A 57,671-nucleotide genomic window follows, 5' to 3' on the forward strand; every position below is an offset into this window, starting at 1 on the left:
GAAATCGACCCTTCTGAAATCGATAAAAATGTAAAAACTACAGTGGCCGTTTTGGCAGATGTAAAAGAATCTTTGCAAGCATTGCTTCCTCTTATCGAAAGCAAAACGCACGAATCTTGGCACAACGAATTCAAGGAAAAATATAAAATTGAATTAGAAGCTGTAATCAATGATGAACTAAAACCTAAGACGGAGGGAATTTCTATGGGAGAAACCATAGAAATGATCAATAAACATTCCAAAGGAGATGCAATAATCGTTTCTGATGTTGGTCAACATCAAATGTTCGCTTGTCGTTATTCTAAATTTAATTCCACAAAAAGTAATATTACTTCGGGAGGATTGGGAACAATGGGATTTGCATTACCTGCATCCATTGGCGCCAAAATGGGAATGCCTGATCGCGAAGTGGTTGCCATTATAGGTGATGGTGGTTTTCAAATGAACATTCAGGAATTAGGGACTATTTTTCAAACTAAAGTTCCTGTGAAAATTGTAGTGCTAAATAATGAATTTTTGGGAATGGTGCGTCAGTGGCAACAATTGTTTTTTGACAAAAGATACGCTTCCACCGAAATGACAAATCCTAATTTTGTGGCTATTGCCGAAGGATATCATATAAAATCAAAAAAAGTAACCAAAAGAGAAGATTTGGATGCAGCCGTTGCTGAAATGTTGGCTTCAAAACAATCTTATTTCCTAGAAGTAATGGTTGAAAAAGAAAATAATGTATTCCCAATGATTCCAGCAGGAGCTTCTGTTTCTGATGTTCGTTTAAGATAAAAAGTTTAAAGTTTAAGGGTTGAAGTTGTTGGAACAGAAAAAATGAAATTAAAAATGTTGCTCAATTTGAAACTTTAAACAAAAAACTTTAAATAAAAAAAATATGGAAAATAAAACATTCACCGTTTCTGTATATTCAGAAAACAACGTTGGTTTACTCAATAGAATATCCGGGATATTCTTGAAAAGGCATATCAATATCCTCAGTTTAAATGTGTCCGAATCAGAAATCGAAAATATTTCCCGATTCATCATTGTGGTAAACACCACCGAAAAATGGGTTCAAAATATTGTGGGTCAGATCGAAAAACAGATAGAAGTTGTCAAAGCATTTTATCATGTTGATGAAGAAACTATTTTTCTCGAAAGTGCCATATTTAAAATTGAGTCCAGTTTATTATTTGACGAAAGACAAATACAAAATATCATAAAAGAAAGCCATTCGGAAATCGTAACGGTTTCAAGGGACTTTTTCGTAATTTCAAAATCAGGAAAACGTTCCGAAATAGAAGATTTATATAAAAAATTAAAGCCTTTCGGAATTATGCAGTTTGTACGTTCAGGAAGAATTTCCGTTTCCAAAGAAAAAATGGAAATATCAACATTATTATTAGAAGAGTTAAAATAGGAATTAGGCAAAAAGGCAAATAGCCAAAAAAATCATTAAATATTAAATAACAATTAGAAAATGGCAAATTATTTCAATTCATTACCACTTAGATTACAATTAGAACAATTAGGCGTTTGCGAATTTATGGATCAATCCGAATTTTCAAATGGAATAGATGCACTTAAAGGAAAAAAAGTTGTTATCGTAGGTTGCGGAGCTCAAGGTTTGAACCAAGGATTAAATATGAGAGATTCAGGTTTAGATATTTCTTATGCTTTACGTGCCGAAGCCATAGCGCAAAAAAGAGCTTCTTTTATGAATGCTGCAGATAATGGTTTCAAAGTGGGAACTTATGAAGAATTAATCCCAACAGCTGATTTGGTTTGCAACCTTACGCCAGACAAACAGCATACTGCCGTAGTTACAGCTATTATGCCATTGATGAAAAAAGGTTCAACTTTGGCTTATTCTCATGGTTTCAATATCGTTGAAGAAGGGATGCAAATCCGTAAAGATATTACGGTAATAATGTGTGCTCCAAAATGCCCAGGATCAGAAGTTCGCGAAGAATACAAAAGAGGTTTTGGTGTGCCAACTTTAATTGCGGTTCACCCTGAAAACGATCCAAATGGAGAAGGTTTCGAACAAGCAAAAGCGTATGCAGTTGCTACTGGTGGTCATAAAGCAGGAGTTTTAAATTCTTCTTTTGTTGCCGAAGTAAAATCGGATTTAATGGGAGAACAAACTATTCTTTGCGGAATGTTGCAAACAGGTTCTATTTTATGCTTTGACAAAATGGTCGAAAAAGGAATCGAACCAGCTTATGCTTCAAAATTGATTCAATACGGTTGGGAAACTGTTACTGAAGCCTTGAAACACGGTGGAATTACCAATATGATGGATCGTTTGAACAATCCTTCAAAAATTCAAGCTTTTGAATTAGCCGAAGAATTAAAAGATATTATGCGTCCATTATTCCAAAAACACATGGATGATATTATTTCTGGAGAATTTTCAAGAAATATGATGATTGACTGGGCAAATGACGATATCAATTTATTGACTTGGAGAGCTGCAACTGCTGAAACTAATTTCGAAAAAACAGCTCCAACAGCTGCTCATATTTCTGAACAAGAATATTTTGACAACGGAGTTTTGATGATTGCTATGGTAAAAGCCGGTGTTGAATTGGCTTTCGAAACAATGACTCAAACAGGAATTATCGAAGAATCTGCGTATTATGAATCATTGCACGAATTGCCTTTGATTGCCAACACGGTTGCCCGTAAAAAATTGTACGAAATGAACAGAATCATTTCTGACACAGCTGAATACGGTTGCTATTTATTTGATCACGCCTGCAAACCTCTATTGACTGATTTTATGAAAACGGTTGATACCAATGTTATCGGGAAACCATTTTCTAAATCGAATGGCGTTGATAATGCAGTTTTAATTGCAGTAAATAATGAAATTCGTCAACATCCAATAGAAGAAATAGGAGCGTGGTTGAGAGAATCAATGACGGCAATGAAAAAAATTGGATAATAAATACCACTCTAAGAGTGTTGGGATTGCGCAGTTTTTTATTTAATATTTTGAATTAGTACCCTAAATTATTAATAAAAAAAGGATATATTTATATTACATTCACTTAACTTCAGAACGAGATTGAAAGTTAAGTGAGGTAATCCCTAGTTATTTAGAATTATGGGCGAGGTAGAAAATCTACTTCGCATTTTTTCAATAATAATATAATTATTTAATAGTATCGAAAAACCATTAATAATGAAGCAGTTTTTTTATTTTTGAAAAACACTTTTTGTGAAAAAAATTGCTAAATTAGCAAATCTATGAAGACAAATGCTGATGTTATTATTATTGGGGGAGGTTTGGCAGGGCTTACAAGTGCCATTCATTTATCGAAATTAGGGTTGCAAGTAACCTTGATAGAAAAAAATGAATTCCCAAAACACAAAGTTTGTGGCGAATACATTTCAAATGAAGTTTTGCCATATCTAAAATGGCTAGACTTAAATATAGCTGAATTACATCCTTCAAACATTACAAAACTACAATTTTCAACTGGCAACGGAAAAACAATTTATAGTAATTTACCGCTTGGCGGATTTGGCATTAGCCGATATGCTTTAGATGAATTTTTGTATAAAAAAGCAATAGCCAATGGTTGTAAAATCATTCAGGAAACTATTGAAACTATTGTTTTTAAAGACAATCTATTTACTGTAACGACTTCAGATAATACCATTTTAAAAGCCGAAATTGTTATTGGCGCATTCGGAAAACGTTCTAATATTGATCAAAAACTTAATCGTGATTTCATTCAAAAAAAAGCCCCTTGGTTAGCTGTTAAAGCCCATTATTCAGGAGATTTTCCTGATAATTTGGTTGGTTTGCATAATTTTAAAGGTGGTTATTGCGGTGTTTCAAAAGTAGAAAATGACAGAATCAATATTTGTTATCTAGCTGATTATGAAACTTTCAAACGATACAAGAATATTGAGGATTATCAAAAGCAAGTGGTTTCCCAAAATCCACATTTAAAAGCAATTTTCGAAAATTACACCTTGCTTTTTGAAAAACCATTAACAATAAGTCAAATTTCTTTCGAGAAAAAAGAAGCAGTCGAAAACCACATTTTGATGATTGGAGATACTGCCGGATTGATTCATCCTTTGTGTGGCAACGGAATGGCAATAGCTATTCATAGTGCGAAAATTGTATCTGAATTAATCTACAACTATTATAATAATGAAATAAAATCCAGAACTGAATTAGAAAAAAAATACATTCGGGAAAGGAATGCTAATTTCAAAAAAAGACTAAGAACCGGAAGGTTTTTATCCAATCTTTTACAAAAGCAAAAACTATCAGTAGTATTGATGTATATATTAGTTCTATTTCCATTTCTATTGCCAAAAATCATCAAAAAAACTCATGGAAAACCTATAATTTTAAAACTATAAATGTCTCTAAATACTAAATCCAGAACCGACAAACCTGAAAGTATGGATGATTTTGCCATGGAAGGTGAAATCTTGCGTGATACGTTAGATAAAATTGCCAAAATCAATCAATTTTTAGGCGGAAATAAACTGACTTTACAAGGAGTTCAGTCTTTAATTGCCTACATTCCTCAATCTACAGAAATTACTATTGTAGACATAGGTTGTGGCAATGGAGATATGTTAAGATTATTGGCAGATTATGGATTGAAAAACGATTTAAAATTTCAATTAATAGGAATTGATGCAAATAATTTTACCATCAACCACGCACGAAAATTGTCGACAAATTACCCAAATATAAGTTACCAATGGGAAGATGTTTTTAATAAATCTTTTAGTGAGTTAAGATATGATATAGTATTGTGTACGTTAACATTACATCATTTTAAAGACAAAGAAATAATTCAATTAATAACTGTTTTTAACACGAATTCGAGAATAGGAATTGTAATAAATGATTTACAAAGAAATGCAATAGCATACCGTTTATTTCAAGCCTTATGTTTTGTATTTCAATTGAATAAAATGGCTCGAGAAGATGGGTTAACATCCATTTTAAGAGGTTTTAAAAAAGAAGAATTGGTTCATTTTTCAGAAAAATTAAATTTCAAAAACTATAAAATCCAATGGAAATGGGCTTTCCGTTATCAATGGATAATTTCAAAACTATGAGTGTAAAAATTAAAACCGTAACCAAACAGTTACCAAAATATTCCAGGGCAACAAATGAAATTATTCCATTTCTTGACGCTTGGTTAGTCGGACAAGACCAACGTTTTATCAAAAAAGTTAAGAAAATTTTCGAAGGTGCTGCCGTTGACAAAAGATATTCTATCATGGATCCCATCGAAGTTTTTACCAAAACATCTTTTGAAGAAAGAAATGATATTTATATTCGGGAGGTGGTTGATTTAGGAGAAAAAGTACTGGAAAAAGCGTTGCTAAAAGCGCAATGGAATCCTGAAGATTTAGATTACATCATCACGGTAAGTTGTACCGGAATTATGATTCCTTCATTGGATGCGTATTTGATCAATAAATTAAAATTACGTCAGGATATCGTGCGCCTTCCAGTAACTGAGATGGGCTGTGCGGCAGGTATATCAGGAATTATATATGCTAAAAACTTTCTTCAGGCCAATCCTGGAAAACGAGCTGCCGTAATTTCTGTCGAAAGCCCAACGGCAACGTTTCAACTAGATGATTTTTCGATGGCAAATATTGTCAGTGCTGCGATTTTTGGCGACGGAGCAGCTTGTGTTTTGCTTTCTTCTCATGAAGATGATGAAGGCCCAGAAATTCTAGCTGAAGAAATGTATCATTTTTATGATAATATTGATATGATGGGTTTCAAACTCACGAATTCAGGCTTACAAATGATTTTAGATATTGAAATTCCAGAAACTATTGCATCTCATTTTCCTGATATTATTCATCCGTTTTTGGCAAAAAATAACTTAAAAATTGATGATATTGATCATTTGATTTTTCACCCCGGTGGAAAAAAAATTGTACAAACTGTCGAAAATTTGTTTTCTGATTTAGGAAAAAATATAGACGACACAAAAGAAGTTTTACGTTTGTATGGAAACATGTCGAGCGCTACTGTTTTGTATGTTTTAGAACGATTTATGGAGAATAGGCCTGAAAAAGGAACTAAAGGATTAATGTTGAGTTTTGGGCCCGGATTTTCGGCACAAAGAATTTTATTGCAATTTTAAATTAGAACTAGAACACAAAACTATCTATTTAGAGTTCTGTTTAAACTTTTGTAAAAGATTGAACAATGTTTTAGAAAATAATTATAGAAAATATTTTGCCTTTGCATACAAAATGAATAAAGAACAAATTATATCAAAATTGCCGTATTCAAAACCATTTTTGTTTGTAGATGAATTGCTGCAAATCAATGAAAATGGGGTAGAAGGAACCTATACTTTTAATGAAAACCTAGATTTTTATAAAGGACATTTTAAGGATTTACCGGTTACACCAGGTGTTATTTTGACTGAAGTCATGGCACAAATTGGATTGGTTTGTTTGGGAATTTATTTATTGGATGATAAATTCGATAAAAGTATTACAATTGCTTTAACTTCAACAGAAATTGAGTTTTTAAAACCTGTTTTTCCAAATGAAAAAGTAATCGTTATTTCAGAAAAAATATACTTTAGATTTGGTAAATTAAAATGCAAAGTCATTATGAAAAATGAAAATGGAGAAGAAGTTTGTATGGGAACAATTGCAGGAATGATAACTTCTATATAAATGATTAAACGAGTAGTAATAACGGGTCTTGGTGTTGTTGCTCCAAATGGAGTGGGGCTTGATGCGTTTACAAACGCCATTAAAAACGGAATTTCAGGAATTAAACATGATCCTGAATTAGAAAGATTGCATTTCTCCTGCCAAATTGCAGGTAAGCCAAATATTTCAACTGAATTATCACTAAATTATTTCACTGAATTAGAATTGAGAAACTTCAATTCATCAGGAATTTTATATGGTGTGATTGCAGGAATTGATGCTTGGAAAGACGCAGGATTGTCAATGGAAATTAATGAAGAACCAGATTGGGACAGTGGAACTATTTTTGGAACCGGAACTTCTGGAATAGATAAATTCAGGGAAAGTATTTATAAAATTGACGATTTACAAACCAGACGATTAGGAAGCACAGCCGTGGCACAAACCATGAATAGTGGTGTGAGTGCTTATTTAGGCGGAAAATTAGGATTGGGAAATCAAGTCACAACAAATTCTTCTGCATGTGTCACAGGCACCGAAAGTATTTTGATGGGATTTGAACGGATAAAATTAGGGCTTGCAAAACGCATTTTGGCAGGAAGCACAAGCGATTCCGGTCCTTATATTTGGGGCGGATTTGATGCAATGAAAGTATGCACTTTTAAGCATAACAAAACGCCAGAACAAGGCTCAAGACCAATGAGCGTAAGTGCTTCCGGATTTGCACCAGGAAGTGGAGCAGGAGCTTTAGTTTTGGAAGATTTAGAAACTGCTTTGGCTCGTGGTGCAAAAATTTATGCTGAAGTTCTTGGTGGAAACTTGAATTCCGGTGGTCAACGGGGACAAGGAACAATGACGGCTCCAAATCCTGTAGCCGTACAAAAATGTATTAAAGATACATTAGAAAATGCCGGAATTCATCCAAATGAAATTGATGCCATCAACGGACATTTGACCGCCACATCAAAAGACAGTTTGGAAATTCGGAATTGGAGCGAAGCTTTGAATAGAAAAGGGATTGATTTCCCGTACATCAACTCATTGAAATCAATGGTTGGACATTGTTTGTCTGGCGCGGGAAGCATTGAAAGCGTGGCTTCTGTTTTGCAATTGCATCACGGATTTATTTTTCCTAATATCAATTGTGAAGATTTGCATCCCGAAATCACTGCTATTATTGATGCGACCCGGATTCCACAACAATTAATTGAAAAAGAATTGAATATTGTCGCAAAAGCCAGTTTTGGTTTTGGAGACGTGAATGGATGCGTAATTTTTAAGAAATACAAATAAAATATGAACAAACCGGAAATTATCGAAAAGTTAAAAATTATAGTTAAACCCTATATTAAAAACCAGGAAGCCTTCGACAATCTTACTGAAAGTACTGATTTCATCACTGATTTACAAATTAATTCGGCAAATTTGGTCGACGTGATTTTAGATATTGAGGAAGAATATAATATTGTAATCGACAATCAATCGATGGAAAGAATGCTCGACGTGAAATCGGCGATGGAGATTATTGAAACCAAATTATCCGAAAAGTGATAGGAAACGACATTGTAGATTTGGCTTTAGCCCGAAAAGAAAGCAATTGGAAAAGGAATGGTTTTTTGGATAAAGTTTTTACCAAAAAAGAACAATTGTTAATTTTAAATTCAGGAAATCCAGAAATTATGGTCTGGAATTTATGGAGTAGAAAGGAAGCGGCTTATAAAATTTACAATCGGAAAACCCAAATTCGTGGATATTTTCCTTTGCAACTGGAATGTTTTGAAATAGAAATTATTGACGATATTTCTTTCGGAAAGGTTGCCATAAAAGACCATATATATTTCACAAAAACAGAAATTACATCTCAATTTATCAATACGATTGCAGTTGAAAACAGAAAAGATTTTGACAAAATTAAAACGTTGGAAAATTCTGAAAATATTCAAAGAGATAAAGGAATACCAAGCTGTCTTGAAAAAGATAATTTAGTTCCAAAACCTGTATCCATAAGCCACCACGGAAGATTTAAACAAATTATTTCTCTTTAGTTCAGTCCTAATCTTGACTTTAATTTCAGGAAAAGCAACGCTATTTTATAGGCGTCTTCGGACGAAGAATTTCTGTCACTTTTTGGAATTTTGTAAATACCGCATAATTCGTCAAGCGAAAATTGTTTATTGCTAATATCATGTAGTTTACGGTGCATTACATCAATATCCAGCGCTTCATTTTTTAATCTTCCGCAACCTAATCTTTCCAAGGCTGCATTTATCATTTCCACATCAAAATCAACGTGATGTCCAACCAATACAGCATTTCCAATAAACTCGATAAGAGCCTGTATTGCGTCGGGTTCTCCGAGTTTTTTCATTTTGCTTTCAACAACAAACTCATTTGTAAGACCGTTGTCGTGGAAAAATTTATATTGTAACAAAACAGTCTCAAAACTATCTCCTATAAGGATGCTATTATTAACTACGGCAAAGGAACCAATTGACACAATTACATCCTTGCTTGGATTTAAACCCGAGGTTTCAGTGCTTAAAACAACAAAACGCTTTGATTTTTTATCGAATTTAGAAACGTATTCCTTCCAAAATTCGGGATATTCCTTGTTGATATTTTTTATCCAGTCTAACATAGTTATGAAAATTGGGTAAGTTGAAACTTGGTTTTTATTAATTCTTCCAATTCTTTCATGGGAGCCAAAGCACTTTTCAAATTTTCCTTGTCAACTTTTGATAGCTCCTGTAAATCAATATATTGTCCGGAATTATCATTATTTAAGCCTTCCAATGTCCTGAATTTTGACAAAGTCAAAAAAGCTTCGGCACAATTAAGATAAATTTCACTGTTTTTAGGATCTGTAATTGCTAACTGTTTAAAACGCATATACGTATTATTTACATTTCGAATGTTATGACTCAAAGCAAATAAACGAGCCCCATCGATAAGCGGCATCAAAGCACGAGTTTTTATGTCAAACTTACCTTTGTTAGTACCTTCGTCTTCGACGATAAATTTCTTAAAAAAGCTTAGTGGCGAGTTTTTTCGTAATGCATCATTTCCTAAAAAATCAAAGAATAAGGCATTATTATGAACATTGGTATAAATTATGTTTTCAATTGCTTCTTCAATTCTTTTCTCTCCAAAGACGATTTCATAATCAAAGAAAATACTGCTTATATCATTACTGTTTTCTCCTGGAGTATTGATCCAAGTATTGTATTGTTTTGTCCAGTCAGTCAATGATTTACACCATAACATATTGCTTCCCATGTGGCCGTTTGGACATAATTCATAACCCACTTTTTCTAAAATCGCCGTGGTTCTTTTTCCTAATTTCAGGAAATAATCCTTCACATCTCTGTATTTATCGGCAGTTACATCTTCAAAAATCAAAATACTGTCTTGATCCGTGAGCAATAATTGTTCTTTTCTTCCTTGGCTACCAATGCTAAACCAAGCAAAACTGGCAGGAGGGGAGCCTAAATCTAAAATTGACAACTCGATTGATCTCTTAATAATGGCCAAATTAATTTCACTGGCAATATTGTTAATGTGAGAAAGTGGAATATTTTTATGAATTGATTTTTGGATGAGATCAGTTAGACGTTCCCTTATCAATTTTAAGTCCTTTGGGCTTTTAGAACGTTTAATTTCTTTTATCAAAACACCTGGATTATTGGCTTGGGCTACTATTAAATCGTGTTCGGAAATAATTCCTTTAACGGCTGATTTATCGGTTCCGTCTTGAGTAACACATAGATGAGTCACGTTGTGTTTGAGCATCAGTAACTGGGCTTCCGCCAAAGAAACATTCTCGACAACAGTCACTACCGGTGATGACATAATTTTATCTACAGTACTTGTGATATTAAATCGGCCAGTAGCAATTTTTGTGCACATATCAGTATTCGTAACAATTCCGATAGGGTTGTTGTTTTCACAAATTAAAACACTATTGGAAATCGAATTTGTCATAAGTTGTGCAACTTCCTGTATTATATTTGTTTTTGTTGCTCTTAAAGGAGATAAATTATAAGACAATGATTGAAAATACTGCATTTCAGAATGCTGGTCAGAATAGTAGACATTGTCAGAAATCAGTTTTCCGTGCAAATTTTCACTTTCACTTGGATTGCTCGTGTTTGAGGCAAAACTCTGCAATAAGTAATCTAATACTTCTGGGTTGTTGGCTACAAATGGACGAAAAGTGGCAATGGGAATGGCATAAATAATGCTTTCTTCACGAGCTTTGGCGGTCATCAAATAATTATTCTTGGCAAAAAACGGACGCAAACCAAAAACATCACCCTCAACACATTTGTTTAATATCGTGTCTTCTGCATCCGCAATGACCGATAAATTAATAACACCAGAAGCCACGACATAAAAACAATCGTGCAAATCATCATTGATTTGAAACAAAGTTTTGTGTTTTTCCAAGTTAAGAACACGAATACTTATGGCAATTTCTGACAACTCTTGAAAAGTTAAATTATCAAATGGCGGATATTCCTTTAAAAAATCAGCAATATGTTCTGCAATTGTGTTCATGGTACAATAAGTATAGTCTTTTTGTAAAAATAATAAATTAAAATCTTGTAATGGAAAGATAGAGTATGAAAATAATGTTATTTTATGTATATACGAGCAATAGGAAGTGAAGTGGTCAAAACAAAAAGGAATTATTGTAAATTCTATTTTACATAATATAAATTATAGTTCAAAATAAGGAAAAATATAAAATTTATGTTAAATATAAATATGGGATTAATAAAATACTTATCATTATAGTTCAAAAAATTGTTTCAGACTTAAATAATGAATTCTATGAGAAACCTCCTTTGTATTTGTTGCCTTTTTTGCTGTTTGTGGACAAATGCCCAGACGGAAAACTTAGTTTATGATTTAAAGGTTGCAGGGAATACTATTGGCACAGTAACGGCAAAAAAAATTACACAGGGAGATTATGTGACTTATATTTCAGATACTGATGCGGAAATTAAGTTTTTAGTTACAACACAGATTAAAACAAGGATGAAAGTAATTTTTAAAAATGGAGAACTTTATGAAAGCAGCTATAAATTTTTCAAAAACAACAAAATTAAAGAAGAAACTTCCATAACATTCAAGAATGGTCAATATACCATAATTCATGATGGAAAAACTAATACCACAACTGAACCCATTTATGTGAGTTCAATCATGCTCCCTTTTTATAAACCTAAAAATAATGAAAAAGTATTCGAAGAAGTCGATGGCTATTTCAAATCTATCCAACTTATAACCAACAAAAGTTTCCAGTTGGTTGATCCTAAAAGCAGCCACAGGGATAAATATATTTATGAAAACGGAAAATTGGATTATTGCCTAGTAAACAACACTTTTGTGGATTTTGAAATGATTTTGCAATCAAAAATATTATTCTCAAAACATTAAAATATTGGAGTAACAAAAAAAAACGAAACAATATTGATTTTTCTTACAAACTATATATCCCCTTTTGTTTTTTTTTCGGGTCTGATAATCATTCTTAAAGATTGGTCTTTCGAGAAATAGGCAATCATCCAATGATATAAAGTATTGATTCGGTTGCGATAGGTTATCAGGGACATTAGGTGCACAAACAACCAAATCATCCAGGCAAAAATGCCTTTGAAGTGAATTTTTGGTTTGGGCAAATCAACAACGGCTTTATTCTTTCCTATAATTGCCATAGAGCCTTTGTCTTTGTATTTAAATGTATTTAACGGCTTATTTTCAAGCATTAGTTTGAAGTTTTTCGCTAAATTAACTCCTTGTTGAATGGCGACTTGGGCGACTTGGGGATGTCCTCCCGGAAAATCTGCATCGTTGAGTTGGATACAGGTGTCACCAATGGCATAGACGTTTTCGGTAGCGTTTACTTTATTAAAGGCATCCGTAGCCATTCGTTTACCACGACCATAACTTTCTGTTGGGATCCCTTCAAATTCTTTAGCCGAAACTCCTGCCGCCCATATTAAATTCTTGGTTTGAATGGTTTCACCATTAGCAAAAAAAACAGTATCATCTTTATAATCAATTACTTTTGTGTTTAGCTTTACAACAACCCCAAGATTGGTTACGGCTTCGAGAGTGTCTTTTTGAGATTCTTTACTCATGGGAGATAACAAGGCATCGCCTCCATCAACCAAATAAATATTACTGGCTGATGTATCTAATTCAGGATATTCTTTGAGCAATATGGTTTTTCGCATTTCGGCAAACATTCCCGAAACTTCCACTCCAGTTGGACCTCCTCCAACAACTACAATGGTCAATAGCACTCTTCGTTTGTGGATGTCTTTGCAAATGGCCGCTTTTTCAAGATTTTTCAATAATGTATTGCGCATTTCAATGGCATCATTGAGTGTTTTCATAGGAATTGCATTTTTTTTGATATTTTCCATTCCGAAATAACTTGTTTCAGCTCCTGTGGCAAAAACCAAATAGTCATAATTCAATTCGCCATTATTGAGAATAATTTTGTTTTCTGCAGGAATTACTTTTTGCAATTCGCCCAAACGAAACTGTAAATTCTTTTTGCCTGAAAAAAACTTTCGAAAAGGATAACTGATACTGGAGGGCTCCAAAAATGCTGTCGCTACTTGATAGATGAGTGGCGGAAAGAAATTATAGTTGTTTTTGTCAACAAGTATTACTTCAATACCTTTATGGTTTGTCAGTTCTTTGACTAAATTGATTCCGGCAAAACCTCCTCCTATTATTACAATTTGCATATTGAAACTTTTATAAAATGATTATTTATAAAAGTACAATTTTAATTATGAACAATATTAGTTTTTGAATTTTTTAACTGGTTTTCCAGTTATTTCAATTTTGTTTTGCAACAAGTAATTGGCCAATAATTTATCAATCAGTTCATCCTTAGTCAAATGGTGAAAAACCGTTTTAATCTTGTCTTTTAAATCTGCTGAAACATCGTGGTTAGGCTTCGTTTTAAAAATTTGTTTGGCCCACAATAAAGTATTGTTTTCCTCGATGTTTTCTGTAGTTGGCTTTTTAAATTTGGTAAATTTTATTCCCAATTCCCTTTCGAAATCAGCAATTTCGGCAACTTCTTCTTGTTGCAAAACGGTCAATGAAAGTCCTTTGGCCCCAGCTCTGGCAGTCCTTCCGCTGCGGTGGACATAAACTTCATAAACGTCCGGCAAATGATAATTGACCACATAAGAAATCTCCTTTACGTCAATTCCTCTTGCCGCCAGATCAGTTGCAACCAAAATATTGATATGTCCTTCACGGAATTGTTCCATAATTCGATCCCGGATTCCTTGTGACAAACTTCCGTGCAATGCACCTGAAGAAAACCGGTTGATGACTAAATTCTTGGCCAATTTATTAACCGCCGCTTTAGTTTTGCAAAAAATAATACCGCGTTCTCCGTCTTTTGAAGTTAGAAAATGCATCAATACATCCAGTTTTTCTATCGGATCTACGACAATATATTGATGGTCGATTCCTTGATTTCCAATAGTTTCCATATTAGCACTCACTTGTACAACGTTTTTGGACAAGTAGTTTTGGATCATTTGCTTAATCGTTCCTGGCAAAGTCGCTGAAAACAAAAATGTTTTGTGATTTTTGGGTAATTCGGCAATAATTTCATCTAAACCTTCTTTCAAAATGGTAACCATTTCATCGGCTTCATCAAGAACTAGAAATTTTGTTTCTTTTAAATTGATTGCTTTGCGTTGGATTAAATCAATCAAACGGCCTGGCGTTGCGACAACAATATGCGTTGGTGTTGCTAATCGTTCGATTTGTGGTTTTATTGGAATTCCACCACAAGTGGCTGCAATCGAAACTTCGGGAAGATATTTTGCAAAAGCTTCTAAATTACTAAAAATCTGGTGTCCTAATTCCCGTGTTGGCACCAGGATTACAGCTTGAATAACTGGAAGTTTCGTGTCTATTAATTGTAATAACGGCAATCCAAAAGCAGCTGTTTTTCCTGTTCCAGTTTTGGCAAGACCAACAATATCAGTATTATTTGACAAAAATAACGGAATTGTTTTCTGCTGGATTTCTGTTGGAACAGCAAATTTTAATTCAGTTATAGCTTTTAGCAAAGGTGCTGAAATTCCTAAATTTGAAAATTGGTTTGGCATTTTTTTAGATTTATATTTTTGCAAAAATAATTGTTAGAAAAATAGGATTTTTAGCCCTGATAGTAGTGAAAATCCTTTTTATTGCTTTTATAAAAAGCTCTTCGACTTTGCTAAGCGTGACAAAGCAATAAAAAGATTGCAACGAATAGCAGGAAAAAGCTCCTAAAAACTAGTCCGCTTCGTTCATAATTCTTTCTCGGTACTTCTTCCCTATCAATAAAGTTAGCTTCAGTTTGTAGTCATCAACCAGCCATTCTCGGTAGTTTTTGCTGCATTGGCTCAAACATTTGGCATAGCGTTTCAGGCGACAGTCGATATCTGGTTCTAATTCCCTGGACAACGATTTTGCTTCTTGTAACTCTTCGCAATTGTCCACACACATTGCAGCGTGTTGTTCCAATGATTTTTCTAAAACTACTTTGGAACGCAAATTTTGTGCAATGGCCAGTTTGTGTTCCTTATCAACATCAAAAGTAACGATTTCCGTTTTACTGAATTTGGTACGTAATTCTGTTGGCATCGTGTATTTGAAATACAATTCAATTTCAGTATCGTCACGCAAGTTTTCCAAATAGAATTCGGGTGATTTAAAAATATGTTGCCAATTAACAGGTTCGCTCCACAACCCAAAACGTGCTGCATTATTTCCCAGATCGATTACATTAAATTTGTCTTTATTAGGCAATTTTCTGGAACCACGACCAATCATTTGAAAGTACAAAGTCAATGATTTTGTAGCTCTATTTAAAATAATGGTTTCTACTGTAGGCTCATCAAAACCCGTGGTAAGAATTCCGACCGATGTTAAAATGGCGTCAGGGGTTTTCTTGAACCATTGCAAAATATCTTTTCGCTCTTCGGTGCTGCTGGTATTGTCAAGGTGGCGAATCGTGTATCCGGCTTCTCTGAAAGTTTCATAAACGTATAACGAAGTGTTTATTCCGTTATTGAAAATCAGGGTTTTTTTGCCCAAAGATTTCTCTGTGTAAGCGTGCAATAATTTTTCCTGCATCGCCATATTGGTATATAAATCATCGGATGACTTTACGGTGTAATCACCATTTATCCCTACTTTTAAAGAGGTCAAACCAACATCATAACTATAGGTCACGGCTTTTGCCAAAAAACCTTTTTCAATCAAGGAATTTATGGTATCGCCCACAATCAATTCATCGTAATTTTCGTGCATTGGCAACTTAACATTTGAACTCAACGGTGTTGCCGTAACTCCCAGAATAAAAGCGTTTTTGAAAGAACTTAACAATTTTCGGAACGAATTATAATGGGCTTCATCAATAATTACCAAGCCAATGTTGTCGAGATGTAATTTTTCATCATTGATTCGGTTTTTCAAAGTCTCGACCATAGCCACAAAACAGGAATAATCGTTTTGGTCCGGAAGCTCTTTTACTTTACTGTTGATGATTTTATTTTTTACATCGAAGCCTTTTAGCATTTTTGAAGTCTGCTTGCATAACTCAATTCGATGGGTCAAAACGACCACTTTTTTGTCGTGCTTTGACAAGTATTGTCTAACAATTTCTGAAAATACGACTGTTTTTCCCCCACCAGTTGGCAATTGATATAACAAATGGTGATTATTGGGCGCATTTTCCAAGCGTTCAAAAATGGCTTCTATATCTCCTTTTTGATACGAATAAAGTTCTTTTTTATCTTCTATTTCTGTTTCTAAAATGTTTTGAGGCATTGCTTTCGATGGGTTTTTGCAAAAATACGCCTAAAAAAGAGTTAATGCACCAAAATTTAAAATAAATAAAGGTGAATGTTTAAATAAAGCTAGTTATATCAAGCTTTTAATATTCAAATCGTTCTATAATTGCAGAAAATTCTTCTTTATTAAACCAGTTTTGTTGAATGGTTTCGTTATTTATTGCCAAAATTCGGGATTTAAATTCTTCCAAAATACCATTGGCAATCATAAAAATAACGGCTTGTTCAAAGGAGTTCAACATACTTTTAAAGAACAATTCCTGTTTTACAACTCGTTCAGCCGAAAAGGTTTGTGCAATCTCTATGGAATAAAGCATAATATCGCCTATTATAAACGGGTCTACTCCTAAAACGATAAAATGCTTGATGTACTTTTGGGCAACGGAACGACGCATTTTTGGCTTTTTGCCTCTTCCAGAAGTTTTTTGCGGAAAATATTCATTCGATATTTTGATTTTGCATTCCTTCAGCAGCGTTTCTTCTTTTGGATTAAAAACAAAATCATAATAGGTTTTTACGGCACTGAATTTTTCATACAGTTCGAGAACTTGTGCTTCGAGTTGCTTTTTATTAAGTTCAGTCAGGTATTTTTTTAAATCGCGTTTGCTCATTATCAAAGTTTATTATTGCAAATGTAAATTACTTTGGGATTGAATACCCCAAAAATCAATGATAATCCCTAATTTTGCCACATCACTTTTTAATACTACTTTTTTAATGGACAGAATTTTTAAGAACATTGCAATCCTGGAAGGAATATCTTATTTGGTTTTATTTTCGAATATGCTCCTAATTAAACCTTTAAATCCAGTACTTTACAAAACTTTCTTGTATCCAATCGGGATGACTCACGGAATGCTATTTATAGGGTATATCGTTTTGGCAGTTTTACTGAAAAAATCCCAAGGGTGGGATTTAAAATCGTTTCTCACAATACTAATTGCTTCACTCTTGCCTTTTGCAACCTTTTTTGTTGAAAAAAAATATTTAAGAAATGTATAACTTCTTGGAAAAAATATTCAGTTGGTGCTATCCTTTATTCCGGAAATGGGGATTTGGAGAAACCTTTGCCGCGTATACCAGCCTAATAATAAACATATTTTTACTAAGCATTTTATCTTACATTATTTACCGTTTTTTCAGGTTTGCATTGGTGACAATTATGGAAATTATTGCCAGAAAAACCAAAACTAAATTTGATGATTTACTGATTTCAAATAAAACGGTAATGTACATTTCGCATCTAATTCCGTTGCTGTTTATCTACAAATCGGTACCGATTATTTTAAAACAGTACAATTATTGGGAAGATGTATTCGGGAAATTAGTTGGAATTTATATCATATTACTCATACTTTGGATAATACGAACCATTTTCAATGCCCTGAAAGAACATCTAAAAAGCATACCGAAATTTAGCGATAAACCTATCGACAGCTACATTCAGGTCTTTATGATAATCCTTTGGATAATGGGAATTGCGGCAATATTCTCGGAAATTTTTGAAATTAAAATCGAAAAATTGCTGACCACTTTAGGAGCTATTTCTGCCATTATATTATTGATTTTTAGGGATACAATTCTCGGTTTTGTTGCCAGTATTCAGGTGTCAGTAAATGATATGCTGCGTATAGGTGATTGGATTACCATGGATAAATTTGGCGCCGATGGGGATGTAATAGAAATTAATCTGGCAACGGTAAAAGTTCGAAATTTTGACTACACCACAACCACAATTCCTACTTATAGCCTGATTTCTGATTCTTTCAAAAACTGGCGCGGCATGCAAAAATCGGATGGGAGAAGGATAAAACGTCATGTTTTGATAAAGTCGAACAGTGTTCGATTTATAAAAGATGGAGAACTTGACGATTTGATGAAAATTCAACTTATTAAAGAATATATTGAAAAGAAGAAAATCGAAATCGAAAAATATAATTCCCAAAACAACATCGATACCGATTTATCCCTTAACGGGCGAAATTTGACAAATTTGGGATTGTTTCGAAAGTACATTACAAAATATCTTGAAAATCATGCGGGATTGAACAAAGACATGCTTTTGCTTTGCAGACAATTGCAACCTACTTCACAAGGAATTCCATTGGAAATATATGTTTTTTCCAAAGACAAAAAATGGGAAAATTACGAATATATAATGTCCGATATTTTTGATCACATTATTGCATCCGTTTCCTTTTTTGATTTGGAACTGTTCGAATTGCCTTCTGAAGGAAGAGATGTTTTTCTGCCGGATTAAATAGACTCCAAACGGTTTTTTACATATTCAATTTTGGTTTTCCCATGTGCTTTTGGCTTGCCGTCAATTCCAAGACTTACCATGGTGGTGCTGTCTATCGTGATGATGGTTTCGCGAGTCATCATGTTTCGAACTTCACATTTTAGCGTGAGCGAAGTATGTCCAAATTTCACCACCGAGATGCCAATTTCGATAATATCACCTTGTCTTGCGGAACTTCTGAAATTAATTTCAGACATGTGCTTGGTCACAATTCTGGAATTTTCTAATTGAACAATGGTATACAGAGCCAATTCTTCATCGATCCATGCCAATAATTTGCCTCCAAACAAGGTTCCGTTTGGATTTAAGTCTTCGGGTTTTACCCATTTTCTGGTGTGAAATCTCATAATGGTTTTTTTATACTTGCAAAATTAAGACATTCCTTTTTTAGTTTCTGTATAAAAATAATGATTACCAATAGATTTATGAAATTGCAAAAATAGAATACCAAATAAATCGATTTCAGTTTATTTTCATAATAAAAATAGGATTTTATCACTGCCGGCTCCCACTCTACTCTGCAACTTGGTGCGGTTGAGCCTCGGTAAAATGATTGGCGTAAAATTCAATAAAGACAAGGATTGGGTGGCGGAACTTTGGGTTTGTTTGAGAGATGAAATTTGATTTTATCGTTTAAAGTTGAGTTCTGGTTTTCAACTGATTCTTTTTTTTTCTTATTTTGAATTTCTTACTATTATTAATTTCAATTTTTTTCTGTTAAGATGTTTTTTACGAACAACTTTAAAAATATTTCTTTTAATAATCATTCTTTTAAAATATAGTTCTTATTGTTTCTTTTTTAAGCAATGAGATTATTTCTTGTCTATTTTTTAAATAATTAACAAGTAAAACACTATTTTTTTTATAATTTAATTCTATTTATATCTACTTTTTAATAGCAAAATGTTATTTTTTTTGAATAAATGCTAATCTAAAATTGTTTACAATCAAAAAACATAAAAATAAATAGGATAAAGTCTAAAAATTATAATAATTAGATATTTATTGGATACTTAAGAATAAAAATCACGATTATAACAGTAAATTTACTAATATTGAAAGAATATATTAATTACATATTTAGTTTAAAATAATAGACATCTTTAACAATTTGACAAATGGATAGAAGAAAGGCGCTTAAAAATGTGGCTATATTACTTGGGACAGCCATATCATCATCAACTTTAGGAGTTTTATTTGAGGGGTTTTCAATTCCGGAAAATGAAAAAAATAGAGTGTCATTTTCAGCAACTGAAGAAGATGTTTTAGCTGAATTTGCTGACATTATAATACCAACTACAAAATCTTCAGCTGGAGCCAAAGCAGCTGGACTTGGTATATTTATTCCAATGATGATTCGTGATTGTTACCCTGCCGATATGCAAGTTCTTTTTGCCACAGGTTTAAAGGAAATGGAATCAAAATGCATAGCAACATTTAATAAAAATTTCTTATCACTTACTGTTGAAGAAAGACAAAAAATTATTGGAGATTTAAGAGATGAAACTATTGCTACTAAACAGAAAAAATCTTTTTTCATAATTGCCAGAGACTTAACGCTTTTAGGCTATTTTTCTTCAGAAATTGGTTGTACACAAGCACGTGAATATTTACCAGTTCCAGGACGTTATGATGGAAGTGCCGAATATAAACCTGGCCAAAAAGCATGGGCAACTTAATCGATTTTAATTGTATAAATTAAAATTATAGATAAAAATAAAAATAGTAAACGTGAATATAAGCAGCAATTTAAAAAAACAAAACACTTATGATGCTATAGTTGTAGGATCCGGAATAAGTGGTGGATGGGCAGCAAAAGAGTTAACAGAAAAAGGATTAAATGTTTTGATGTTAGAACGCGGAATGAACATAGAACATATCAAAGATTATGATTCTGCAATGAAAGCTCCATGGGAACTTGAACATGCAGAGACTCTTACACAGGAACAAAAAAGAACTCATCCTGTGCAAATAAGAGATTATCCCTATTCGGAAGCAAATGAAAAATGGTGGGTTAATGATTTAGAATGTCCCTATACAGAAGACAAGCGTTTTGACTGGTATAGAGGTTTTCATGTTGGTGGAAAATCATTAACGTGGGGACGTCAAAGCTATCGTTTTAGCGATCATAATTTCGAAGATAATGCTCGAGATGGTCATGGAAATGATTGGCCAATTCGTTATAAAGATATTTCTCCTTGGTATGATTATGCAGAGCGATTTATTGGTGTTAGTGGTCAAAATGAAAATTGGCCTTTATTGCCAGATGGTCAGTTTTTACCTCCAATGGATTTGAACTGTGTCGAAAAATCAGTTAAAGAAAGATTAGAAAAACATTATAATAAAAGCAGAATACTTACCATCGGTCGTACAGCAAACTTAACCGTTCCGCATAACGGTCGTGGTAGTTGTCAATATCGAAATTTATGCAGTCGCGGATGTCCTTTTGGTGCTTATTTTAGTACACAATCATCTACTTTACCTGCAGCTATGGCAACTAATAGACTAACTGTCAGACCCTACTCTATCGTAAATCATATTATTTATGATAAAGATACCAAAAAAGCCAAAGGCGTTATGGTAATTGACGCTGAAACCAATGAAACAATGGAATTTTATGCCAAAATTGTTTTTGTAAACGCATCTACTTTGGGTTCTACTTTTTTATTATTGAATTCTACTTCAGAAGCTCATCCTACAGGATTAGGAAACGGCAGTGGTCAATTAGGACATAACTTGATGGATCATCATTTCCGTTGTGGAGCCGAAGGAAGTGCTGAAGGATTTGAAGATAAATATACCTATGGTCGCAGGGCAAATGGTATTTATATTCCAAGGTATCAAAATATAGGTAATGATAAAAGAGATTATCTAAGAGGTTTTGGTTACCAAGGAAGAGCATCAAGAGGTTTGTGGCATAAAGAAGTTGCAGAATTGGCTTTTGGTGGAGATTTCAAAGATTCGATGTCATTACCCGCAGATTCTTGGAGTATGGGATTAGGTGGTTTTGGAGAAATGTTGCCTTATTATGAAAATAAAGTATACATTGACCATACCAAAAAAGATAAATGGGGTCAACCCGTTTTAGCCATTGATTGTGAATACAAAGAAAATGAAGCTAAAATGCGTGAAGATATGATGTGGGACGCAGCCGAAATGCTTGAAGCTTCTGGAATTAAGAATGTGAAAACCTATGATAATGTTTGTTATCCCGGAATGGCCATTCACGAAATGGGAACTGCCAGAATGGGTAATGACCCAAAAACATCTGTTCTAAATAAATGGAACCAAATGCATGAAGTAGATAATGTATTTGTGACTGATGGTTCATGTATGCCTTCTATTGCTTGTCAAAATCCATCTTTAACATTCATGGCATTAACAGCTCGTGCTTGTGATTATGCTGTGAAAGAATTAAAAAAAGGAAATATTTAGATCGCAAAACATGAATAGAAAATTGAGAATGGGAATGATTGGTGGAGGCAAAAATGCTTTTATTGGAGCTATCCATCGAATTGCTGCTAATATGGATGGATTGGTTGGATTACATTGCGGTGCTTTTAGTTCTAATTCAGTAATATCTAAAGAATCAGGAAAAGCATTATTTCTTCCTGAATCAAAGTGTTATGGTTCCTATGAAGAAATGATTACTACAGAAAGTAGTCTCCCAATAGAGCAACGAATGGATTTTGTATCTATTGTTACTCCAAATTTTGCCCATTTTGCTCCTGCAATGATGGCGCTGGAATATGGTTTTAATGTAGTAATTGATAAACCAATAACTTTAAGTCTTGATGAAGCCAAACAATTACAACAAAAAATAAAAGAAACAGGACTGCTTTTATGCTTAACCCATACTTATTCCGGATATCCAATGGTCAAGCAAGCCAGATTTATGGTTTCGGATAATCAGTTTGGAAAAATACGAAAAGTAATGGTCGAATACCCTCAAGGATGGTTGAGTACCCTTACTGAAAAAGATGGAAAGAAACAAGCTTCTTGGCGTACTGATCCAACAAAAAGTGGGATTAGTGGCTGTATGGGAGATATTGGTACGCATGCGGCTCAATTAGCAGAATATATTACGGGTTTAAAAATCACTAAGTTATGTGCCGATATTAATATCGTGGTTGAAGGCAGAAAATTAGATGATGATGGGAATGTATTATTAAAATTTGATAATGGTGCCAATGGAATTTTAGTGGCATCTCAGATTGCTGCAGGTGAAGAGAATAGCTTAAAAATAAAAGTGTATGGAGAAAAAGGTGGTTTAGAATGGCACCAAATGGAACCTAATACACTTCTTGTTAAATGGCCTGATGCTCCTGCACAAGTCTATCGAGCTGGAAATGGTTATTTATCAAATAGTGCCCAATTTAATTCTCGTACTCCAAGTGGACATCCTGAAGGTTACTTAGAGGCTTTTGCAAATTTATATAGAAATTTTGCTATGACTTTATCTTGTAAGCTTGAAGAAAATGAACCTACCCAAGAAATGCTTGATTTCCCTTCAGCTGATGATGGAGTAAGAGGAATGGCTTTTATAGAAAGTGTAATTGCCTCTGGAAAATCAGATCAAAAATGGTTCGATTTTAAAATTTAAAATTATACAAATGACTACAATTCAAGGTCCAGCAGTTTTTCTGGCACAATTTATCAGTGACGAAGCACCTTTTAATTCCTTAGATGGAATTTGTAAATGGGCATCAGATATAGGTTTCAAAGGTATTCAAATGCCAACGTTAGATACTCGTTTCATTGATTTACAAAAGGCTGCTGAAAGCAAAACTTATGCAGATGAATTAATTGGAACTGTCGCTTCTTACGGAATGCAAATTACCGAATTATCGACACATTTACAAGGTCAACTTGTAGCAGTTCATCCAGCTTATGATAATTTATTCGATGCTTTTGCACCTGTAAACGTTCATGGAAATCCGAAAGCGAGACAAGAATGGGCCGTTCAACAATTGAAATATGCGGCAAAAGCATCTCATAATTTAGGTTTAAATGCACATGCTACTTTTAGCGGTTCTTTATTATGGCAATATTTTCACCCTTGGCCACAGCGACCAAAAGGTTTAGTGGAAGAAGGTTTTGCTGAATTAGCTAAACGATGGACGCCTATATTGAATGAATTTGATAATTACGGTGTTGATGTTTGTTATGAAATTCATCCTGGAGAGGATTTATTTGACGGTGAAACCTATGAAATGTTTTTGAAGGCGGTTAACAATCATCAAAGAGCCTGTATTTTATATGACCCTTCTCATTTTGTTTTGCAACAATTGGATTATATTCAATATATCGATTTTTATCATGAACGAATAAAAGCTTTTCATGTTAAAGATGCCGAGTTTAACCCAACAGGAAAACAAGGAACATTTGGTGGTTACCAAAGTTGGATAAACCGAGCAGGACGCTATCGTTCTCCTGGAGACGGTCAAGTCGATTTTAAAATCATTTTTAGCAAATTGGCACAATATGATTATAAAGGTTGGGCAGTTATGGAATGGGAATGTTGCTTGAAAAATCAAGAAGATGGAGCCCGAGAAGGAGCTGAATTAATAAAAAATAATATTATAAAAATTACCGATAAAGCATTTGACAATTTTGCTTCTGTAAAAACGAATAAGGCTTTGAATAGAAAAAATTTAGGATTATAAAAATTAAATAATAAAATGAAAATCAAGTATTTACTCATTACTATTGCTTTAGTTACATTAAGCTCTTTCGCAAAATATAATTCAGGGAAAAAATATATTTCGACTCCAATAAAATCAGAAATAACTGTTCAGCAAATTTCAGAAGGTGAAAAACTTATTGCCAAATCAGATTGTATTGGTTGCCATAATAAGGACAAAAAAATTATTGGTCCAGCTTATTCAGAAATTGCCAAAAAATATTCTTCTAACGACAAAAACATAAATTATTTAGTCGGTAAAGTTATTGCTGGAGGTTCTGGTGTTTGGGGTACTATTCCCATGTTACCTCACCCTACTTATAAAAAAGAAGACGTAAAGACTATGGTCAAATATATTCTTTCGTTGAAAAAATAACAAATTCCGAATAGTTGCCTGTTTTATTTTTAACAATCAAAAACGATAAAAAACCAAATGGAAAAAGAGGAATTGAAAAAACCAGAAAAGAAAATTATAAATAGCAGGCGTGATTTTATAAAAACTACCACTGTAGCTGCTGCTGCATTTATGATTATTCCTCGTTTTGTATTAGGTCGAGGTTATGTGGCGCCGAGTGATCGATTGTTGATTGCAAGTATTGGTGTGGGCGGAAAAGGTCAATCCGATACTGCCATGTTTGCAAAAAGTGGCAAAGCAGATATCGCATTCCTTTGTGATGTTGATACCAGAAGAGCGGCAAAAAGTGTAGCTGCTTTTCCTAAAGCCAAATTCTACAAGGATTGGCGTGAAATGTTAGATAAAGAACATAAGAATTTTGATGCGGTTTCGGTTTCTACTCCAGACCATAATCACGCTATTCAAGCCTTGGCAGCCATGCAATTAGGCAAGCATGTTTATGTTCAAAAACCTATGGCTCATGATATTTATGAAGCGAGAATTTTGACCCAAGCAGCCAAAAAATATAAAGTGGTTACCCAAATGGGAAATCAAGGCGCCTCAAATGATGGCACCAGAATCATGAAAGAATGGTATGATGCGGGATTAATCGGCGATGTGCATACAATTCATGCTTGGACAGATCGTCCTGTTTGGCCGCAAGGCATTCCTTGGTCTACCACCAAAACCGAAATTCCAAAAGAATTAGACTGGGATTTATGGCTGGGAACGGCTCCTTATAAGAACTATGTAAATAAATTAGTGCCTTTCAACTGGCGTGGTTGGTGGGATTACGGAACTGGTGCCTTAGGAGATATGGGTTGTCATTTGTTAGAAGCTCCTTTTAGTGTTTTAAATTTAAAATATGCCAAAGAGGTACAATGTAGCGTAGGTTCGGTTTATGTGGATGAATTCAAAAGAGGTTATTTTCCTGAAAGTTGTCCGCCTTCAAGCCACGTAACATTGACATTTCCTAAAACAGAAAAAACCAATGGTGACGTAACAGTGCACTGGATGGATGGAGGAATACAGCCAGAACGTCCATCAGAATTAGGTCCAAATGAAATATTTGGTGATGGCGGAAACGGTACTTTATTCACCGGTACAAAAGGTAAAATGATGTGTGATACTTACGGATTAAATCCAAGATTATTGCCCCTTAGCAAAAATGAAAACCTTCAAATTGCAAAAAAATATACCAGAGTTGAAGGCGGTTCTGACGGTCATTATAAACAATGGATCGAAGGTGCAATTGCAGGTTACGGCAAACACGAATTGAGTTCTGGGTTTGAAGTTGCTGGTCCTTTGACCGAAGCTTTATTAATGGCAAATTTAGCTATTAGAGGCTATGATATTCAAAAAGAAGTTCTTGGCGAAGATACTTATCCAGGTCGTTCCGCTAAATTATTATGGGACAATGACCAAATGAAAATCACCAATTTCGATGAAGTGAACCAGTTTATAAAACGAAACTATCGTGAAGGTTGGAAAGCTTTAACTTTATAAAAAAACAACAATTTAAAAAATAAAAAAATGATTAAGAATATTTGCACTTCAATACTACTTTTAATAATGATTCAAACAACGAATGCACAAACTTTGCCAAAAGGCTTTAAATCAATATTTGACGGACAAACCACTACAGGATGGCATACTTACGGAAAAACTACGGTAAGTAAGGCTTGGAAAGTTGAAGATGGTGTTTTGCATTTTGATCCAGCTTTGGCCAAAAACGATCAAGGTGGAGATCTTGTAACGGATAATGAATACACGAATTTCCATTTGAAATTAGAATGGAAAGTAGCTCCAAAATCAAATAGTGGGATTATTTTCTATGTAAATGAAGATCCAAAAAAATATAAAAATACCTATAACACGGGACTTGAAATGCAAGTTTTGGATAATGATGGGCATCCGGACGGAAAAATTGAAAAACACCGCGCAGGCGATTTATATGATTTAATTAAAAGTTCTTCTGAACCTGTGAAACCAGTAGGAGAATGGAATACCGCAGAAGTTGTTTGTAAAAACGGAAAATTGACACTTGTTATGAATGGTGTTATAGTTGTGGAAACAATGCTTTGGGATGATAATTTTAAAGCCTTAGTTGCCAAAAGCAAGTTTGCTGGCTGGGAAGGTTTTGCAGTATCTAAAACTGGAAAAATCGCTTTGCAGGATCATGGCGAAAATGTTTGGTATAGAAACATTATGATTAAAGAATGGAATACCATGAAAATTACAACTGGCTGTGAAAACGGAATGTAATCCTAATAAATTTACACAAAACCAATAGAATAACCAATCAATTAATCAAAATTATATGAATACCACAATCCGAATTAAATTATCTTTCATGATGTTTCTAGAATTTTTCATCTGGGGTTCCTGGTTTGTAACTCTTGGAACTTTTTTGGCGAGTAATTTACATGCTTCAGGATCCGAAACAGCTTCTGTTTTTTCGACTCAATCTTGGGGTGCGATTATCGCTCCATTTATTATCGGTTTGATTGCAGACCGTTATTTCAATGCTGAGAAAATTTTGGGAATTTTGCATCTTGTGGGTGCTTTTTTGATGTACCAAATGTATATTTCAGCTGACGTAACGCTTTTTTATTCCTACGTATTAGGATATATGATTTTATATATGCCAACATTGGCACTTGTAAATTCTGTTTCTTTTAACCAAATGAAAGATCCTGAAAAAGAGTTTGCCAACATTCGTGTTTGGGGAACAATTGGATGGATTTTAGCAGGATTGTCTATCAGTTACCTATTTCATTGGGATTCTGCCGAAGCCACTGCTCAAGGATTACTTAAAAACACCTTCCTTTTAGCTGGAATTGCTGCTTTTATTTTAGGAATTTTCAGTTTTACTTTGCCTAAAACACCCCCAAAAGCAAGTGATGAAAAAATTAAAATTGGAGATATTATTGGTCTTGATGCTTTGAAACTTTTAAAAGATAAAAATTTCGCTATCTTTTTTGTGTCTTCGATTCTAATTTGTATTCCACTTGCCTTTTATTATCAAAATGCACATCCATTTTTGACCGAAGCTGGTTTAGAAAATCCAACAGGAAAAATGGCTATCGGACAAATATCGGAAGCTTTATTTTTATTGTTAATTCCTGTGTTTTTCACTCGTTTTGGTTTTAAGAAAACCATTTTAGTGGGTATGTTGGCTTGGGCAATTCGTTATCTTTTATTTGCTTATGGAAACGCACAAGATTTGAGCTTTATGCTTATCCTCGGAATCGCTTTACACGGTATTTGTTATGATTTCTTCTTTGTTTCTGGCCAAATATACACGAATTCAAAAGCAGGAGAAAAATACAAAAGTGCTGCTCAAGGTCTAATTACACTAGCTACTTATGGAGTTGGAATGTTAGTAGGTTTTAAAGTTGCTGGTTGGATTACCGATAATTACAAAACACTTAATGGTGGTGTAGATTGGAAAATGGTATGGATAATTCCTGCTGGAATTGCCTTGGCTGTATTCCTGATTTTTGCCCTTTTCTTTAATGACAAAAGCAATTCTGAAAAAGAAGTTGCTTCAATTTAAAAAATAATAAAATGAGTTCAAACCTAAGTAGAAGATCAGTTATCAAAGGAATTATTGCAGGAACAGCCGCTTTAGGATTTCCTTCCAGTCTTTCGGCTTTTGCGATAGAAGAAGAACCTTTAAAAAATGAAACTGTTAAGCTAAAAGGAAATATCAATCATTCCGTCGCGCGTTGGTGTTTTAGTGATATTGATTTAGATACACTTTGCATCGAAGCCAAAAAAATAGGAATATCGGGAATTGATTTAGTTGGTCCAAAAGAATGGCCCATTCTAAAAAAACATGAACTTGATTCTCCAATGTGTAATGGTGCCGAAATTAATTTGGTTGATGGGTTCAATGATATTCAATTTCATGAAACATTGATAAAAAATTATTCGGAGATGATTCCGCTTGTAGCAAAAGCGGGGTTTAAGAATCTAATTTGTTTTAGCGGAAGCCGAAGAAATAAAACCGATGAGGAAGGCTGGCATAACTGTAAACTTGGTCTTGAACAATTAATTCCTTTGGCTGAAAAACACAAAGTAACATTGGTAATGGAATTGCTCAACAGCAAGGTGAATCACAAAGATTATCAATGTGATAGAACTCCTTGGGGAGTTGAGTTAGTGAAATCATTACAATCTGAAAATTTCAAATTGCTGTATGATATTTACCACATGCAAATTGACGAGGGTGATGTAATTAGAACCATAAAAGATAACCACCAATATTTTGCACATTATCATACTGCAGGTGTTCCCGGTAGAAATGAAATCGACGAAACACAAGAGTTAAATTATCCTGCAATTATGAAAGCCATTGCCGAAACTGGTTTTAAAGGATATGTGGCGCAAGAATTTATTCCTAAAAATCCAGATAAAATTTCCTCGTTAAAAAAAGCAATCGCTATTTGTGATATTTAATAATCTAAAAAGAAAAAAAATGATAAAAAGAAGAGATTTTTTAATTAATAGTGGATTAGCACTAGGAGCTTTGGCAATCGCTCCTTCCCTAGCCTTTGCTTCAAAAGAAAGAGCTATTGGAATACAATTATATACCCTAAGAGAGTCTTTGCCAAAAGACGTAAAAGGAGTTCTAGCTCAAGTGGGAAAAGCAGGTTTTGCCGAAGTGGAAACTTTTGGTTATTCTGTAACTAACGGATTTTTTGGAACTTCGGTGAAAGATTTTCAATCTATTTTGAAAGATAACGGCTTGAAAGCTACCAGCAATCATTTTGATTTTAATAGTTTTATTAAAACTGGAGAAACCGAAACTTTGAAATCATATATTGAAACTGCCCATATTTTAGGAAGCGAATATGTTACTATACCTCATGTAATAACTGAATCAAGAGGAAAAAGTGTAGATGATTATAAAAAACTGGCTGGAGGAATCAATAAAGTTGCCGAGATTTGTCATTCAAATGGTTTAAAACTAGCCTATCACAATCATAATTTCGAATTTACTAAATTTGGCGCAACTACAGGGTATGAAGTTTTATTAAATGAAACGGATAAAAATCTAGTCGATTTTGAAATGGATCTCTATTGGGTGGTTCGTGCCGGACATGATCCATTGCAATTATTCAAAGAGCATCCGGGACGTTTCAAAATGTGGCATGTAAAAGATATGGATAAAGTAAATCCTGATTTTAATGCAGCAATTGGTCAAGGATCAATCGATTTTAAAGCGATTTTTGCCCAAGCCAAATTAGCAGGAATGCAACGTTTTTTCTTGGAACATGAATCCAATTATATTCCAAACCCTGTTGAATCAATGAAAACAAGTTTCGATTATATCAAGAAAAATTTGGTTTAATCTAAAAATTAAGTTTTAAAAAAGTCATTCCAATAATCTTAAATCTAAAAAATTTATGATTATTGGATTTTTTTTATTTCCCGTTTGGAAAAAAGAAGATGTAGCTCCTACTCTACTCTGCAACTTGGCACGATGGAGTCGTGTCGAAAGGATTGGCGTAAAATTCAATAAAGACAAGGATTGGGTTGGCGGGACTTTGAAATTGTTTGAGAGAGAAGCTAATAACTAAATCCAAATAATTTCTTTAGCTTTATATCTGCTAATTAATGACTCTGTATATTCTGTTTGATCATATTTCTTATTACCAGTTTTCTCCATTTTCCTTTTAACAGCAACATAAAACTCCATTTTTTCATCTATAATCTGAGGTTTAAAAGCAAAATTAAATCCTTTGGTGGGGTATAATGTGCTAGGGTATAATATGCCATCAGCATTCTTAAAAGAATCAAAAATATAATTTGTAAAGGCCGCTGTAATTTTGTAGTGATTTGAATAACCTTCTGCTATTTGAGAAAATTCTTTTGATAAAAATTGAAATAGATTTATGAATGCCTTTGAGCTTTCGTCAGTTTGACTCTTGAAAAACTCTTCAAAACTTTTGCTTAAATCATCAATTTGGTTATTCTGCCCTCGAATATTATCATTTGTCAATAAGCTAACGACCAAAATATCTTCTGTTGAAATCCAAACTCCATTTGTTATATACTCAAAATCTTTTTCTTTTTTCTCCCTTGTAATTTGGCTTATTTCAACAAATGAAAGCCAATCATCATCAGCACAATAAAAAACGGATTGTCCAGGTTCATTGGCTCGACCAAATTTTTTTATATTTTGTGAATCTTTGACATAAGACAGGTCACTAACTTTATCAAAGAAAACTTCGTCTTGTTTATGAATTCGACTTCTCACAAACTTTGAACCTTTTGGATAAAGGACAAAGGGTATTGAAAATTCAATCGAATTGAGTATGTTTTTTATGTATATATAACTTTCTATTGAAACTTCATCTTTTGCAGTTTTAAGCAGTCTTAAAAGGTTGTCCATTTCTTTGGTGTCAATGTACTTATTGTTTTCTAACATAAAATTGATTTAAGTGTTAAGTTACTTAATCCTCAACTGCGTGTATTGTAGCAAATTTATTGATTATTATTTATTAAAAAATCTATTCCTTACTCTTCACCACATTCACATAAAAATCCTTGTCCACTTCCAATTTTAAAACTTTCGCGGTTTGTGGCAAATTAGCCCACTCTGCTTGGGGTTTCAGCCATTGTTCTTTTCCGTTTAAAGTCACTTTTACAGGCATATTAAAACCGGGAACACAATTCGTCCAGCGATACGCAAGATTGTTGTTCTTGAAATAATATTCGAATGTCGGGATTCTGATGTCTCTCAAATATTGGTCAAAAAACGGAGTTAAATCAAGTCCAACGGCTTTACTTAAAAAATCCTCGATTTGTTTGGTCGTAACCGTTTGGTGGTAAAAAGTGCTGTTCAAACCTCTCAAAATGGTTCTCCATTTTTCGTCATCATTCACGATTTGGCGCAGCGTGTGCAACATATTGCCCCCTTTATAATACATGTCACCGGAACCTTCATTGTTCACGTTATACTTGCCAATGATTGGTTTGTCATTTTTGATTTTTTTTCTTGTCCCTCTCACATAAGCGTTTCCCGCTTCCTTGCCATAATAATATTCCACAAAAAGACTTTCAGAATAATTGGTAAAACTTTCGTGAATCCACATATCGGCGATGTCCTTGTAGGTAATATTATTGGCAAACCATTCGTGCCCCGATTCATGCACGATGATAAAATCAAATTTCAATCCCCAACCCGTTCCGCTCAAATCAGTTCCTTTATAACCGTTTTTGAAACCATTGCCGTAGGTAATGCAGCTTTGGTGTTCCATCCCTAAATACGGGGCTTCGACCAGTTTGTAGCTGTCTTCGTAAAATGGATATGGCCCAAACCAATGTTCGAAAGCCTTCAACATTCTTGGCACATCCTTGAATTGGATTTTGGCTGCGGCCAAATTATCTCTCAAAACATAATAATCGCAATCTAATTCGCCTTTTTCACCTTGGTATTTTTCGGAAAATGAAACATAATCCCCTATGTTTATATTCACGCCATAGTTATTGATGGGATTTGACACATACCAAGTGAAAGTTCTTGTGCCGTCCTTCAAATCGACTACGCTTTGCAAACGACCATTGGACACATCCATCAAATTTTTGGGAACATTCACGCTGATTAACATATCATCAACCTCGTCATACATGTGGTCTTTGTTGGGCCACCACACGCTTGCGCCCAATCCTTGACAGGAAGAAGCTATAAATGGTTTCCCATTCTTGTCTTTTTTCCAGGTAATTCCTCCATCCCAAGGCGGATTGACGGCAATTTTGGGTTTGCCACCATAAAACACGGCGAGTTCCTTGATATCACCCGGTTTTTGAGGTGCAACCAATTCAATAAAAAAAGCATTTCCGTCTCTTTTGTACTTTAATTCATTGCCATCTTGAATCACTTTATATATTTCCATAGGATTTTGCAAATCAATTTGCATCCGGTTATACTCCTTCAAAACCTGGTAACGAATGGTATTGGAACCCGAAATCGTACTGTCGGCAGGATTTACCTTAACGTCAAGATGATAATATTTCACGTCCCACCAAGCTCTTTCCTTGGTAATACTGCCTCGTAAAGTATCCTGATGCGTGAAAATTTCCTGTGCTTTTACACCAACGGAAATAAAAAATGCGATAAAAACAATGCTGAAATATTTTTTCATAAATTAACTTTTTAATGCTTGTCTATAATGCTGTCTAAAGATTTTTTTTGCGGTAAATTACGCTAATACCGCTAGTTATTTCAAATTAGTCCAATAAAAATTGAACTAAATGAAATATACAGCGGCATTATACCGGAAGATTGGACTAAAACATATTAATCAATGGTATAATTTCACAAATTAAAATGGTGTGTTTTATGTTTCCAAATTATTGAATTTGTCCAACTATTATAAATTTTCGATGAATTTAGTCAATAAATGAACTCCATAAGCGGTGGCGTGTTTGCTTTTCGCAAATTCATCGTCGCCAAAAGCAACTCCGGCAATATCAAGATGTGCCCAAGCTTTGTGCTCTTCGGTGAAATATTCCAAAAACTTGGCGGCACTTATGGCTCCTGCAACCGGTTTTCCACTGTAATTTTTCACGTCGGCAATGTCGCTTTCTATGTCTTGCTTGTAACAATCCCAAAGCGGCAAAGGCCACAAACGTTCCCCAATTGCATCACCAGATTCTTGCAATTTCTTTGAAACAACCTCATTATTGGTAAACAAGGCGCAACATTCATAACCAAAAGTTCCCACGGCACTTCCCGTCAACGTGGCAATATCAACAATATATTCGGGTTTGAAATTCTTTATCAAATACGACAAACCATCGGCCAAAACCAGTCGTCCTTCGGCATCGGTGTCTATAATTTCTATCGAATGCCCACTGTAACTCTCAATGACATCGCTGGGCAAAAGCGATTTAGCGTCCACCGAATTTTCGGCACAAGGCACAATCGCAGTGACTTTCACGGGCAATTTCAAATCGGCAATCAGTTGCATCGCCCCAAAAACTGCCGCGCCACCGGCCATATCACACTTCATTTGAACCATCGCGGAAGTTTTGATATTTAGTCCACCTGTATCGAAAGTGATTCCTTTTCCCACCAAACCGATGTGTTTTGTCTTGGCATTGGAATTTCCGGGAACATAATTCATGATTACGAATTGCGGTTCGTTCTCGCTTCCTTTTCCAACGGATAAAAAAGCGCCCAATCCTGCTTTTTTCAAAGCTTCAAAACCAAGAACTTCAACCTCAAAACCGAATTTTTTCCCCGTTTCATTTGCCCAATTTGACAAGTATTTCGGTGTTACTCTGTTGGGTGGCAAATCGACCAAATGGAGAATTTCGAGTTGAGCATTGGCAATTTTCACGGCTTTTTTGGCAGTTACAACAAATTTGTTTTTTGACACCAATTGCAACACAAAATTAGAATTAAGAAAAGGATGTGCTTCTTTTTCCTTTTTATAATGTCCCAAATCGTAGGTTCCCAAAAGCATTCCGGAAATAGCGGCTTCTACTTGTTCATCCGTGAATTGTTCCGGTAAAACCAATGCCACATTGGTGCCAAATGATTCTTTTTGTTTGGATGAAATTCTTCGGAAAGTAGTTTTCAATGATTTATAATCAATCGTTTTTTCCATTCCGATAAAAATGTAGGTGTTATCATTTTTTTCGGCTAAATAGTGAGTGTCTTTTTTTCCGTAGAACACTTTGGAAGAAATTTCCAGTTCGCCAAAATGTATGGGAACCAAACTTTTGACATAGGTTTCAAAAACAGGAATTAAAATTGTTCCAGAGAACCCTTCAAGGTTTTGTATTGTATTTGTTTTCATAATCTAATTGTCTTTTGTATTGAAAAAAAGTCATTCAATTGCCTTTGGAAATTTATTCGAAATAAGCAACATATATGGCAAAAAGGATTGCTTGTATTTTGTAATAAATAGTAAATATAGTGGATTGCTTTTTGAAATAAAAGAAAAAAGAAACCCAATGATAAATGAATTATCTATTGGGTTTTATGTATGAAAATAAACTAAAAATTTGTTGCTACTTTTGGCGGCTTTTTAAAACATCAACTACATCATTCAATTGAAATCCTTTGGCCTGCAGTAAAATCAAATAATGAAAAAGTAAATCGGCACTTTCGCTCAAAAACAAATCATCGTTGTCATCTTTGGCTTCAATAACCACTTCTACAGCCTCCTCGCCCACTTTTTGTGCGATTTTATTGATGCCTTTTTCAAATAATGAAGCGACATAACTTTTCTCGGAATCGGCATTTTCTCTTCGAAGTTTGATGGTTCCCTCCAAAGATGTGATAAAACCATAATTAGGTTTGTTTTGCCCATCCCAACAGGTATCAGTTCCCTTATGGCAAGTTGGCCCTTCCGGTTTTGCCTGTATCAACAAAGTATCATTATCACAATCATTTTGGATTGAAATCAAATTTAAAAAGTTGCCGCTTTCCTCCCCTTTTGTCCATAGACGTTGTTTGGTTCGACTATAAAAAGTTACTTTTTGGGTATCCAACGTTTTTTGATACGCTTCGGCATTCATATAACCAAGCATCAAAACGGTTTTGGTTTCGCTATCTTGAATGATTGCCGGAATTAATCCATCGGTGTTTTTTGAAAAATCTATGTTCATAATTTTTATTTTAAAATCTGATTATACCTGACAGGTTTTTAAAAAACTGTCAGGTATAATTGATACAATTTAAATCCTAACTTCGATATTGTTGTTTTTTAGTGCTGCCTTCAATATTTTTATTTCAATCTCCTTGAAATGGAATACGCTTGCCGCCAATGCTGCATCGGCTTTTCCCTCTTTAAACGTATCCACGAAATGCTGAATGTTTCCCGCTCCGCCGGAAGCAATTATAGGGATATTGACCGTTTTTGAAAGTTTCGCCAAGGCTTCATTTGCAAATCCGTTTTTGGTTCCATCGTGATCCATCGAGGTGAAAAGGATTTCTCCTGCTCCACGTTCTTCCACTTCTTTTGCCCAATCGAATAAATTCAATTCCGTTGGTACTTTCCCTCCTACCAAATGTACCATCCATTGACCATTAATTTGCTTGGCATCAATCGCCACAACCACACATTGACTTCCAAATTTTTGTGCCAAATCATTAATCAACTGCGGATTTTTGACCGCCGAAGAATTAATGGAAACCTTGTCGGCACCGTTTTGCAATAGAGCTTCAACATCAGAAACTGATGAAATTCCGCCACCAACGGTAAATGGAATATTGATGGTTGCCGCCACTTTCCGAACCAAGTCAATCAAGGTTTTTCTTCTTTCTTCCGTTGCTGAAATATCCAAGAAAACCAGTTCATCAGCACCTTCATCCGAATATATTTTGGCCAATTCCACAGGATCTCCGGCATCTCGCAAATCTACGAAATTGATTCCTTTCACGGTGCGACCGTTTTTGATGTCGAGGCAGGGAATGATTCTTTTTGTTAACATTATTTATATTGTTTTTTTACCGATTGTAGAGACGCACTGCAGTGCGTCTCTACAATATGAATTGTTCCAATTGTTTCAACGAAATTCTACCTTCGTAAATTGCTTTGCCTATTATCGTTCCTTCACAACCCAATTCGGCTAATTTAGGCAATTCGTCAAAGGTAGAAATTCCTCCCGAAGCAATTAGTTTTATTCCTTTGGCTTCCGCCAACTTCTCGACTGCGCTCGAAGTGACAGAACATTGATCGATAATTTTTTTATATAAGTCAAAACTTGGACCTTCCAGCATTCCGTCTTTGGCAATATCGGTGCAAATTACATACTGAATTCCTTTCGATTGATAATTTTGTATGAAAGGAATCAAATCTTCGTTAGAATCTTCCAGCCATCCCGAAACGGCTACTTTTTCATTATTGGCATCCGCGCCCAAAATGATTTTATCCGAACCGTATTCGGCAATCCATTTTTCGAATATTTCCCTGTTTTTAACGGCAATACTTCCACCGGTAATTTGGTTAGCGCCACTTTCGAAAGCGATCCGTAAATCATTATCCGATTTCAAACCACCACCAAAATCAATTTTCAATTTGGTTTGAGAAGCAATTTGTTCCAGAATTTTGTGATTTACAATTTTGCTGGATTTCGCCCCGTCCAAATCGACCAAATGCAAATATTCAATTCCGTGTGCCTCGAATGATTTGGCCACTTCAAGCGGGTTTTCATTGTATATGATTTTAGTATTGTAATCGCCTTTCGACAGTCGAACACATTTACCGTCTATGATATCTATTGCGGGAATTATTCTCATTCTATTTAAGATTTTAGATTTAAAATTGTAATTGACATTGTAATTGACATTGTAATTGACATTGCTATTGAAATTTTAAAGTTTCAAGTTCAAAAAGTTATTCAAAATCTGTTCTCCAACATCACCGCTTTTTTCGGGGTGAAATTGTGTTCCATAGAAATTATCATTTTCCAATGCAGAGGAATATTCCAGTTCATAATTTGTTGTGGCAATCGTTTCGTCACAAAGAGGAGCATAAAAACTATGCACCAAATACATATATTCATTCTCGGAAATACCTTTGAATAGGTCAGATTTCAAATTATAAATTTGATTCCATCCCATTTGTGGCACTTTCACTTTTGAAGTGAATTTTATCACATCCACATCAAAAATTCCCAATCCTTTCGTATTTCCTTCCTCCGAGTAATTGCACATCAATTGCATTCCCAAGCAAATTCCCAAAACGGGTTGTTTCAAAGTTGGAATCAAGGCATCTAAACCACTCTCTTCGAGCATTTTCATGGCAGAACTCGCCTCTCCCACTCCTGGGAAAATCACTTTGTCAGCTGCTTTTATTTCGTCAGGATTGTTACTCAAAACGGCTTTGAATCCCAATCTTTCGATGGCAAACATAATACTTTGAATGTTTCCTGCTCCGTAATTTATGATTACAATTTTCATTTATTTTTGTTTCAAGTTTAAGGTTCAAAGTTTAAAGTTCCGCGAGGCAACCTGAAACTTTAAACCTTAAACAATTTTACAACATTCCTTTCGTGCTCGGTAAAATCATCTTCTCCGTATCACGTTTTACGGCTACTTTTATTGCTTTGGCGAAAGCCTTGAAAATGGCTTCAATTTTGTGGTGCTCGTTGGTTCCTTCGGCTTTGATGTTGATGTTGGCTTTGGCTCCGTCAGAAAAGGACTTGAAAAAATGATAGAACATTTCCGTTGGCATTTTCCCCACCATTTCGCGTTTGAATTCGGTTTCCCAAACCAACCAATTTCGTCCTCCAAAATCAATGGCCACTTGCGCCAAACAATCGTCCATTGGCAAACAAAAACCGTAACGTTCTATGCCTAATTTATTTCCTAATGCTTTTGCAAAAACTTCACCCAATGCAATTGCCGTGTCTTCGATGGTGTGATGTTCATCAACTTCTAAATCGCCTTTGACGATAACTTCCAAGTCCATTTGACCGTGACGGGCAATTTGATCCAACATATGATCAAAAAAAGCAATTCCGGTTTCGATTTTACTTTTGCCGGTTCCGTCCAAGTTTAAATTAATATAAATATCCGTTTCATTGGTTTTTCTCGCTATCGAAGCCGAACGTTCCGATAGTTTCAGAAATTCATAAATTGTTTTCCAATCGGTTGTTTGCAAAGCAATAACGGAATCCAGTTCTTCTCTTTTGGATCCAATTTCGTCACTTCCCAAGCCTTCGTCGGTATTGATAAAAATGGCTTTTGACCCCAGATTTTTGGCTAATTCAACATCGGTAATTCTATCTCCGATGACGAAAGAATTTGCTAAATCGTATTCCGGATTTCCAATATATTTTATCAACATTCCAATCCCAGGTTTGCGAGTGGGTACATTTTCGTGCGGAAATGTTTTGTCAATAAATACTTCTTTGAAAACAACCCCTTCATTTTCAAAGGCTTTCATAATTAAATTGTGTACCGGCCAAAAATTGATTTCCGGATGCGAATCGGTTCCCAGACCATCTTGATTGGTCACCATTACCAATTCAAAATCAAGTTCCGCAGCAATTTTTGCTAGATATTGAAAAGCTTTTGGATAAAATTCCAGTTTTTCGAAACTGTCTAATTGATAATCACTTGGCTCTAAAACCATAGTTCCGTCACGATCTATAAAGAGTATTTTTTTCATTTTATTTATTTTTTGATAATACCTGACAGGTTTTAAAAACCTGTCAGGTATAAAAATTAAGCTTGTAAAGCCTCAATTAATTTCGTGTTTTCAATTTCAGTTCCAACAGTCAAACGCAGACAATTATGGCATAACGGTTGGGTTGTTCTATTTCGAATTACAATTCCTTTGGAAATTAATTCGTCGTATCTTTTATTGGCATCATCCACTTTTATCAAAATGAAATTGGCTTCTGTTGGATAGATTTTTTCAACAAACTTTATTTCAGGTAATACTTTAAGTAATCGACTTCTTTGCTCTGTAATGGATTGTATTTCAGATTTAATTTTTTCTGGAGTCGCCAATCTTTCCAAAGCTCTTTTCTGGGTCAATTCATTCACATTGTAAGGTGGTTTTATTTTGTTTAAAACCGAAATAACAGCGGCGGAAGCATAACAAATCCCCAATCGAATCCCTGCCAAACCGTATGCTTTAGAAAGGGTTTGCGTGATTACCAAGTTTGGATATTCGTCCAACTCATTTAACCAACTTTCTCTTTTGGAAAAGTCAACATACGCTTCGTCAATCACGACCAAACCTTTGAAATTCTGCAATAAATAAGCCACACTTTCATCCGAAAATGAATTTCCGGTTGGATTGTTTGGTGAACACAAAAATATAATCTTGGTATTCTCGTCAATTGCATTTATTATTTTTTCTACCTCAGGCTGAAAATCTTCCGAAAGCAAAACTTCTCTGTTTTCTACTGCATTGATATTGGCCAAAACGCCATACATTCCGTATGTTGGCGGTAAAGTTATCACATTATCTATTTTTGGTTCACAAAAAGCTCTGAATAATAAGTCCAACACTTCGTCACTTCCGTTTCCAAGCAAAATTTGATTGGTTTTCAGTTTTTTCAAATTGGCCAAAACCGTTTTTACGCTGCTCTGTTGTGGATCAGGATAACGATTCACTCCATTTTCAAAGGGGTTTTCATTGGCATCCAAGAAAACCATATCGGCAGTATCAAAATCCTCAAATTCATCTCTTGCAGAGGAATAAGGCTTCATTAGCTTTACGTTTTCACGGACTAAATTATTTATATTAAAATCTTTCATTTTCTTTAATTTAAAAAAGAGTAAAGAAAATAGAATATAGATTATAGACTTCGCTACATTTCTAAATTCCAATCTATTCTCTTTTTTCTATATTCTATATTCTTCTCTTTATTCTCTATTTACCTCTAACTGAGCCAATCTCAAAGTAACTGCATTTTTGTGTGCCTGCAATCCTTCGGCTTCTGCCATAATTTCTATGGCTTTGCCTATGTTTTGTAACCCTTTTGGAGTTATTTTTTGGAAAGTCATAGATTTGGTAAAACTATCCAAATTCACGCCACTATAATTCTTGGCATAACCGTTGGTTGGCAAAGTATGATTGGTTCCCGAAGCATAATCGCCCGCACTTTCCGGCGTATAATTCCCAATAAAAACCGAACCCGCATTTTCGATATTATTGACAAAATAATCTTCGTTTTTGCTGCAAATAATAAAGTGCTCCGGCCCGTATTCATTGATTAATTCTAAAGCAATAGTGTCATTTTCCACAAAAATCAGTTTCGAATTGGCAATGGATTTTTCGGCAATGGACTTTCTTGGCAACACTTCCATTTGAGATTGAATTTCTTTCTCCACTTCATCAATCAATTCTTTTGAAGTAGAAACTAAAATCACTTGGCTGTCGGTTCCGTGCTCTGCCTGCGACAATAAATCGGAAGCAATGAAAGCTGGAACAGCAGAATCATCGGCAACAATCAACAATTCACTTGGTCCGGCAGGCATATCGATTGCCACGCCAAATTGTGTTGCGAGTTGTTTTGCAACAGTCACAAATTGGTTTCCAGGTCCAAAAATTTTGTACACTTTTGGAATGGATTCCGTTCCGAAAGTCATAGCCGCAATGGCTTGGATTCCTCCTATTTTCAAGATTTTGGTAACGCCACATAAATTGGCAGCATATAAAATCGCGGGATTTATATTTCCATTTTTATCCGGTGGCGAACATAACACAATCTCATTGCAACCAGCGATATTTGCAGGAACGGCAAGCATCAAAACAGTTGAAAACAACGGCGCTGTTCCTCCTGGAATGTATAAACCAATTTTTTGGATTGGTCTTTTTTCTTGCCAGCAATTCACTCCTTCGATAGTTTCTATTGCAACTTTAGCAGTTTTTTGAGCAGAATGAAACTTTTCAATATTTGATTTTGCCAGTTGGATCGCTTCTTTCAATTCATTTGAAACAGAGGCATTTGCCTGGTCAATTTCTACTTTGGAAACTTCAATATTTTCAAATTTTACACCGTCAAAAAGCGAAGTATATTTTGCAACGGCAGCATCGCCTTTCTTTTGAACTTCCTTGAAAATCTCTTTCACGGTAAGCTCTATATCTTCAATTGTTTGCGTTGGTCTTTTTAAAATAGCGGACCAAGTTTCTGGTTTAGGATTGAATATTTTGTTCATTTATATTTTAATTTAAAAGATTAAATGATTCAAAAATTGAAAGATTTTGGCGTTAATAACCTAGTATCTCCGACTTTTTAAATCGTACTTTATAAAACCATTTTTTCGATTGGGCAAACTAGAATTCCTTCGGCTCCGGCTTCTTTTAATTGGTCAATAACGTTCCAAAAAGTGTCTTTATCGATTACTGAGTGAACGCTGCTCCAACCTTCTTCGGCCAAGGGCAAAACAGTAAGGCTTCTTAAAACCGGTAATATTTTTCCAATAGCATCAATTTTATCATTGGGAACGTTCATCAAAATGTATTTTGATTTTCTGGCTCTCAAAACCGCTTGAATTCTGAATTGAAGGGTGTCAATTAGTTTTTGAACTTCAGGAGTTACTTTTGGAGAAACCGCTAAAACCGCTTCACTTTTGAAGATAACTTCCACTTCTTTCAGATTGTTTTTGAATAAAGTGCTCCCGCTGGAAACAATATCCACGATGGCATCGGCTAGACCAATGTTTGGCGCAATTTCAACCGAGCCGGAGATTTGGTGAATATCCACTTTCATCCCAAACGAACCAAAATAATCGTTCACCGTATTTGGATAGGAAGTTGCGATTCGCATTCCGTCTAAATCTTTTAATGATTTATATTCGAAAGCTTTTGGCACCGCCACCGAAACTTTACACTTAGAAAATCCCAGTTTTTGGGCAACTTTTATGTCTTTTCCTTTTTCAACCAAAAGATTATCACCCACAATGGCTGCATCTACGACACCATCAATCAAATATTGAGGGATATCCGAGTTGCGCAAGAATAAAACTTCCAAAGGGAAATTAGTTGCTTTGGCTTTGAGTTGGTCGTTTCCGTTGTCTATGGAAATCCCGCAATCTTTTAGAATTTGAATGCTGTCTTCGTTTAAACGACCTGATTTTTGAATTGCAATTTTTAAAGTACTCATTGGTAATTTTTTTTTAAATGTTTGTTGTTTACAATTTTGTTTGAATACAACATCTAGGCAATAAAAAACCCGTTTGATGTACTCAAACGGGCTTTAAAATATGATGATTTACATACATATCATTAACACATCGCTTGAGAGCAATAATGAAAATGATGGTGATGCAATTGAATTGATAACATAATTATTTAATTTGGTAATCCTTTTATTTGACTGCAAAGATACTTGAAAATATATTTACAAAGCAATTTTTAATTTAACTTAATGAAAACAAATTGTTAAAAAACATCTGCTTGTAATGCTTTTTCCTAAAAAAGACTTACAAACAGATGCTTAAAATCCGATATCACTCAGTGATTATGCATCAACTGAGTTTGGTTTCACTGAAGGACCGGCACTTACTAAACGTTTTCCTTCTTCGGTATTAGTGTATTGTTCGAAGTTTTTGATGTAACGACTTGATAAATCAACAGCTTTACGAACCCATTCTTCTTTGTCTTTATAAGTATCTCTTGGATCAAGAATTCCGTCGCTTACATTTGGTAAAAGAGTTGGAATTGTTAAATTCAAGTATGGAATCTCCCTAGTTTCGGCTTCACCAATTTCACCACTTATGATAGCATCTATAATTGCTCTGGTGTTTTTTAGTGAAATTCTTTTTCCTGTACCGTTCCAACCAGTGTTAACCAAATAAGCTTTTGCACCGTGTTCTTTCATTTTTCCAATTAGGGTTTGAGAATATCTTGTTGGGTGTAAAGTCAAGAAAGCTTCTCCAAAAGCTGGTGAAAATGAAGGCTGTGGTTCAGTGATTCCTCTTTCGGTTCCTGCTAATTTAGAAGTGTAACCACAAAGGAAATGATATTGAGCTTGGTCTTCGTCCAAAATTGAAACTGGAGGCAATACGCCAAAAGCATCGGCAGAAAGATAGATTATGTTACTGGCGTGACCCGCTTTAGACGGCAAAACAATTTTATTGATATTGTATATTGGATAAGAAACCCTAGAATTTTCAGTAATGGAATGGTCAAAATAATTAATTTCTCCATATTCATCAACAATCACATTTTCCAATAAAGCGTCTCTTTTGATGGCTCTCCAAATATCTGGTTCGTTATTTTCACTTAAGTCAATGACTTTAGCATAACAACCTCCTTCAAAATTAAACACACCATTATCGTCCCAACCATGTTCGTCATCGCCTATTAAATATCTTTTTGGATCAGCGGACAAGGTTGTTTTCCCTGTTCCGGAAAGTCCAAAGAAAATGGCAACATCACCTTTTTCTCCCACGTTTGCAGAACAGTGCATAGAAGCCATTCCTTTTAGAGGCAAATAATAGTTCATCATAGAGAACATTCCTTTTTTCATTTCTCCTCCATACCAAGTTCCACCAATGATTTGAACTTTTTCGGTAAGATTAAATAATACAAAATTTTCTGAATTTAATCCGTGTGCTGCCCAATCTGGATTGGTTGCTTTTGACCCATTCATCACAATGAAATCAGGTTCTCCAAAGTTTTGCAATTCATAAATTGAAGGTCTGATAAACATATTGGTAACAAAATGTGCTTGCCAAGCCACTTCCATAACGAAACGAACTTTTAGTCTTGTATCAGCGTTTGAGCCACAATAAGCATCGACTACATATAATTTTGGAGAAGTGGAAAGTTGCTCCAAGACAATAGCTTTTAAATCATTCCAAACTTCAATAGTTGTCGGGAAATTTACTTTATCATCCCAATAAATAGTGTCTTTGGTGATGTCGTCTTTAACAATATATCTATCTTTAGGAGAACGACCCGTGAAAATTCCGGTTTTAACTGCTACAGCTCCTGTATCAGTTAACGCTCCTTTTTCATATCCTTTTCTTTTATGCGAAACTTCGGCTTCATATAATTCTTCATAAGTAGGATTGTAAGAAACTTCATGATAGCCTGTAATTCCCAAATCGTGTAATTCCTGGATAATCTTAATGTTTTTCATAATGTGTTATTTTATATTATTCTCTTTTTTCATTATCAAATTTAAGGAATTCTATTCTAATTAATCCTTATTTAATGATAATAAATAAATAAATCTACGCAAACGTTTTCTTTGTTTATAAGGGTTTCTGGAGTTTGTTTATGATATTTATCTTATCAAATCAATAATTTATGTCTAATTTTACAATGATAAAATTTGCAAATAAAATTTTAAATTTGATCAGAATAAACCTTGTTTTTATGAGGTGATATCCTGATAAAACTGCCACAATATGATTGAAGAAAGAGAAACACAAAAAGTATTGGAATTGCTTACCGAAATTGGCGAAATGATGATGACCAGCGGTGCCCACACCGCAAGAATTATTCGTAATCTAGAAAGATTTGCTAAAGGATTGGGTTTTCATTGTGAATTGGTTTTGACCTATACAGGAATTGTAATATCCATTTACAAACGAAATAAATTTAAAACCCGTACTCTTGCCAGAACTGTAAGAGATAAAGGAACCAACTTTGAAACTATCTCCGAAATCAGCATTTTGTCTTGGGATGTTTTAGAAAATGAAATTCCAATTGCGGAAATAAAGTCAAAATTAGAACAAATAAAACAAAGAAAAATCTATTACAATTTTCAACTTTATTTTTTGGCTCCATTTGCAAGTGTTGCACTTTGTATGCTGTTTGATGGAGACTGGATTCAAGCTTTAATCGTTTATATTTCGACTTTTGCAGGATTTTATGCAAGAAGAACTTTGGTATTAAAACATTATAATCATTTAATGACTTTTTTCATTGCCTCTACTCTTTCCACTTTAATTATACATTTTGCAGGTATTTTTTTCCATGTTCAAGTGGAACAAGCCTTGATAGTTTCGATATTATATCTAATTCCTGGCGTGGTCATGATTAATTCGTTTATTGATTATTTAGAAGGTTATTTTGAGTCCGGAACTGCTCGATTTATTTTTAGTTCAATGGCTATTTTGATGCTGGCTTTTGGCTTTTTTGCTTCAAATATGATTTTCAATATGCCATTTGTCAACGAGTTGAGTCTTTTTGATTTTTCAAATTTACAAACTCAGGTAAAAGCCGCCTTTGAACCCACAGGTTTTGCATTACAAGTTTCTAAACTAATTTTTGGGGGAATAACCTCTTTGGGATTCGCTCTTATATTCAACACTTCAAAAAGAGCTTTATGGACTGTTTTTCTGCTCGGAGCTGTTGGTTATTTTATAAAATATCTTTTATTTCAAGAATTAGGAGTGAATCTAATCCTGTCTATTTTTGTTGCTTCTTCATTTGTGGGAATTTCAGGAATGTATTTTGCCCACAGAACTCATACTCCGCCCATTATTTTTATGATTCCTGCCGTCATCAATATGATTCCTGGCTTGATTAGTTATAAATTTATGATGGGAATGATTGACTGGATTAGTAATAGCAGAGGCCAGAGACCGTCCGTTGAGGAAGTTATAGAAACATTTTCCTATGGTATTACTACACTCTTCATCCTTTTTGCGCTTGCTTTTGGGATTGCATTTCCAATTATTGTATTTAAGTCATACACCGTAAAAGGCAAGGATTTGAATGTTCTAATCAAAAAAATATTCAAAAAATAACAACTAGAGCATTGATTTTTTTTATTGGTCTCAAAAATAGTTAAAACTATGCACTTTAGTGCATTTCGCTTTCAGCTTCTAAAAATGGTATCTTTGTTTTATGGATTAACTCCATTTGAATGCCAAAAACCTTAGATTTCATTAAATCAAGATAGTTATTTAATGTTCTAGCTTCTTCCGAGCTGCCTTTCATTTTGGATAGTTCCGGCGACCATTTGGATTTTTCAATGAATTTCTTGGAACTGAATTCGAAGCGTTGTCCATCAACTGTTAACCTGATATAAATTGGTAATTGTCCAGCTGCATTGGCTTTTGTGGTTTTCGCATAAATGTGTAAAGTGATTTTTGCTTTCATAATGGTGACCTTTTAATTAGTATTCAATTTAATTTTCTAATTGATAACAAACAAGATGTACATATTCTGAACAAGTAGTGAACTGGTTGTTAGTACGAGTGTTTGCAAGGCTTTAGGAGATTTAGCGAGACCCTAATTTTGAAAATTTCTAGGGTCTCGATTTTGCTCCTTTAGCATTAAGATTGAATGAATAATTGAGGTTATGCCCAAAAGAAAAAACCCTATAAATCATAAGATTTATAGGGTTTTGAAACCATTTGTTTGTAAACTTGTGGGCGATGAGGGGTTCGAACCCCCGACCCCCTCGGTGTAAACGAGGTGCTCTGAACCAGCTGAGCTAATCGCCCTTAAAGGAGTGCAAATATATATCGTAGATATTGTATTTGCAAGCAAAACATGAAAATATAATTAAAATTTATTTAATGCGCTGCATCATCCATTTAAATCAGAAATGAAATAGGACTTTTTTTAGCGATGAATCAGTATAATATTATATTTGTAAAATAAAACAACATAAATGGCTCGATTCAAAGAAAATGATTTACCAAAATCAAAAATTACCGCAAGCTCGCTGTCCAAGGCAACTCTTATATTTAAATATGCCGGGAATCATCGTTGGAAATTTTATGTTGGATTAGTTTTTCTATTGTTTACGGGTGCTACGGCTTTGGCTTTTCCTAAATTGATGGGAATGCTGATTGATTGCGTGAAGGATAAAAGTTATGCTGATGCCAACAATGTTGCTTTATTATTAATTGGAATATTGTTTTTACAATCCATTTTTTCTTTTTTTAGATTGTATTTATTCGTGAATTTCACAGAACATACATTAGCCAATCTTAGACTATCCTTATACAGCAATCTGGTAAAGTTGCCTATGTTATTTTTCTCCCATAAACGTGTGGGTGAATTAAATAGCCGTATTAGTTCTGATGTTACCCAAATACAAGACACATTAACAACTACCATTGCTGAATTTTTAAGGCAATTTATTTTAATTATCGGAGGCGTAATTTTGTTGGCAACACAAAGCATCAAGTTAACTTTACTGATGCTGTCAGTGGTTCCTCTTGTGGCGGTTGCCGCTGTCATATTTGGACGATTCATTCGAAAATATTCAAAAAAAGTCCAAGATCAGGTTGCCGAAAGCCAGGTTATTGTCGAAGAAACAATGCAAGGAATCAGTATTGTAAAGGCTTTCGCCAATGAATGGTATGAAATTGCCCGCTATGATGGGAAAATTAAAGAAGTGGTAAAATTAGCCATTAAAGGCGGAAAATACAGAGGCTACTTCGCTTCCTTCATTATTTTCTGTCTTTTTGGTGCCATAGTTGCCGTGGTTTGGTTTGGGGTTCGATTGAGCATTAGCGGAGAAATGAGCGTAGGACAATTAATTTCATTCGTATTGTATTCCACTTTTGTTGGGGCTTCCTTTGGCGGAATCGCCGAGCTTTATGCACAAATTCAAAAAGCGATTGGAGCCACCGAACGTGTTTTTGAATTATTGGAAGAAACTCCCGAAAAAATCAATTCAGCACAAAATTCATCCTCAATCCAAAAAATAAAAGGCAATGTCACTTTCAAAAATGTAGCTTTCAGTTATCCTTCCAGAAAAGAAATGAAAGTCTTGAAGGGTGTAAGTTTCACCGCTAATTTTGGTCAAAAAATTGCGATTGTTGGTCCAAGTGGTGTTGGAAAATCAACTATTGCTTCCCTGTTGTTGCGCTTTTATGATATTGAAAGCGGGGAAATCTTGATTGATGGGAAAAATATTTATGATTTTGATTTGGAAAATCTCCGTGGAAATATGAGCATTGTTCCTCAAGACGTGATTTTATTTGGAGGAACCATCAAAGAAAATATTGCTTACGGAAAACCGGATGCCACCGAAGAAGAAATTCTTATTGCGGCAAAACAAGCCAATGCCTTGAGTTTTATTGAAAGCTTTCCTGAAAAATTCGAAACTATCGTTGGAGAAAGAGGAATTAAACTTTCCGGAGGGCAAAGACAACGTATCGCGATTGCAAGGGCGCTTCTCAAAAACCCAAGTATATTGATTTTAGACGAAGCCACATCATCATTGGACAGCGAAAGCGAAAAACTGGTGCAGGAAGCCTTGGAAATTTTGATGGAAGGAAGAACGAGCATTATTATTGCGCATCGCCTTTCGACCATTCGCAGCGCAGATCAAATTTTGGTATTGGATAAAGGCGTAATTGCGGAACAAGGAACCCACCAGGAATTGATTGTTTTAGAAAATGGCATTTACAAAAACTTGAGTAATTTGCAGTTTAGCCATTCTTAAAGGTTAAACATCATTAATCTTAACTAAAAAAAACAGCCACGAATTACACGAATTCTCACTAATTTTATTATTTTAATTTTAAAATAATTTGTGAAAATTCGTGGCGAAAAATAAATTTATATGCTGCTTTTCTCTGTCCAAAGATATTTGTTTCCGTACTTTTTTTCATCCTTAACAATACTATATTTTATTTTAGATCATTTTCTACTAAATAATATTTTATCATTTCTGAGTCTTGATTATTTGAATAAAAAATTAATTCGTTTTGTTTGTTCCAAGTCCCAAATAATATATAATCGGATTGTTTTTCTCCTATATAATAACCATTTTTTGCACTTTTTAATTATTCAAAATCTTTGCTGTGAAATTATACTTAAGAAATCAGCACCAAAAAAATGTGGCAATTATGAAATATTTTTCAATTATTATATAATTTTTTTATTCTATGTTAGTTATACCTTTGTAAAAAACTAATATACACTTATGAAAAAAATTATTTTATCGGCTATAATGCTAATTGGATTAGCGTTTAGCGCACAGGCTCAAGACATTTCGGAAAATGCTCTAGGTTTACGTTTAGGTGACAATTCAGGTTTTGGAGGAGAAGTTTCGTATCAAAGAGGTTTGTCAAGCAATAACCGTCTGGAATTGGATTTAGGCTGGAGAAATAGAACTAATTATAATAATAATGGTTATGATGACAATGCCATAAAATTAGCAGGTTTGTATCAATGGGTCTGGAATATTGATGGCGGATTCAATTGGTATGCCGGTGTAGGTGGTGGACTAGGTAGCTATAATTATAAAGATAATAATGGATATTCTTACCATGACACTTTTGCATTTGCAGCAGGTGATATTGGTATAGAATATGGGTTTAAAGAAGTTCCATTATTAATTTCATTAGATTTCAGACCTGAACTTGGTGGTAGTGGTTATTATGAAAATAATTATGGTTCAGATGTAGCTTTGGGAATTAGATATAAATTCTAATATTCAGCAATTTTAATAAAAAACTCCGTCTCGTTCCAAAAAACGAGAGGGAGTTTTTTTTATTTAATGATGATTCCTTTTTTAGAATTTATTTTGACAACACAATAAGGATTTGTAAAAACTTGTGTAACTGTTGTACTGGGGTCAGGAGCAGATTCTTTTACAGTTAGAATTATACTTTTATCAGTTTCAACGGCACTTTCAATTCCTATTTTATATCCACCGGAAGATTTTTCCCCCAGATTCAAAACCACAAAATTTGAAGTCTGAATGTCGTTTGGTTTTATTTTGTTTCTTAATTTGGCATCATTTTGCAGCATTTTGATTTCATTGGGTTCAGTAAGAATTTCAAAAAATCGAATGTTGGCACCACCAAAAGATTGTTGTGTCAAAACTTCAAACAAAGGTTTTTTTTCTAAACTTTTTGTAGATGAAGCCCCACAAGAAATTAAAATTAAGGATAGTAATGACAGACTTATTTTTTTCATAAAAATTTATTTATGGCCTTTTTATATAAATCCTCATATAAAGGTAAAATATTTTTGATGTCAAATCGTTTTGCAACAAACAAGGCATTCTTTTTGAATTCAGCCATAACGGTGTCGTCCTTTAAAATTTTTAAGGCATTATCTGCCATTTCACCAGTATTGCCCACATCGCTTAAATATCCTGAAACTCCATCAAAATTCACTTCTGGCAAACCCCCTGAATTACTGGAAATAACGGGAACTCCCCACGCCATGGCTTCCAGAGCGGCAAGACCAAAACTTTCGGTTTCAGAAGGCAACAAGAATAAATCCGTAAAACTTAATATTTTGTCAATTTCATTACTGTTTCCAAAAAATATCACTTTGTCTTGAATACCTAATTCTTGACATAAGTATTCTGCTTTCTCTTTTTCCGGTCCATCACCCACCATCATTAATTTTGCGGGAATTTGTTGTTGAATTTTAAAAAATATTTTGATTACGTCAGGAATTCGTTTTACCTCCCTAAAATTGCTAATATGGGTTATGATACGTTCATTTTCCTTGGCCATAACTGAACGATGACAAGATGTAATGGGCTCTATTATATTTTTATCCAATTCAATGAAATTAGGAATAACCTGAATTTCATTTTTTATATTTAACAATTTAAGAGTATCCTCTTTCAATCTTTGGGAAACCGAAGTAACAAAATCAGACTTGTTGATGCTGAATGTTACTGCTGTCTTATAAAATGGATGATTGCCCACCAAGGTAATATCTGTTCCATGAAGCGTGGTAATCATTGGAAGATTTATGCCTTCGTCAGCCAGCATTTGCTTTGCCATATAACCCGCATAAGCATGTGGAATAGCATAATGAACATGAAGTAATTCTATTTTATGCAACTTCACCATATCGACCAGTTTACTTGACAAGGCCAATTCATAAGGTTGATAATGAAATAAAGGATATTCGGGGACGTTGACTTCATGGTAATAAACATTCGGGCTCAGCAACGCCAAACGGACGGGCTGGCTATAAGTAATAAAGTGAATTTCGTGACCGCGACGAGCCAACTCAAGACCCAGTTCTGTGGCTACAACGCCACTTCCTCCAAAGGTTGGATAACAAACAATTGCTATTTTCATGTATGTGTTTTAATGATACGAAATTACTGAAAATAGAAATGTATTTTGGGAAAATTTTTGTTAAAATATTTGATTGCTTTAAAACTTCATTCTCTGAATTCTCACTGCATTTAAAATAGCCAATAAAGCTACTCCAACATCCGCAAAAACGGCTTCCCACATTGTGGCTAATCCTCCTGCACCGAGTACCAAAACAATTGCTTTTACGGTAAATGCCAACCCGATATTTTGCCAAACGATTTGTTTGGTCTTTTTACCAATGTTTATGGCTGTAAAAATCTTCGTAGGCTGGTCGTTTTGAATTACAATATCGGCGGTATCGATGGTGGCATCACTTCCCAAACCGCCCATTGCAATTCCGGCATCGGCAAGGGCAACTACCGGTGCATCGTTTACGCCATCGCCCACAAAGGCAATTTTAAGGTTTTGTTTTTTAAGCTCTTCGACTTTTTGGATTTTGTTTTCGGGTAACAAATCGCCAAAAGCTTGGTCAATGTTTAATTCTTTGGCAATTGCTGAAACTACTGCTTGTTTATCGCCTGAAAGCATTACGGTCTTGATATTTATTTTGTGCAAACTTTGAACTGCTTCTTTTGCATCTTCTTTAATCTCGTCAGCAATTAGAAAGTAGCCGGCATATTTTTGATTGATTGCAATAACGATAATTGTAAAAGGGGTATTGTCAATTTCAATGTCATAAGTGACGTTGTATTTCACCATTAATTTGGTGTTTCCTACCAAGATTTCATTTCCGTCAACCTTTCCTTTTAGTCCGTGTCCTGCAATTTCTTCAATATCAGCAACGGTTGTGTTTTTCTCTGAACCTTTTGCATATTCGATAATGGCAGTTCCAACGGGATGGGTAGATTTGGTTTCGAGTGCTGCTGTAAATTTTATTAAATCGGCTTCGGAAATACCAACTGCCACTACTTTTTGTACTTTGAAAACGCCTTTGGTCAGTGTTCCCGTTTTGTCCATAACCACTACTTGGATGGATGCCATTATGTCGAGGAAGGTGGAACCCTTGAAAAGAATTCCGTTTTTACTGGCTGCGCCAATACCACCAAAATAACCTAATGGAATGGAGATTACCAAAGCGCAAGGACAGGAAATTACCAAGAAAATTAACGCTCTGTACAACCAATCGTTGAAACTGTAATTTTCGACAAATACCATTGGAAACAAACAAATACCGATTGCCAAAAAGACGACCACCGGCGTATAAATTTTGGCGAATTTTCTGATGAATAATTCGGTTGGCGCTTTTTGGGCAGTGGCTTCCTGCACCATTTTCAAGATTTTCGATAATTTACTATCGGTGTAGGCTGTGGTTACTTCGACTTGAACAACGGTATTTAGGTTAATCATTCCGGCTAGAACGGTTTCGCCTTTTCGTTTGGTGTCTGGTTTGCTTTCTCCAGTTAGTGCCGCTGTGTTGAAGGATGCGTTTTCTGAGAGCAGTTTCCCATCCAATGCCAGTTTTTCTCCCGGTCGTAATTGGATGATTTCTCCAATGGTGATTTCAGATGCTTTTTTGGTAATGGTATTTTTTCCATTGATTACCGTTGCTTCATCTGGTCTTTGGTCTAACAATAATTTGATGTTCGTTTTTGCTCTTTGAACGGCCAAGGTTTGGAAAATTTCGCCAATGGCATAAAACAACATCACGGCTACCCCTTCGGGATATTGACCAATAGCAAATGCTCCAATAGTTGCAATACACATCAATAAAAATTCGGAGAATATTTCGCCCTTTCTTATACTCTCGAATGCTTCTTTCATAACAGGCAAGCCCACCGGTAAATAAGCGACTGCATACCAAACAATTCTTACCCAACCCGTGAACCAGGTTTGCGGAAAATAATTGTCGAAACCAATGGCAACAAGAAGTAAAACGAAAGAAATAATTGATGGAAGAAACATTATAAACAGACTGTCATTTCCGCCAGAATGGTCATGCCCTTCATCGTCAGAATGTTCGGATTTATAGTCAATTGTACAACAACTGATATCAATATCCGTTTTCTGATTTATTTTTTCTTCTAATGTGCAGCAAAGCTGTTTACCGTTTGCATCGTATTTATGTTTATGTTTCATTTTTATACTGATTGATGATTATTCTTCTCCTTTGTTAGTCAATTTTGCATTTACAAAGAATGCTCCTTTGGTTACGATTTTAGCATTTTCAGGAATGTTTTTTACCAATGTTATAGCCGTGTAACCCATATTAGAAACCCCTTTTGCCACTTCTATTTTTTCAAAATTGGTACTTTTTACTTCTTGTGCTTTACTCTTTATTTCGGCTTCTTTTTTGACTTCGCTATCTTCTGGTTTTTCTTCTTCGGCTTTTTTATTGGTCACCACAAAAATATATTCTTTGCCGTCTGCACTCACAATTGCATCGGTTGGTATTGCATCCGTAGTCACATTGTTTAAACTTACAATGGCAGTTATATTCATTCCGTCTATTAATCCTGATTTATTACCTTGAACGGTGGCGTGTACAGGAATACTCTTACTGTCATTCTCAAACGCAGCACCTATTGAGTACACTTTAGCATTGTAATCTTCGCCCGAATTATTGGTAATTCTAAAATGAATAATTTGTCCCACTTTTAACATTGGCAAATCTTTTTCAAACACATTCAAATCTAAATGTAATTGTGAGTTATCTACAATTTCGGCAACTGGTGAAGACACATCCACATAACTTCCAATTTTAGAAAACACATTACTGATTGTTCCGCTTATAGGGCTTGTAACTGATACTATTGAACGTAAATTGCTATTGTTTAAACTATTTGGATTGATGCCCATTAATTGAATTTGTTGTTGTAAAGAGGCTCTACGAGTTCTCATTGATTTTAATTCCGCATCAGCATTTTGATAATTTTTTAATGCTCCTGCGTTTCCTTCATTGAGTTCTTTTTGTCTTGCTACTTCTTGTTCGGCAAAGATTATTTTACTGGAAGTACTTAAATATTCTTCTTGTAATTGTATAAATTGAGGATTAGCAATTGTTGCAATTACTTGTCCCTTTTTTACAAAATCACCTAACTGTACATTAATGGTTTTTATAACACCTCCATACATTGAAGTAGCATTGGCTTTGTTATTGTTAGGAACACGTAATGCACCGTTGGCTCTGAGTGTTGCCGTTAATTGCTTTTGCTCGATAGTTCCGAATTGTATGTCCACCGTTTTTATTTGTTCGGCTGTGAGCGAAGCAATTGTAGGTTGGGCTTCTTCTGTTGTTGCTTTTTGTTCTTCTTCTTGAGGTTTATTTTCTTTATTTCCACAGGAAATAAGAAATAGGCAAGAGGCAATAAGCAAAAGGTAATTATTATATTTTATTTTTAAAGATTTCATTTTTTTAGCATTTATTTGTTTGTGAAATAATTGTATTCAATAATGGCTTGGTTGTACGCATTTAGATTGTCTAAATAGTTTTTTCGTATTTCGATGGCTTGGCTCAAATACAATGAAAAATCGGCGTAACTTATTTCTCCTGCTCTATAGGATTGATTGGCGGCTTTTATAATTTCATCAGCCTGCTGTAAACCCGAAGTTTCATAAAATTGTAAACCAGACACACTTTTTTCTACATCGGTTTGACGTTGAGCCAAAGAAGATTTAAGTATTTGTGTTTGATATTGCAATTGTTGTTCTTGTACTTCTTTTTCAGTTTTGGCGGCTTTTATTTTATTACGACTGGCACCACTTCCAAATAATGGGAATGATGTTGAAAATGAAAAACCGCTAAAAGGGTCCTCTACACCATATAATTTTTGTGAAAAAACACGACCGGAAAATTCGGGTAAACGATTGCTTTTTTGGATTGCTATTTCACTATTGGCAATCATTACATTTTGTTGCAATAAAAGAAGATTTGGATGGTTTTCTGTTTCATTTTGTAACCCAAATTCTAACTTTTCTAACGATTTTGAAAGTGGCAAAATTGCTTCTGAACTATTCAATAATTGCATTAATACTTGTTGTTGCACTATCATATCTTTTTGGAGTTGGACGATGTTTGTTTCAATTTCTTTCAACTTTACGTTTGCTGAAATTTTTTCGATACCGGCGATTTCTCCAGCTTTAACTTTTACAATTGTGGTTTTTAATAAGCCAATATAAATGCTGTCTAAACGCTGATACAAAACTGTTTTGTCTTGTAAATACCATAATTGATAATATGCTGAACGAATATTTTTTTTCAACGCTGTATTGATTACTTCTTTGTTGAACTCGTAGTATTTGGTTTGCTCTCGATAATAATTTTTCTTGGCTTGGTTTACTTGAGGCATATAAAAACTTTGTTGCAAACCTATTTTCCAAATACCCGTTTTATCCGAAGGACGCAAATCTTCGTTTTCTAGAAAGATGCCCGTTTTGGGAAATTCCTTGTTTCCTTTTATCAAAAGCTGATTTTTTGAGATTTGAGATTGATTGATGTTGTATTGTAAATTATCATTTAAACCTAAATTCAAAACTTCATCAATGGTTTTCCGTGATTGTGCTTGACCATTATTGAATGAAAATAATAATCCAATAACTAAAATAGTAGTAATTGATTTCATTCCTGATTTTCTTTTTAATTTAATTTTTGTGTTGAATATAATGTAAAGCAAAGGCAATACAAATAAGGTTAAAAATGTAGCGGAGAGTAATCCTCCAATAACAACAGTTGCTAATGGTTTTTGGACTTCTGCACCAGCACTGTGTGACATTGCCATAGGTAAAAAACCTAACGATGCTACGGTAGCCGTCATTAAAACTGGTCGTAATCTTATTTTTGTTCCTTCAATAACACGTTTTATAACATCATCCCAACCTTCTTTTTCGAGTTGGTTGAATGTGCCGACTAATACAATTCCATTTAATACTGCTACTCCAAACAATGCAATAAATCCAATTCCTGCCGAAATACTAAAAGGCATTCCGCGAAGGAGCAAAGCAAATACGCCTCCAATAGCACTCATTGGAATTGCCGTGAAAATTAAACCGGCTTGTTTCATTGAATTGAATGTAAAATACAACAGCATAAAAATGAGCAGTAAAGAAATAGGAACTGCTATCATCAAACGTTTGGTTGCTTTTTGTAGATTTTCAAAAGTGCCACCATACGTAAAATAATAGCCTGATGGTAATTTTACTTTTGCACTTAATTTGTCTTGAATTTCTTTAACCACACTTTGTACGTCTCGATCTTGGATGTTAAAACCAACAACAATTCTGCGTTTTCCTGCTTCACGGCTTATTTGTGCGGGTCCTAATTTAAAATCTATTTTTGCCACTTGTGATAATGGTATTTGATTGCCGGAAGGTGTTGGTATCAATAAATTATTTACATCTTCAATACTTCTTCTTGACGTACTGTCCAACCGCACTACCAAATCAAATTTCCGTTCGTTTTCGTAAACTACGCCTGCTGCTTTTCCTGCAAAAGCGGTGCTAACAATACTGTTTATGTCTTCTATATTTAGCCCGTAATTTGCAATGCGTAAGCGGTCGTATTCAATATTGATTTGTGGCAATCCATCCACTTGTTCCACCTGTGGTGCAGAAACGCCTTTTACGTTTACTATCACATTTTCTACTTTTTTGGCATATACGGAAAGACTATCCAAGTTTTCGCCAAATATTTTTATGGCTACATCTTGTTTAATTCCCGTCATCAATTCATTAAAACGCATTTGTATGGGTTGGCTCTTTTCGACAAACACGCCAGGGATAACGCTTAATTTTTCTTCCAATGCATCGCCCAGTTCATCATAAGTCCTTCCGGATTTCCATTCGTCTTGGGGATTCAGGATAATCATCATATCCGTGGCTCCGGGAGGCATTGGGTCAGTAGGCACTTCTCCGGCACCCGTTTTGCCCACCACCATTTTTACTTCCTCAAATTGTTTGGCGATTCTTGCGCCTTGCATAGAAGTTTCAATACTTTGGGACAAGGATGTTTCCAACGGCATTTTAAACTCAAATGCATAATCTCCCTCGGCTAAATTTGGGATAAACTCGCCACCCATTTTACTGAAAACAAAAATCGTAACCAATAATAAAGCGACAGTAAGACCAACAACTTTGTATTTTATATCAATAACTTTTACTAAAAGTGGGTCATATTTTTTGTACAAGAAATCCATCATTTTATCAGAAAATGTTTTTTTATGACTGATGTGTTTAGGTAAAAACAAGGCACTCATCATAGGAATATAGGTTAATGAAAGTATCATTGCACCTATAATTGCAAACGAAACCGTTTTTGT

At 34.6% G+C, this 57,671-nt stretch carries 52 protein-coding genes and 1 tRNA gene (2 of these 53 running past the window's edge); 27 read left to right on the forward strand and 26 right to left on the reverse strand.

What is annotated here, in order from left to right:
- From ilvB to B2145_RS15285, 10 genes are all read left to right on the forward strand, one after another.
- Positions 1-783, forward strand: partial view of a biosynthetic-type acetolactate synthase large subunit gene (gene ilvB / locus B2145_RS15240; protein WP_291104113.1) — the final stretch only. The gene continues 912 nt to the left of window position 1, outside the view; only the last 783 of its 1,695 coding nucleotides appear in the window; its start codon lies beyond the left edge, outside the window; its stop codon occupies positions 781-783.
- Positions 784-886: 103 nt separating this feature from the next.
- The gene (gene ilvN, locus B2145_RS15245) at positions 887-1,411 is read left to right on the forward strand and encodes an acetolactate synthase small subunit (RefSeq protein ID WP_291104116.1); all 525 of its coding nucleotides are present in this window, start codon (positions 887-889) and stop codon (positions 1,409-1,411) included.
- Between the two features lie 60 nt (positions 1,412-1,471).
- The gene (gene ilvC / locus B2145_RS15250) at positions 1,472-2,941 is read left to right on the forward strand and encodes a ketol-acid reductoisomerase (RefSeq protein WP_291104119.1); all 1,470 of its coding nucleotides are present in this window, start codon (positions 1,472-1,474) and stop codon (positions 2,939-2,941) included.
- Between the two features lie 305 nt (positions 2,942-3,246).
- Positions 3,247-4,380, forward strand: coding sequence for an NAD(P)/FAD-dependent oxidoreductase (locus B2145_RS15255; RefSeq protein WP_291104122.1), 1,134 nt, complete (start codon positions 3,247-3,249; stop codon positions 4,378-4,380).
- Positions 4,381-5,094 (forward strand): methyltransferase domain-containing protein, encoded by a 714-nt coding sequence (locus tag B2145_RS15260; RefSeq protein ID WP_291104125.1) that lies wholly within the window; start codon positions 4,381-4,383, stop codon positions 5,092-5,094.
- Positions 5,091-6,143 (forward strand): type III polyketide synthase, encoded by a 1,053-nt coding sequence (locus B2145_RS15265; RefSeq protein WP_291104128.1) that lies wholly within the window; start codon positions 5,091-5,093, stop codon positions 6,141-6,143. Before B2145_RS15260 ends, B2145_RS15265 begins: the two co-directional genes overlap by 4 nt.
- Positions 6,144-6,255: 112 nt before the next feature.
- The gene (locus B2145_RS15270; RefSeq protein WP_291104131.1) at positions 6,256-6,690 is read left to right on the forward strand and encodes a 3-hydroxyacyl-ACP dehydratase FabZ family protein; all 435 of its coding nucleotides are present in this window, start codon (positions 6,256-6,258) and stop codon (positions 6,688-6,690) included.
- Positions 6,691-7,962 carry a beta-ketoacyl-[acyl-carrier-protein] synthase family protein gene (locus tag B2145_RS15275; RefSeq protein WP_291104134.1) on the forward strand — a complete coding sequence of 424 codons (1,272 nt, stop codon included), beginning with the start codon at positions 6,691-6,693 and terminating at the stop codon, positions 7,960-7,962.
- Between the two features lie 3 nt (positions 7,963-7,965).
- On the forward strand, positions 7,966-8,220 hold the full coding sequence (locus tag B2145_RS15280; RefSeq protein WP_291104137.1) for an acyl carrier protein: 255 nt from the start codon (positions 7,966-7,968) through the stop codon (positions 8,218-8,220).
- On the forward strand, positions 8,217-8,714 hold the full coding sequence (locus tag B2145_RS15285) for a 4'-phosphopantetheinyl transferase family protein (protein WP_291104140.1): 498 nt from the start codon (positions 8,217-8,219) through the stop codon (positions 8,712-8,714). The genes B2145_RS15280 and B2145_RS15285 overlap by 4 nt, the downstream gene beginning before the upstream one ends.
- Here the strand turns inward: B2145_RS15285 and B2145_RS15290 are convergent.
- On the reverse strand, positions 8,711-9,307 hold the full coding sequence (locus tag B2145_RS15290) for a 3'-5' exonuclease (protein WP_291104143.1): 597 nt from the start codon (positions 9,305-9,307) through the stop codon (positions 8,711-8,713). The two genes, B2145_RS15285 and B2145_RS15290, sit on opposite strands and share 4 nt — an antisense overlap.
- A gap of 2 nt (positions 9,308-9,309) precedes the next feature.
- On the reverse strand, positions 9,310-11,226 hold the full coding sequence (locus B2145_RS15295; RefSeq protein WP_291104146.1) for a DUF294 nucleotidyltransferase-like domain-containing protein: 1,917 nt from the start codon (positions 11,224-11,226) through the stop codon (positions 9,310-9,312).
- 276 nt (positions 11,227-11,502) lie between these two features.
- On the opposite strand from B2145_RS15295, the gene B2145_RS15300 reads away from it, so the two are divergent.
- The gene (locus B2145_RS15300) at positions 11,503-12,111 is read left to right on the forward strand and encodes a DUF6134 family protein (RefSeq protein WP_291104149.1); all 609 of its coding nucleotides are present in this window, start codon (positions 11,503-11,505) and stop codon (positions 12,109-12,111) included.
- Positions 12,112-12,161: 50 nt separating this feature from the next.
- Here B2145_RS15300 and B2145_RS15305 read toward each other — a convergent pair whose 3' ends face one another.
- The 4 genes from B2145_RS15305 to B2145_RS15320 form a co-directional block, all read right to left on the reverse strand.
- Positions 12,162-13,433, reverse strand: a complete 1,272-nt coding sequence (locus tag B2145_RS15305) for an NAD(P)/FAD-dependent oxidoreductase (RefSeq protein WP_291104154.1) — start codon at positions 13,431-13,433, stop codon at positions 12,162-12,164.
- Between the two features lie 57 nt (positions 13,434-13,490).
- Positions 13,491-14,825: a DEAD/DEAH box helicase gene (locus B2145_RS15310; protein WP_291104156.1), complete on the reverse strand. Its 1,335-nt coding sequence runs from the start codon at positions 14,823-14,825 to the stop codon at positions 13,491-13,493.
- Positions 14,826-14,994: 169 nt separating this feature from the next.
- A complete protein-coding gene (locus tag B2145_RS15315; protein ID WP_291104160.1) occupies positions 14,995-16,533 on the reverse strand; it encodes a DEAD/DEAH box helicase in 1,539 nt (512 codons plus the stop codon).
- Positions 16,534-16,639: 106 nt separating this feature from the next.
- Entirely contained in the window at positions 16,640-17,167 is a 528-nt protein-coding gene (locus B2145_RS15320) for a DUF6155 family protein (RefSeq protein ID WP_291104163.1), read from the reverse strand.
- A 106-nt stretch (positions 17,168-17,273) separates the two neighbouring features.
- On the opposite strand from B2145_RS15320, the gene B2145_RS15325 reads away from it, so the two are divergent.
- Complete coding sequence (locus B2145_RS15325; protein ID WP_291104504.1) at positions 17,274-17,558, forward strand: DUF3817 domain-containing protein; 285 nt, start codon at positions 17,274-17,276, stop codon at positions 17,556-17,558.
- Positions 17,551-18,816, forward strand: a complete 1,266-nt coding sequence (locus B2145_RS15330; protein WP_291104166.1) for a mechanosensitive ion channel family protein — start codon at positions 17,551-17,553, stop codon at positions 18,814-18,816. The genes B2145_RS15325 and B2145_RS15330 overlap by 8 nt, the downstream gene beginning before the upstream one ends.
- Here B2145_RS15330 and B2145_RS15335 read toward each other — a convergent pair.
- A complete protein-coding gene (locus B2145_RS15335; protein ID WP_291104169.1) occupies positions 18,813-19,205 on the reverse strand; it encodes an acyl-CoA thioesterase in 393 nt (130 codons plus the stop codon). The genes B2145_RS15330 and B2145_RS15335 overlap by 4 nt on opposite strands.
- A 771-nt stretch (positions 19,206-19,976) precedes the next feature.
- On the opposite strand from B2145_RS15335, the gene B2145_RS15340 reads away from it, so the two are divergent.
- Genes B2145_RS15340 through B2145_RS15390 form a run of 11 tightly spaced genes read left to right on the forward strand, consistent with a single transcriptional unit; the run spans position 19,977 to position 30,523 of the window.
- A complete protein-coding gene (locus B2145_RS15340; RefSeq protein ID WP_291104172.1) occupies positions 19,977-20,537 on the forward strand; it encodes a gluconate 2-dehydrogenase subunit 3 family protein in 561 nt (186 codons plus the stop codon).
- Positions 20,538-20,589: 52 nt separating this feature from the next.
- The gene (locus B2145_RS15345) at positions 20,590-22,293 is read left to right on the forward strand and encodes a GMC oxidoreductase (protein WP_291104175.1); all 1,704 of its coding nucleotides are present in this window, start codon (positions 20,590-20,592) and stop codon (positions 22,291-22,293) included.
- Positions 22,294-22,303: 10 nt separating this feature from the next.
- Positions 22,304-23,461 carry a Gfo/Idh/MocA family protein gene (locus B2145_RS15350; RefSeq protein ID WP_291104178.1) on the forward strand — a complete coding sequence of 386 codons (1,158 nt, stop codon included), beginning with the start codon at positions 22,304-22,306 and terminating at the stop codon, positions 23,459-23,461.
- Positions 23,462-23,471: 10 nt separating this feature from the next.
- Entirely contained in the window at positions 23,472-24,524 is a 1,053-nt protein-coding gene (locus B2145_RS15355) for a sugar phosphate isomerase/epimerase family protein (RefSeq protein WP_291104181.1), read from the forward strand.
- Between the two features lie 15 nt (positions 24,525-24,539).
- Positions 24,540-24,917, forward strand: a complete 378-nt coding sequence (locus B2145_RS15360) for a c-type cytochrome (protein ID WP_291104184.1) — start codon at positions 24,540-24,542, stop codon at positions 24,915-24,917.
- Between the two features lie 57 nt (positions 24,918-24,974).
- Positions 24,975-26,441: a Gfo/Idh/MocA family protein gene (locus tag B2145_RS15365; RefSeq protein WP_291104187.1), complete on the forward strand. Its 1,467-nt coding sequence runs from the start codon at positions 24,975-24,977 to the stop codon at positions 26,439-26,441.
- A 27-nt stretch (positions 26,442-26,468) separates the two neighbouring features.
- Positions 26,469-27,200 (forward strand): 3-keto-disaccharide hydrolase, encoded by a 732-nt coding sequence (locus B2145_RS15370; protein WP_291104190.1) that lies wholly within the window; start codon positions 26,469-26,471, stop codon positions 27,198-27,200.
- Between the two features lie 55 nt (positions 27,201-27,255).
- Positions 27,256-28,494 (forward strand): nucleoside permease, encoded by a 1,239-nt coding sequence (locus B2145_RS15375; RefSeq protein ID WP_291104193.1) that lies wholly within the window; start codon positions 27,256-27,258, stop codon positions 28,492-28,494.
- Positions 28,495-28,505: 11 nt separating this feature from the next.
- A complete protein-coding gene (locus tag B2145_RS15380) occupies positions 28,506-29,399 on the forward strand; it encodes a hydroxypyruvate isomerase family protein (protein ID WP_291104196.1) in 894 nt (297 codons plus the stop codon).
- A gap of 19 nt (positions 29,400-29,418) precedes the next feature.
- Entirely contained in the window at positions 29,419-30,294 is an 876-nt protein-coding gene (locus B2145_RS15385) for a sugar phosphate isomerase/epimerase family protein (RefSeq protein ID WP_291104199.1), read from the forward strand.
- 55 nt (positions 30,295-30,349) lie between these two features.
- Positions 30,350-30,523, forward strand: coding sequence for a hypothetical protein (locus tag B2145_RS15390; RefSeq protein ID WP_291104202.1), 174 nt, complete (start codon positions 30,350-30,352; stop codon positions 30,521-30,523).
- On the opposite strand, the gene B2145_RS15395 is transcribed toward B2145_RS15390, so the two are convergent.
- From B2145_RS15395 to pckA, 12 genes are all read right to left on the reverse strand, one after another.
- Positions 30,520-31,374, reverse strand: coding sequence for an RES domain-containing protein (locus B2145_RS15395; protein WP_291104205.1), 855 nt, complete (start codon positions 31,372-31,374; stop codon positions 30,520-30,522). The genes B2145_RS15390 and B2145_RS15395 overlap by 4 nt on opposite strands.
- Before the next feature lie 82 nt (positions 31,375-31,456).
- Positions 31,457-33,091: a M1 family metallopeptidase gene (locus B2145_RS15400; RefSeq protein ID WP_291104207.1), complete on the reverse strand. Its 1,635-nt coding sequence runs from the start codon at positions 33,089-33,091 to the stop codon at positions 31,457-31,459.
- 228 nt (positions 33,092-33,319) lie between these two features.
- Positions 33,320-34,753: a leucyl aminopeptidase family protein gene (locus B2145_RS15405; protein WP_291104209.1), complete on the reverse strand. Its 1,434-nt coding sequence runs from the start codon at positions 34,751-34,753 to the stop codon at positions 33,320-33,322.
- A gap of 214 nt (positions 34,754-34,967) precedes the next feature.
- A complete protein-coding gene (hisIE, locus tag B2145_RS15410) occupies positions 34,968-35,567 on the reverse strand; it encodes a bifunctional phosphoribosyl-AMP cyclohydrolase/phosphoribosyl-ATP diphosphatase HisIE (RefSeq protein ID WP_291104211.1) in 600 nt (199 codons plus the stop codon).
- 69 nt (positions 35,568-35,636) lie between these two features.
- Positions 35,637-36,392, reverse strand: coding sequence for an imidazole glycerol phosphate synthase subunit HisF (hisF, locus tag B2145_RS15415; protein WP_291104213.1), 756 nt, complete (start codon positions 36,390-36,392; stop codon positions 35,637-35,639).
- A gap of 49 nt (positions 36,393-36,441) precedes the next feature.
- Entirely contained in the window at positions 36,442-37,200 is a 759-nt protein-coding gene (hisA, locus tag B2145_RS15420) for a 1-(5-phosphoribosyl)-5-[(5-phosphoribosylamino)methylideneamino]imidazole-4-carboxamide isomerase (RefSeq protein ID WP_291104216.1), read from the reverse strand.
- A 75-nt stretch (positions 37,201-37,275) separates the two neighbouring features.
- The gene (gene hisH, locus B2145_RS15425) at positions 37,276-37,863 is read right to left on the reverse strand and encodes an imidazole glycerol phosphate synthase subunit HisH (protein ID WP_291104218.1); all 588 of its coding nucleotides are present in this window, start codon (positions 37,861-37,863) and stop codon (positions 37,276-37,278) included.
- Between the two features lie 76 nt (positions 37,864-37,939).
- Positions 37,940-39,076, reverse strand: a complete 1,137-nt coding sequence (hisB, locus tag B2145_RS15430; protein ID WP_291104220.1) for a bifunctional histidinol-phosphatase/imidazoleglycerol-phosphate dehydratase HisB — start codon at positions 39,074-39,076, stop codon at positions 37,940-37,942.
- 56 nt (positions 39,077-39,132) lie between these two features.
- A complete protein-coding gene (hisC, locus tag B2145_RS15435; protein ID WP_291104223.1) occupies positions 39,133-40,176 on the reverse strand; it encodes a histidinol-phosphate transaminase in 1,044 nt (347 codons plus the stop codon).
- Between the two features lie 108 nt (positions 40,177-40,284).
- Entirely contained in the window at positions 40,285-41,580 is a 1,296-nt protein-coding gene (gene hisD, locus B2145_RS15440; RefSeq protein WP_291104225.1) for a histidinol dehydrogenase, read from the reverse strand.
- Between the two features lie 89 nt (positions 41,581-41,669).
- Positions 41,670-42,527 (reverse strand): ATP phosphoribosyltransferase, encoded by an 858-nt coding sequence (gene hisG / locus B2145_RS15445; protein WP_291104227.1) that lies wholly within the window; start codon positions 42,525-42,527, stop codon positions 41,670-41,672.
- Between the two features lie 357 nt (positions 42,528-42,884).
- Positions 42,885-44,510, reverse strand: coding sequence for a phosphoenolpyruvate carboxykinase (ATP) (pckA, locus tag B2145_RS15450; protein ID WP_291104230.1), 1,626 nt, complete (start codon positions 44,508-44,510; stop codon positions 42,885-42,887).
- Positions 44,511-44,781: 271 nt separating this feature from the next.
- Between pckA and B2145_RS15455 the strand changes: the two genes are divergently transcribed.
- Positions 44,782-46,128, forward strand: a complete 1,347-nt coding sequence (locus B2145_RS15455; RefSeq protein ID WP_291104232.1) for a threonine/serine ThrE exporter family protein — start codon at positions 44,782-44,784, stop codon at positions 46,126-46,128.
- A 55-nt stretch (positions 46,129-46,183) separates the two neighbouring features.
- Here the strand turns inward: B2145_RS15455 and B2145_RS15460 are convergent, their stop codons facing one another.
- Positions 46,184-46,483: an Arm DNA-binding domain-containing protein gene (locus tag B2145_RS15460; RefSeq protein WP_291104235.1), complete on the reverse strand. Its 300-nt coding sequence runs from the start codon at positions 46,481-46,483 to the stop codon at positions 46,184-46,186.
- A 272-nt stretch (positions 46,484-46,755) separates the two neighbouring features.
- A tRNA-Val gene (locus B2145_RS15465) sits at positions 46,756-46,830 on the reverse strand.
- 170 nt (positions 46,831-47,000) lie between these two features.
- Here B2145_RS15465 and B2145_RS15470 point away from each other — a divergent pair.
- Together B2145_RS15470 and B2145_RS15475 are read left to right on the forward strand one after the other, a co-directional pair.
- Entirely contained in the window at positions 47,001-48,788 is a 1,788-nt protein-coding gene (locus tag B2145_RS15470; RefSeq protein ID WP_291104238.1) for an ABC transporter ATP-binding protein, read from the forward strand.
- Positions 48,789-49,271: 483 nt separating this feature from the next.
- Positions 49,272-49,781 (forward strand): hypothetical protein, encoded by a 510-nt coding sequence (locus B2145_RS15475; RefSeq protein WP_291104240.1) that lies wholly within the window; start codon positions 49,272-49,274, stop codon positions 49,779-49,781.
- Positions 49,782-49,840: 59 nt separating this feature from the next.
- Here B2145_RS15475 and B2145_RS15480 read toward each other — a convergent pair whose 3' ends face one another.
- The 5 genes from B2145_RS15480 to B2145_RS15500 form a co-directional block, all read right to left on the reverse strand.
- Positions 49,841-50,269 carry a protease complex subunit PrcB family protein gene (locus B2145_RS15480; protein ID WP_291104242.1) on the reverse strand — a complete coding sequence of 143 codons (429 nt, stop codon included), beginning with the start codon at positions 50,267-50,269 and terminating at the stop codon, positions 49,841-49,843.
- Positions 50,266-51,399 carry an N-acetyl-alpha-D-glucosaminyl L-malate synthase BshA gene (gene bshA / locus B2145_RS15485; protein ID WP_291104243.1) on the reverse strand — a complete coding sequence of 378 codons (1,134 nt, stop codon included), beginning with the start codon at positions 51,397-51,399 and terminating at the stop codon, positions 50,266-50,268. The genes B2145_RS15480 and bshA overlap by 4 nt, the downstream gene beginning before the upstream one ends.
- A 78-nt stretch (positions 51,400-51,477) precedes the next feature.
- A complete protein-coding gene (locus B2145_RS15490; protein ID WP_291104244.1) occupies positions 51,478-53,496 on the reverse strand; it encodes a heavy metal translocating P-type ATPase in 2,019 nt (672 codons plus the stop codon).
- An 18-nt stretch (positions 53,497-53,514) separates the two neighbouring features.
- Complete coding sequence (locus B2145_RS15495; protein ID WP_291104247.1) at positions 53,515-54,768, reverse strand: efflux RND transporter periplasmic adaptor subunit; 1,254 nt, start codon at positions 54,766-54,768, stop codon at positions 53,515-53,517.
- Between the two features lie 11 nt (positions 54,769-54,779).
- Positions 54,780-57,671, reverse strand: partial view of a CusA/CzcA family heavy metal efflux RND transporter gene (locus B2145_RS15500; protein ID WP_291104249.1) — the 3' portion only. The gene runs 1,431 nt beyond the window's last position; 2,892 of the gene's 4,323 nt are visible here — the last part of the coding sequence; the start codon falls outside the window, past its right edge; the stop codon is at positions 54,780-54,782.

It is taken from the genome of Flavobacterium sp. UBA5153 (assembly GCA_002413745.1).
GTDB lineage: Bacteria > Bacteroidota > Bacteroidia > Flavobacteriales > Flavobacteriaceae > Flavobacterium.

Bases quoted from the DNA above. Each gene is read 5' to 3' on its own strand.
- ilvC (WP_291104119.1), top strand. From the start codon at position 1,472: ATGGCAAATTATTTCAATTCATTACCACTTAGATTACAATTAGAACAA.
- B2145_RS15470 (WP_291104238.1), top strand. From the start codon at position 47,001: ATGGCTCGATTCAAAGAAAATGATTTACCAAAATCAAAAATTACCGCA.
- hisD (WP_291104225.1), bottom strand. From the start codon at position 41,580: ATGAACAAAATATTCAATCCTAAACCAGAAACTTGGTCCGCTATTTTA.
- ilvN (WP_291104116.1), top strand. From the start codon at position 887: ATGGAAAATAAAACATTCACCGTTTCTGTATATTCAGAAAACAACGTT.
- B2145_RS15495 (WP_291104247.1), bottom strand. From the start codon at position 54,768: ATGAAATCTTTAAAAATAAAATATAATAATTACCTTTTGCTTATTGCC.
- B2145_RS15370 (WP_291104190.1), top strand. From the start codon at position 26,469: ATGATTAAGAATATTTGCACTTCAATACTACTTTTAATAATGATTCAA.
- hisG (WP_291104227.1), bottom strand. From the start codon at position 42,527: ATGAGTACTTTAAAAATTGCAATTCAAAAATCAGGTCGTTTAAACGAA.
- hisA (WP_291104216.1), bottom strand. From the start codon at position 37,200: ATGAGAATAATTCCCGCAATAGATATCATAGACGGTAAATGTGTTCGA.
- B2145_RS15390 (WP_291104202.1), top strand. From the start codon at position 30,350: ATGATTATTGGATTTTTTTTATTTCCCGTTTGGAAAAAAGAAGATGTA.
- B2145_RS15290 (WP_291104143.1), bottom strand. From the start codon at position 9,307: ATGTTAGACTGGATAAAAAATATCAACAAGGAATATCCCGAATTTTGG.
- B2145_RS15260 (WP_291104125.1), top strand. From the start codon at position 4,381: ATGTCTCTAAATACTAAATCCAGAACCGACAAACCTGAAAGTATGGAT.
- B2145_RS15255 (WP_291104122.1), top strand. From the start codon at position 3,247: ATGAAGACAAATGCTGATGTTATTATTATTGGGGGAGGTTTGGCAGGG.
- B2145_RS15320 (WP_291104163.1), bottom strand. From the start codon at position 17,167: ATGAGCAAACGCGATTTAAAAAAATACCTGACTGAACTTAATAAAAAG.
- B2145_RS15400 (WP_291104207.1), bottom strand. From the start codon at position 33,091: ATGAAAAAATATTTCAGCATTGTTTTTATCGCATTTTTTATTTCCGTT.
- B2145_RS15490 (WP_291104244.1), bottom strand. From the start codon at position 53,496: ATGAAACATAAACATAAATACGATGCAAACGGTAAACAGCTTTGCTGC.
- B2145_RS15280 (WP_291104137.1), top strand. From the start codon at position 7,966: ATGAACAAACCGGAAATTATCGAAAAGTTAAAAATTATAGTTAAACCC.
- B2145_RS15335 (WP_291104169.1), bottom strand. From the start codon at position 19,205: ATGAGATTTCACACCAGAAAATGGGTAAAACCCGAAGACTTAAATCCA.
- B2145_RS15310 (WP_291104156.1), bottom strand. From the start codon at position 14,825: ATGCCAAACCAATTTTCAAATTTAGGAATTTCAGCACCTTTGCTAAAA.
- hisH (WP_291104218.1), bottom strand. From the start codon at position 37,863: ATGAAAATTGTAATCATAAATTACGGAGCAGGAAACATTCAAAGTATT.
- B2145_RS15325 (WP_291104504.1), top strand. From the start codon at position 17,274: ATGGACAGAATTTTTAAGAACATTGCAATCCTGGAAGGAATATCTTAT.
- B2145_RS15270 (WP_291104131.1), top strand. From the start codon at position 6,256: ATGAATAAAGAACAAATTATATCAAAATTGCCGTATTCAAAACCATTT.
- hisB (WP_291104220.1), bottom strand. From the start codon at position 39,076: ATGAAAAAAATACTCTTTATAGATCGTGACGGAACTATGGTTTTAGAG.
- hisC (WP_291104223.1), bottom strand. From the start codon at position 40,176: ATGAAAGATTTTAATATAAATAATTTAGTCCGTGAAAACGTAAAGCTA.
- B2145_RS15375 (WP_291104193.1), top strand. From the start codon at position 27,256: ATGAATACCACAATCCGAATTAAATTATCTTTCATGATGTTTCTAGAA.
- B2145_RS15480 (WP_291104242.1), bottom strand. From the start codon at position 50,269: ATGAAAAAAATAAGTCTGTCATTACTATCCTTAATTTTAATTTCTTGT.
- B2145_RS15295 (WP_291104146.1), bottom strand. From the start codon at position 11,226: ATGAACACAATTGCAGAACATATTGCTGATTTTTTAAAGGAATATCCG.
- B2145_RS15405 (WP_291104209.1), bottom strand. From the start codon at position 34,753: ATGAAAACAAATACAATACAAAACCTTGAAGGGTTCTCTGGAACAATT.
- B2145_RS15475 (WP_291104240.1), top strand. From the start codon at position 49,272: ATGAAAAAAATTATTTTATCGGCTATAATGCTAATTGGATTAGCGTTT.
- B2145_RS15455 (WP_291104232.1), top strand. From the start codon at position 44,782: ATGATTGAAGAAAGAGAAACACAAAAAGTATTGGAATTGCTTACCGAA.
- B2145_RS15340 (WP_291104172.1), top strand. From the start codon at position 19,977: ATGGATAGAAGAAAGGCGCTTAAAAATGTGGCTATATTACTTGGGACA.
- B2145_RS15460 (WP_291104235.1), bottom strand. From the start codon at position 46,483: ATGAAAGCAAAAATCACTTTACACATTTATGCGAAAACCACAAAAGCC.
- B2145_RS15265 (WP_291104128.1), top strand. From the start codon at position 5,091: ATGAGTGTAAAAATTAAAACCGTAACCAAACAGTTACCAAAATATTCC.
- hisIE (WP_291104211.1), bottom strand. From the start codon at position 35,567: ATGAACATAGATTTTTCAAAAAACACCGATGGATTAATTCCGGCAATC.
- pckA (WP_291104230.1), bottom strand. From the start codon at position 44,510: ATGAAAAACATTAAGATTATCCAGGAATTACACGATTTGGGAATTACA.
- B2145_RS15315 (WP_291104160.1), bottom strand. From the start codon at position 16,533: ATGCCTCAAAACATTTTAGAAACAGAAATAGAAGATAAAAAAGAACTT.
- B2145_RS15350 (WP_291104178.1), top strand. From the start codon at position 22,304: ATGAATAGAAAATTGAGAATGGGAATGATTGGTGGAGGCAAAAATGCT.
- B2145_RS15380 (WP_291104196.1), top strand. From the start codon at position 28,506: ATGAGTTCAAACCTAAGTAGAAGATCAGTTATCAAAGGAATTATTGCA.
- B2145_RS15275 (WP_291104134.1), top strand. From the start codon at position 6,691: ATGATTAAACGAGTAGTAATAACGGGTCTTGGTGTTGTTGCTCCAAAT.
- B2145_RS15300 (WP_291104149.1), top strand. From the start codon at position 11,503: ATGAGAAACCTCCTTTGTATTTGTTGCCTTTTTTGCTGTTTGTGGACA.
- B2145_RS15360 (WP_291104184.1), top strand. From the start codon at position 24,540: ATGAAAATCAAGTATTTACTCATTACTATTGCTTTAGTTACATTAAGC.
- B2145_RS15330 (WP_291104166.1), top strand. From the start codon at position 17,551: ATGTATAACTTCTTGGAAAAAATATTCAGTTGGTGCTATCCTTTATTC.
- hisF (WP_291104213.1), bottom strand. From the start codon at position 36,392: ATGTTAACAAAAAGAATCATTCCCTGCCTCGACATCAAAAACGGTCGC.
- B2145_RS15365 (WP_291104187.1), top strand. From the start codon at position 24,975: ATGGAAAAAGAGGAATTGAAAAAACCAGAAAAGAAAATTATAAATAGC.
- B2145_RS15385 (WP_291104199.1), top strand. From the start codon at position 29,419: ATGATAAAAAGAAGAGATTTTTTAATTAATAGTGGATTAGCACTAGGA.
- B2145_RS15305 (WP_291104154.1), bottom strand. From the start codon at position 13,433: ATGCAAATTGTAATAATAGGAGGAGGTTTTGCCGGAATCAATTTAGTC.
- B2145_RS15395 (WP_291104205.1), bottom strand. From the start codon at position 31,374: ATGTTAGAAAACAATAAGTACATTGACACCAAAGAAATGGACAACCTT.
- bshA (WP_291104243.1), bottom strand. From the start codon at position 51,399: ATGAAAATAGCAATTGTTTGTTATCCAACCTTTGGAGGAAGTGGCGTT.
- B2145_RS15355 (WP_291104181.1), top strand. From the start codon at position 23,472: ATGACTACAATTCAAGGTCCAGCAGTTTTTCTGGCACAATTTATCAGT.